General features: G+C 65.0%; 54 protein-coding genes (1 of these 54 running past the window's edge). 8 read left to right on the top strand and 46 right to left on the bottom strand.

What is annotated here, in order from left to right; translation table 11 throughout:
- On the top strand, positions 1 to 709 hold the 3' portion of the coding sequence (locus B7R93_RS07875; protein ID WP_103020244.1) for a LysR family transcriptional regulator. The gene continues 194 nt to the left of window position 1, outside the view; the window shows 709 of its 903 coding nt (coding positions 195–903); the start codon falls outside the window, past its left edge; the stop codon is at positions 707 to 709.
- 413 nt (positions 710 to 1122) lie between these two features.
- Here B7R93_RS07875 and B7R93_RS07870 read toward each other — a convergent pair whose 3' ends face one another.
- From B7R93_RS07870 to B7R93_RS07805, 14 genes are all read right to left on the bottom strand, one after another.
- Positions 1123 to 1899, bottom strand: coding sequence for a hypothetical protein (locus B7R93_RS07870; RefSeq protein WP_103020243.1), 777 nt, complete (start codon positions 1897 to 1899; stop codon positions 1123 to 1125).
- Positions 1900 to 2027: 128 nt separating this feature from the next.
- Entirely contained in the window at positions 2028 to 2774 is a 747-nt protein-coding gene (locus B7R93_RS07865) for an SH3 domain-containing protein (RefSeq protein ID WP_103020242.1), read from the bottom strand.
- Between the two features lie 33 nt (positions 2775 to 2807).
- The gene (locus B7R93_RS07860; protein WP_232798178.1) at positions 2808 to 4694 is read right to left on the bottom strand and encodes a BatD family protein; all 1887 of its coding nucleotides are present in this window, start codon (positions 4692 to 4694) and stop codon (positions 2808 to 2810) included.
- 46 nt (positions 4695 to 4740) lie between these two features.
- Entirely contained in the window at positions 4741 to 5340 is a 600-nt protein-coding gene (locus tag B7R93_RS07855; protein ID WP_103020241.1) for a hypothetical protein, read from the bottom strand.
- The gene (locus tag B7R93_RS07850) at positions 5337 to 5978 is read right to left on the bottom strand and encodes a hypothetical protein (RefSeq protein ID WP_103020240.1); all 642 of its coding nucleotides are present in this window, start codon (positions 5976 to 5978) and stop codon (positions 5337 to 5339) included. The genes B7R93_RS07855 and B7R93_RS07850 overlap by 4 nt, the downstream gene beginning before the upstream one ends.
- Before the next feature lie 79 nt (positions 5979 to 6057).
- On the bottom strand, positions 6058 to 7134 hold the full coding sequence (locus tag B7R93_RS07845; RefSeq protein WP_103020239.1) for a VWA domain-containing protein: 1077 nt from the start codon (positions 7132 to 7134) through the stop codon (positions 6058 to 6060).
- A 61-nt stretch (positions 7135 to 7195) separates the two neighbouring features.
- Complete coding sequence (locus B7R93_RS07840) at positions 7196 to 7567, bottom strand: hypothetical protein (RefSeq protein ID WP_103020238.1); 372 nt, start codon at positions 7565 to 7567, stop codon at positions 7196 to 7198.
- 25 nt (positions 7568 to 7592) lie between these two features.
- Positions 7593 to 7829, bottom strand: a complete 237-nt coding sequence (locus B7R93_RS15290) for a hypothetical protein (RefSeq protein WP_232798177.1) — start codon at positions 7827 to 7829, stop codon at positions 7593 to 7595.
- A gap of 74 nt (positions 7830 to 7903) precedes the next feature.
- A complete protein-coding gene (locus B7R93_RS07830; protein WP_103020236.1) occupies positions 7904 to 9019 on the bottom strand; it encodes a T4SS efffector SepA family protein in 1116 nt (371 codons plus the stop codon).
- A gap of 259 nt (positions 9020 to 9278) precedes the next feature.
- Positions 9279 to 10256 carry a vWA domain-containing protein gene (locus tag B7R93_RS07825; RefSeq protein ID WP_103020235.1) on the bottom strand — a complete coding sequence of 326 codons (978 nt, stop codon included), beginning with the start codon at positions 10254 to 10256 and terminating at the stop codon, positions 9279 to 9281.
- Between the two features lie 68 nt (positions 10257 to 10324).
- Positions 10325 to 11083: an SIR2 family NAD-dependent protein deacylase gene (locus tag B7R93_RS07820; protein WP_103020234.1), complete on the bottom strand. Its 759-nt coding sequence runs from the start codon at positions 11081 to 11083 to the stop codon at positions 10325 to 10327.
- 91 nt (positions 11084 to 11174) lie between these two features.
- Positions 11175 to 12161, bottom strand: a complete 987-nt coding sequence (locus B7R93_RS07815; protein WP_232798176.1) for a hypothetical protein — start codon at positions 12159 to 12161, stop codon at positions 11175 to 11177.
- 26 nt (positions 12162 to 12187) lie between these two features.
- Complete coding sequence (locus tag B7R93_RS07810; RefSeq protein WP_103020232.1) at positions 12188 to 13084, bottom strand: DUF58 domain-containing protein; 897 nt, start codon at positions 13082 to 13084, stop codon at positions 12188 to 12190.
- Positions 13085 to 13218: 134 nt separating this feature from the next.
- Positions 13219 to 15450, bottom strand: a complete 2232-nt coding sequence (locus tag B7R93_RS07805; protein WP_232798175.1) for an ATP-binding protein — start codon at positions 15448 to 15450, stop codon at positions 13219 to 13221.
- Between the two features lie 462 nt (positions 15451 to 15912).
- Here B7R93_RS07805 and miaB point away from each other — a divergent pair, with 462 nt between their 5' ends.
- From miaB to B7R93_RS15505, 4 genes are read left to right on the top strand one after another with little or no spacing between them, the layout of a single operon-like run.
- A complete protein-coding gene (gene miaB, locus B7R93_RS07800; protein ID WP_103020231.1) occupies positions 15913 to 17424 on the top strand; it encodes a tRNA (N6-isopentenyl adenosine(37)-C2)-methylthiotransferase MiaB in 1512 nt (503 codons plus the stop codon).
- Between the two features lie 35 nt (positions 17425 to 17459).
- Entirely contained in the window at positions 17460 to 17693 is a 234-nt protein-coding gene (locus B7R93_RS07795) for a DUF6364 family protein (protein ID WP_103020230.1), read from the top strand.
- On the top strand, positions 17690 to 17890 hold the full coding sequence (locus B7R93_RS15510; protein ID WP_198598624.1) for a PIN domain-containing protein: 201 nt from the start codon (positions 17690 to 17692) through the stop codon (positions 17888 to 17890). The genes B7R93_RS07795 and B7R93_RS15510 overlap by 4 nt, the downstream gene beginning before the upstream one ends.
- A 12-nt stretch (positions 17891 to 17902) precedes the next feature.
- Positions 17903 to 18097, top strand: a complete 195-nt coding sequence (locus B7R93_RS15505) for a PIN domain-containing protein (RefSeq protein WP_198598623.1) — start codon at positions 17903 to 17905, stop codon at positions 18095 to 18097.
- A 42-nt stretch (positions 18098 to 18139) separates the two neighbouring features.
- Here the strand turns inward: B7R93_RS15505 and B7R93_RS07785 are convergent, their stop codons facing one another.
- On the bottom strand, positions 18140 to 19327 hold the full coding sequence (locus tag B7R93_RS07785) for an SIR2 family protein (RefSeq protein ID WP_103020229.1): 1188 nt from the start codon (positions 19325 to 19327) through the stop codon (positions 18140 to 18142).
- A 131-nt stretch (positions 19328 to 19458) separates the two neighbouring features.
- Complete coding sequence (locus tag B7R93_RS07780; protein WP_103020228.1) at positions 19459 to 20718, bottom strand: MFS transporter; 1260 nt, start codon at positions 20716 to 20718, stop codon at positions 19459 to 19461.
- 442 nt (positions 20719 to 21160) lie between these two features.
- On the opposite strand from B7R93_RS07780, the gene B7R93_RS07775 reads away from it, so the two are divergent.
- The 3 genes from B7R93_RS07775 to B7R93_RS07765 all read left to right on the top strand — a co-directional run bounded on the left by B7R93_RS07775 (position 21161) and on the right by B7R93_RS07765 (position 23628).
- Positions 21161 to 22093: a CapA family protein gene (locus B7R93_RS07775; RefSeq protein WP_232798173.1), complete on the top strand. Its 933-nt coding sequence runs from the start codon at positions 21161 to 21163 to the stop codon at positions 22091 to 22093.
- A gap of 93 nt (positions 22094 to 22186) precedes the next feature.
- A complete protein-coding gene (locus B7R93_RS07770) occupies positions 22187 to 22522 on the top strand; it encodes a DUF4286 family protein (protein WP_103020226.1) in 336 nt (111 codons plus the stop codon).
- A gap of 287 nt (positions 22523 to 22809) precedes the next feature.
- Complete coding sequence (locus tag B7R93_RS07765) at positions 22810 to 23628, top strand: HDOD domain-containing protein (RefSeq protein WP_232798295.1); 819 nt, start codon at positions 22810 to 22812, stop codon at positions 23626 to 23628.
- A gap of 272 nt (positions 23629 to 23900) precedes the next feature.
- On the opposite strand, the gene B7R93_RS07760 is transcribed toward B7R93_RS07765, so the two are convergent.
- From B7R93_RS07760 to B7R93_RS07615, 30 genes are all read right to left on the bottom strand, one after another.
- Positions 23901 to 24647, bottom strand: coding sequence for a sigma-70 family RNA polymerase sigma factor (locus tag B7R93_RS07760; RefSeq protein ID WP_103020224.1), 747 nt, complete (start codon positions 24645 to 24647; stop codon positions 23901 to 23903).
- A 40-nt stretch (positions 24648 to 24687) separates the two neighbouring features.
- On the bottom strand, positions 24688 to 25002 hold the full coding sequence (locus B7R93_RS07755; RefSeq protein ID WP_103020223.1) for a hypothetical protein: 315 nt from the start codon (positions 25000 to 25002) through the stop codon (positions 24688 to 24690).
- A 47-nt stretch (positions 25003 to 25049) separates the two neighbouring features.
- Positions 25050 to 25820, bottom strand: coding sequence for a P-loop NTPase (locus tag B7R93_RS07750; RefSeq protein ID WP_103020222.1), 771 nt, complete (start codon positions 25818 to 25820; stop codon positions 25050 to 25052).
- 153 nt (positions 25821 to 25973) lie between these two features.
- Positions 25974 to 27293, bottom strand: a complete 1320-nt coding sequence (locus B7R93_RS07745) for a flagellar biosynthesis protein FlhF (protein ID WP_103020221.1) — start codon at positions 27291 to 27293, stop codon at positions 25974 to 25976.
- A gap of 27 nt (positions 27294 to 27320) precedes the next feature.
- Positions 27321 to 29504: a flagellar biosynthesis protein FlhA gene (gene flhA / locus B7R93_RS07740; protein WP_232798172.1), complete on the bottom strand. Its 2184-nt coding sequence runs from the start codon at positions 29502 to 29504 to the stop codon at positions 27321 to 27323.
- A gap of 35 nt (positions 29505 to 29539) precedes the next feature.
- Positions 29540 to 30601 (bottom strand): EscU/YscU/HrcU family type III secretion system export apparatus switch protein, encoded by a 1062-nt coding sequence (locus B7R93_RS07735; protein ID WP_103020220.1) that lies wholly within the window; start codon positions 30599 to 30601, stop codon positions 29540 to 29542.
- 102 nt (positions 30602 to 30703) lie between these two features.
- Entirely contained in the window at positions 30704 to 31480 is a 777-nt protein-coding gene (fliR, locus tag B7R93_RS07730; RefSeq protein WP_103020219.1) for a flagellar biosynthetic protein FliR, read from the bottom strand.
- 71 nt (positions 31481 to 31551) lie between these two features.
- The gene (gene fliQ, locus B7R93_RS07725) at positions 31552 to 31821 is read right to left on the bottom strand and encodes a flagellar biosynthesis protein FliQ (RefSeq protein WP_103020218.1); all 270 of its coding nucleotides are present in this window, start codon (positions 31819 to 31821) and stop codon (positions 31552 to 31554) included.
- Positions 31822 to 31883: 62 nt separating this feature from the next.
- The gene (gene fliP / locus B7R93_RS07720) at positions 31884 to 32723 is read right to left on the bottom strand and encodes a flagellar type III secretion system pore protein FliP (protein WP_272482664.1); all 840 of its coding nucleotides are present in this window, start codon (positions 32721 to 32723) and stop codon (positions 31884 to 31886) included.
- Positions 32724 to 32734: 11 nt separating this feature from the next.
- Positions 32735 to 33307 carry a flagellar biosynthetic protein FliO gene (locus B7R93_RS07715; RefSeq protein WP_232798169.1) on the bottom strand — a complete coding sequence of 191 codons (573 nt, stop codon included), beginning with the start codon at positions 33305 to 33307 and terminating at the stop codon, positions 32735 to 32737.
- 141 nt (positions 33308 to 33448) lie between these two features.
- Positions 33449 to 34423 carry a flagellar motor switch protein FliN gene (gene fliN, locus B7R93_RS07710; RefSeq protein WP_232798168.1) on the bottom strand — a complete coding sequence of 325 codons (975 nt, stop codon included), beginning with the start codon at positions 34421 to 34423 and terminating at the stop codon, positions 33449 to 33451.
- Entirely contained in the window at positions 34341 to 35459 is a 1119-nt protein-coding gene (gene fliM / locus B7R93_RS07705) for a flagellar motor switch protein FliM (RefSeq protein WP_103020217.1), read from the bottom strand. Before fliM ends, fliN begins: the two co-directional genes overlap by 83 nt.
- A gap of 60 nt (positions 35460 to 35519) precedes the next feature.
- A complete protein-coding gene (locus tag B7R93_RS07700) occupies positions 35520 to 36134 on the bottom strand; it encodes a flagellar basal body-associated FliL family protein (RefSeq protein ID WP_103020216.1) in 615 nt (204 codons plus the stop codon).
- Positions 36071 to 36847, bottom strand: coding sequence for an OmpA/MotB family protein (locus B7R93_RS07695; protein WP_232798166.1), 777 nt, complete (start codon positions 36845 to 36847; stop codon positions 36071 to 36073). Before B7R93_RS07695 ends, B7R93_RS07700 begins: the two co-directional genes overlap by 64 nt.
- Before the next feature lie 42 nt (positions 36848 to 36889).
- Positions 36890 to 37714, bottom strand: coding sequence for a motility protein A (locus tag B7R93_RS07690; RefSeq protein WP_103020215.1), 825 nt, complete (start codon positions 37712 to 37714; stop codon positions 36890 to 36892).
- Between the two features lie 910 nt (positions 37715 to 38624).
- Positions 38625 to 40526, bottom strand: a complete 1902-nt coding sequence (locus B7R93_RS07685; protein ID WP_103020214.1) for a methyl-accepting chemotaxis protein — start codon at positions 40524 to 40526, stop codon at positions 38625 to 38627.
- 90 nt (positions 40527 to 40616) lie between these two features.
- Positions 40617 to 41234 carry an ABC transporter substrate binding protein gene (locus tag B7R93_RS07680; protein WP_103020213.1) on the bottom strand — a complete coding sequence of 206 codons (618 nt, stop codon included), beginning with the start codon at positions 41232 to 41234 and terminating at the stop codon, positions 40617 to 40619.
- Positions 41235 to 41355: 121 nt separating this feature from the next.
- Positions 41356 to 44076, bottom strand: coding sequence for a methyl-accepting chemotaxis protein (locus tag B7R93_RS07675; protein ID WP_103020212.1), 2721 nt, complete (start codon positions 44074 to 44076; stop codon positions 41356 to 41358).
- A 489-nt stretch (positions 44077 to 44565) separates the two neighbouring features.
- Positions 44566 to 45243 (bottom strand): lytic transglycosylase domain-containing protein, encoded by a 678-nt coding sequence (locus B7R93_RS07670; protein WP_103020211.1) that lies wholly within the window; start codon positions 45241 to 45243, stop codon positions 44566 to 44568.
- 84 nt (positions 45244 to 45327) lie between these two features.
- The gene (locus tag B7R93_RS07665; RefSeq protein WP_103020210.1) at positions 45328 to 46452 is read right to left on the bottom strand and encodes a protein-glutamate methylesterase/protein-glutamine glutaminase; all 1125 of its coding nucleotides are present in this window, start codon (positions 46450 to 46452) and stop codon (positions 45328 to 45330) included.
- Between the two features lie 45 nt (positions 46453 to 46497).
- Positions 46498 to 48408 (bottom strand): chemotaxis protein CheA, encoded by a 1911-nt coding sequence (locus tag B7R93_RS07660; protein ID WP_103020209.1) that lies wholly within the window; start codon positions 48406 to 48408, stop codon positions 46498 to 46500.
- A 68-nt stretch (positions 48409 to 48476) separates the two neighbouring features.
- Positions 48477 to 49487: a hypothetical protein gene (locus tag B7R93_RS07655; protein ID WP_103020208.1), complete on the bottom strand. Its 1011-nt coding sequence runs from the start codon at positions 49485 to 49487 to the stop codon at positions 48477 to 48479.
- Between the two features lie 66 nt (positions 49488 to 49553).
- Entirely contained in the window at positions 49554 to 49925 is a 372-nt protein-coding gene (locus B7R93_RS07650; RefSeq protein ID WP_103020207.1) for a response regulator, read from the bottom strand.
- A 72-nt stretch (positions 49926 to 49997) separates the two neighbouring features.
- Positions 49998 to 50876: a CheR family methyltransferase gene (locus tag B7R93_RS07645; protein ID WP_103020206.1), complete on the bottom strand. Its 879-nt coding sequence runs from the start codon at positions 50874 to 50876 to the stop codon at positions 49998 to 50000.
- Between the two features lie 45 nt (positions 50877 to 50921).
- Complete coding sequence (locus B7R93_RS07640) at positions 50922 to 51443, bottom strand: chemotaxis protein CheW (protein WP_103020205.1); 522 nt, start codon at positions 51441 to 51443, stop codon at positions 50922 to 50924.
- 188 nt (positions 51444 to 51631) lie between these two features.
- Positions 51632 to 52975, bottom strand: a complete 1344-nt coding sequence (locus tag B7R93_RS07635; protein ID WP_103020204.1) for a flagellar hook protein FlgE — start codon at positions 52973 to 52975, stop codon at positions 51632 to 51634.
- A 160-nt stretch (positions 52976 to 53135) separates the two neighbouring features.
- Positions 53136 to 53543 (bottom strand): TIGR02530 family flagellar biosynthesis protein, encoded by a 408-nt coding sequence (locus tag B7R93_RS07630; RefSeq protein WP_103020203.1) that lies wholly within the window; start codon positions 53541 to 53543, stop codon positions 53136 to 53138.
- Positions 53544 to 53585: 42 nt separating this feature from the next.
- A complete protein-coding gene (locus tag B7R93_RS07625) occupies positions 53586 to 54293 on the bottom strand; it encodes a flagellar hook assembly protein FlgD (RefSeq protein ID WP_103020202.1) in 708 nt (235 codons plus the stop codon).
- 66 nt (positions 54294 to 54359) lie between these two features.
- The gene (locus B7R93_RS07620) at positions 54360 to 55160 is read right to left on the bottom strand and encodes a hypothetical protein (protein ID WP_103020201.1); all 801 of its coding nucleotides are present in this window, start codon (positions 55158 to 55160) and stop codon (positions 54360 to 54362) included.
- Between the two features lie 1094 nt (positions 55161 to 56254).
- Positions 56255 to 56804, bottom strand: a 550-nt coding sequence (locus B7R93_RS07615) for a kinesin (RefSeq protein ID WP_232798164.1), incomplete at its 5' end; no start/stop codon positions are given.

The following is a 56804-nucleotide window of genomic DNA, read 5'->3' as shown; positions in this document are numbered from 1 at the left end:
ACCGTACGCCAAGCGTGTGCTCCGCGAGGCCCAGCGCGCGGAGTCCGTGGCGCGGGCGGCCCGGGACGGGCTGGCGGGCCTGCTCACCATTACCTACGAGGCCACCGCGATGCGGAGCGGGCTGCCGGCCATCATCAAAACTTTTCGGGCCGAACGCCCCCACGGGGAGCTCGACCTGGTCGAGCATACGACCCGCGAGCAGATGAACGCCCTCCGGGAGGAGGAGACGGACGCTGGGTTCCTGTTTCTCCCGATCAATGAGCGCGGCCTGCGGGTGCAGCCTCTCTTCACGGCCCCAATGGTGGTGGTACTCCCGACGGGCCACCGGCTCGCCGACCAGGCGTCCGTGCCCCTCCGGGAGCTTGCGGGGGAGCCGCACGTGATCTGGGCGCGGCGCGGCGCCCCCCGCATTCATGACGCCTACGTGCGCGCCTGCCACGAAGCCGGCTTCACCCCCCAGATTCTTCAGGAGATCGAGCGGGGGGAGAGCTTCCTCGGTCTCGTCGAGGCTGGGCTCGGCGTCTCCATTGCGCACGCCTCGAACGTGCAGATTCAGCGCCCCGGCGTGCGGTACGCAAAAATTGTGGAGCCGACCGTCCCCCTCACCCTTGGCCTCGCGCACCGTCACGACGACGATTCGCCCCTGCTCGGCCGGTTTTTGGAAACCGTGACGGACGAACAGGATGCGTTCACCCAGAACCCGATCTAATACCAGTTGCGAGGGATCACCATGCACCGGATGGCTCTGGGACGTCTCGGAAGGCCCGTCGGCATTTGGTATAACCAGCACGGGGGCGTGGATGCCGACCGCCTCATCGGCAAAGGGCCGGACTGCCACCTGCCCTTCCGCCCTCGCCCGACGAAAGCTTGACGATCCGAGAGGGGGCCGCCACGGAGGCGATGCAGCACGCGCCCCCCGGGGACACGAGACACAGACACACAAAAGACGCGATCCGGACGTTCTTCTGTCCAAGAACCTGTTTCAATTTCTGTCTCGGGGCTCCGAGCGGCAGCACTAGCTTCGCTGGCGCTCAGGGCGTCCCACGACAGCCCTCGACCATACGCCGATTCTCGGCTCATCGATGCTCGCTCTCCCCATCCGATCCAAAATCACAACAGGTTCTAGAACGGGAGATCGTTGTCGGGCTCGAAGCTCTCGTTTTGTCGAAGCGTCTCCTCGTCTTTGATCATTGCGAGCACGCCCGATACCTGTCCCACGGTCAGCTCGTCAACCGCGGCCACCCCCTCCACGTCGAGCACGCGGCTCAGGTACCCCTCGTTGCGCCCGCAGTACGTGGCGAACCCGACGACCTTCTCCCCAAGCGGGCCGTCCGGGATCGTCGTGTTTCCCACTCGCTGCTCGGAGGGATGCCGGCGCACGCGATTCAGAAGCACCTCCGCGGCCCGGTCAATCTCGGCCTGAGACGGCCCCTCGGACGATGCCGGGGCTGCGGATGCGGCAGAGGCAGAACGTTGCCGCGACGAGTCCGCCCCACGAGCAGTCGGTTCGTCTTGAGGGGACGCCTCGGCCTCGTCCGCTTCGATCTGGTCTCCCTCAGGGGAAATCTGTCCCGTCTCTCCGGTGTCCCGATTGTAGACCTCGATGTTCTGATCGTACCCGACGTAAACGCCGAGCGGATTGGTGTCCGTCACCCCAAGGTCAAGCGTGTAGTTGTGTTCGTCGTCGTAGGCGCGGAGCCGCATCTTGTCGAACGTGCCCCGTTCGCCCTCAAGGTCTTGGTCATAGATCACGACCACCTGGTCCGCCCCCGACGCCCGACGGAGCCGGTGCTCCGCCCGCTCGATTTCGCGGGCGATCTCTTGGCAGTGCGCCAGCTCCTTCAGGGAGCCCTCAAACGAAAAGGAAAGGTCGCCAATGGTGAAGTGACCCGTCGGCATGGCGTGAAAGCGCTGGGGGAGGGAGTGCGGGCCGGACCCGACGCAGAACGCGCAGCACGGACCCGGGACATGTGCATGTTATGTCTGTGTAGCAAACGGATCGCTCCAGGGTCGGATCCCCCCGTTCGCTATATTTCCCTCAGCGCACGGGACGCAATCCACCCCTTGGTTTCGGCCCCGACCCGCACGCGCGCCCACTTGTCTCGCTTCGTGTTCGGCTCCACAATCCGTCCCGGACGAAGGGTCGTATCGACGGACGCTGTGTCCGCGGGGGCGGAGCGGAGCGGCGTCGCCTCACTCACCACAACCGCCCGGCGCTCCTGGGCCTGCACGTATGAGGCCCCCAGCGCGACGGCGACAAGCAGCAGTCCCGCTCCTACCGGCCCCCACACTATCGGAGCGTACCAGGCGACACTCCGGCCCGGACCGACCCGGAATACAGCCCCGAAGGCCCCAGCGCACAGCGCCAGCATTCCAATCCCAAACAGCACCAGGGGCGACCAGCCCGCCACGACGGCCCCAAGGCCCGTGGGAGGCAGTCCGCCCTGCGGAAGCCCTGCGCGCCGACGAATGTACTCCAGGTTGTGTTGGAGGCGTGGCCCTTCGGACTGCAGGCGACGCCCCCGTTCGTAGGCCCAGACGGCCTCCCCTGTGCGGTTGAGGCGCACGTAGGCGTTGCCCAGGTTGTGATAAAGCGCTGCGCTCGCGTGCCCGGAATCGAGGAGGGCCCGGTACCTCTCGGCGGCTTCCTCGTACTGAGCGTGCGCGTAGGCCTCGTGGGCCGCCCCAAACTGCTGAGACACAGAGAACGGCTGCCCCCAGGCTGGGGAGACAACCAGTCCGAGTCCACCGAGAACAACGGCGAGCAGGCGCATGGCACGGGCGGCGAGCCGGGAGGGGCGCGAGAACTACGAGCGGGGGGCCGGGTCGTCTGGCCGGGGAAGTTGAGGACCGAGCCGTCGGAGCACCGCGTGGGCATTGGCCAGCACGTCCTCGGGGGACACCGAGGCGCTGCCGGGCGCGTATCGGGCCTCGTCACAGCGGTCGAGCACGTCGTAGAGGGCATTCCGAAGATCCGCCGGGACGTCATGGCGGAGCAGGTGGCGGTCGAGCACCGTCCGGGGGACGTCGTTGGGTCCGGCCCGTCCCAGCCGCTCCGCGAGAAAAGCGCGTAGGGTACGCCCCACAGCGTCGTAGAAGGACGCGTCTGCCCCCCTCCGGAGGTGACGACACGCCTCCTGGAGCCGGTCTCTGTCTTCATCGAGAGCCGGAGTCGTCTCGTCCGGGGACGACCCAGGACGGTCTCTCCAGCGCCGGTAGGCAACGCCGGCCCCGACGATCAGGGCAGGCACCAGGAGGGCCAGGTACGTCCAGGCACTGCGATACAGGGGACGCCGGTCGGTGCGCACCCACTGCGCCTCGCTCGCCTCCCTCGCATCCGCCACGTCGCCCACCGGCAGACCGTCGCTCGTCCGTCCCACGGCCCGCGGGCCTTCCTGTCCCGACACGTACAGCGTGGGGGGCTCGGCCCGGTGCGTCTTGTACCGTTTCGCGTCTGGGTCGAAGTAGGAAAATGCGAGGGTTGGCAGATCGTGGCGCCCGCCGGACCGGGGCACGAGCGTGTAGGCAAACGTTTTGGTCCCCCGAATTCGGGACCCGTCGCGCTCAATGTCGGTCTCGACGGTCGGCTCGTAGACCTCCACGTCCGGGGGCGACTCCACAGACGGTGGGGGGAGCGTCGCCAAATTTCCGGTGCCCTCCACCTGCATCGTCAGCGTGACCGCCTCCCCCACCGACGCGCTATCGGCCTCCGCAGTGGTCCTCACCACGAACTGCCCCACGGCCCCGTCAAAGGCAGGCGGCGCCCCTTCCGGAAGGGACCGTGCAGTCAACGAGAGGCCCTCGGAGGCAATCTGCACAGGCTCGAAACGCCCTCGTAGGGACGGGCCGTCCTCTTGCATGCGCATTCGTCCCTGGGCCTCCGTCTCGATGCGGAGAGGATCGACCCGAAGGGTGCCCGGCCGCGTGGGGAATAGGGCCACTCGCTTCAGAACAACGGTCTCGTACGTCTGCCCGTCGGTCCGTCGCCGCTGGGGGGTGGGGCGAGCGGCCACATCGAGCTCTTCGCGCCAGAAGCCCGGCGCGTCCCACGACCCGGCCACGCGGCTACGGCGGAGCCGGATTCGGGGTCGGTAGAACAGGCTGTATTCAACGATCACCTGCTCATTCTGATACACCCGGTCGTCGGTGGCCCGGGCACGGATGAAGAGATCCCGGACATCCAGGGACGGATCCGAGGACGCCCCGTCGGGGCGCGTCAGCGTCGGGGCGTCGGGCGCGCCCGTCCGTGCAGACACCCGGACACGAAGGGGGGCAGTCGTGTATTGCTTTCCCCGGACCACGACGGTCAAGGGCTGGATGCGTGCGGCCCCCTGCTGCCGCGGGCGGAGCCGCCACGAAAAGACGACGCCCTGCCGGAGCCGCCCGCCCCTCGACGCCCGAATCTGTCGCGTTTGAGGCGTGCGCTGCTGGGGCTCCAGGTGGGTCGTCGAGGGCAGCTCCGGCGTCTGCACGACGGTGGCCGGAGCCCCGTCGACCCGCACCGTCAGGTGGACTGTTTCGCCCACCGCCGCATCCGTGGGATCGGCCTCGGCGGTAACCCGCACCGTTCTGTTGGGCTGGGCCTGTCCCCCTTCGACACACACGGCCCCCATCACGACGGCAGACATCGCAATTCGTACGAGCATGGACTGTGCGGTCCACATGGGACGTGCGCCGCTGGTAAAGAAGACCATACGCCCTTTGTCCGTTTCGTGGCGGTGGGGCGCCCCGTCCGCGGGGCTACCAGTCTTTCTCGACCCGACCGGGCTCCTGCGACTCGCTCTGCACCTCACGCAGCAGCTTCTGCTCCTGGGTTTCGAGGGCCTGTAGGAGGCGGGCCGCCTGGGCCTGACTCAGGCGACGGGCCGACCGGCGGTCGCCCGCCCGATCGTCTCCCTGGCGCCCCCGCGCCTGCCCCTCAGACGATTCCGCCGACGATGACCCCGACGCTTCACGAGGAGGCGATTCTATCCCAGAGGCGTCGTCGGCCTGGGGCGAAGACTCCTTGCCCGAGGCGTCCGACTGCTCTTGTTGGCCACCGTCTCCCGTTGAAGGATCACGTTGGCTCTGGGACTGCCGGCCCCGCGGGGACTGCCGTCCGCTCCCACGCCGCTTTTCTTGCTGCTCCAGTTTCTTCTGGAGGGCCCGCAGCCGCGGGTCCGACGGGGCGACGTCCAGCCCCGCCTCCACCGCCCGGCGGGCGGCCCCCGTGTTGCCGGTCACATATTGCTGCGCGGCGTCGTGAAAGAAGGCATCGGCGGAGGACTGGCCCAGGGCCGGCGTGCCCCCCAGCCCCCACAGCAGTCCCGCAATGACTCCGATCCAGCACAGACGCGTCACGAGTCCGAACGTGCAATTTGGGCAATTTCTTCGAGGCGGCCGACGAACTCCCGGTACGCACGGACCGTCGAGTCCCGCTGCATTCCATCTCGCAGCAGGGCCGCGGCGGTGGTGTACTGGGTCCGCGCCACCAGGGCGTCGGCCTTCTTCTTCAGCTGCTTGGCAAAGGGCGAGGGCTCGAGGGGTGACGGGTCGCCCCCAGAGCGTCCTCCCTTCTGTCGCTTCAGGTATTCGTAGTTGAACCGGGCGGCCGCGTGCGTGGGATCGAGGAGGAGCACCTGCCGGTAGCGGTTTAGGGCGCCGGGACGGTCCTTCATCTCGGCCGCGACGTTGGCGGCATTGAAGAGAACCCGGGCGCGCTCGGCCTCCGTCGTGGCGGCGCGGCGGGCCTTCCGGAACGCAGTCCGGGCGGCCCCGAGGCGGTCCTGGCGATGAAGGGCCAGTCCCCGGTTGTTCTGAAGGCCCACGTACACGGCGCCGGTCGTGTCGTCGAGGGCGTCCAGGCCCGCCTGGTAGGCGTCCGCCGCGGCGACGTGCCGCCCCTGGTCGAAGAGGGCATTGCCATCCCGGCCCTTCTCTGCCCCACCATCGCCGAGGAGGCCAAAAAGAAGTAGAATGAGCGCCGCTCGGGCAAACATGCGGTCGGGCCTTGGTTGCGTGTATGTGGCGACAGGAGGGCCGTTGTACCGCCAGTTCCGCCCGCTGATTCCAACGAGACTACCCGGGATGCTGGGTCCCGCCGCGCCCTTCCTCACGTCTCGTGCCTGAGGGAGGGCGCCGCCGGGCCGGGAGGAGGCGTCCGGCGAGCAGGAGCCCCAGGGCCGCCGCCAGGGGCCACTGGTACATCTCCTCGTAGTCGGCAAACCGGTCGGCGTCGTATGTCGAGGCTCCGACCTGCCGGAGCGCCGCCGGCACGTCGGACAGGGCACTGGAGGCGGCGCCGATTCGAAAGTACGCCCCCGACCGGGCGAGGCGCCGCAGGGGGGCCTCCCGCAGACGGCTCCGCACGACCGCCCCCGTGCGGTTTCGCTTGTAGTCGACCCGCCGCCCGTTTTCGTAGACCGGAATCCGGGCTCCCTCCTCGGTCCCAATGCCCGCAGTCAGAAGCGTGACGCCGGCGTCTTCGGCTCGCTGCCGGGCGGCATTGAGGTCGCCGGTGTGGTTCTCCCCGTCCGATACGAGCAGGAGCGCGCGGGGGCGCGGCGCCTCCGGAGTTGCCGTCGTGTCGTCCCCTGGGCGGGAGGCCCCGAAGGCCTGGAGGCCGGCGTCGACGGCCCTCCCCACATCGGTCCCCGGCGTCGAGATCTGATCGGGCGCCGCGGCGTTGAGGAAGAGGCGGAACGCATCGTAGTCGGTCGTGAGGGGCGCCTGCACGAACCCGGTGCCCGCAAAGAGCACAAGCCCCACCCGGTCGCCCGACAGATCATCCACCAGCGTGCGGATTTCATTCTTCGCCCGCCGGAGGCGGCTCGGGGAAACGTCCTGGGCCCGCATCGAGGCCGACACGTCCAGCGCCACCACGAGGTCGAGGCCCCGGCGCTCCACCGTGCGCACCTGCGTGCCCCAGCGAGGCCCCATCAGGGCGACGGCCCCGAGGAGAAGCGCCCCCACCACCAGGCCGGCCTTCCACCGTCGGCGGCGTGGGCGCAGGGTCGTTGCGAGCTGTTGCACGGTCGCCGGGTGCCCGAACCGTGCCCGGTCCGCCCGGCGCCGACGCGCCGCCCACCCGTAAAGCCCCACCGCTGCCGGGACGAGCAGGAGCGCCCACGCGTACGCCGGATGCAACCAGTTCACTTTGGATTGAGGAGTTTAGTTTGGAGAATGGGGAGTGGTGGAATGAAAAACAGAGGCTCGGCTATTCCTCTTCTGCTATCTCGCTGAGTCTTCTCAACTTCCGTACCTGTTCTAGCCTACTTAGAAGGGCAAACTGGGTGGGCACCCCGTCTTCAGCCTGCTTTGCTTCTCGTATCCGTGCGGTGAGCGATTCGTCTCTCGCCGTCAACTGCTTGACGGCGTTTTTCGCCCGGGTGAGACTTTTCTCAATTTGTTCGACCTTCTGATCTGCTTGAGCGAGGGCTTCCTTCTGATTCTGAATCTCCGCCCGATCCCTCTTCTCCCACCAATCACGGTACTGTTTCTTCAACCTATCAATTCGACCCTCAGCCTCAGAAATCTGCTCCTTTACAGCCGAAAGTTCGGATTTGATACCTTCAAGAGAAACGTCCATAGCAAAAAGAGGCCAAAGCAACAGACTAATCGCTCCGGTGATAGGCGGCAATAACCTCGTTTTGGGCGACGACCGCCTCCTTGCCCATCGCCTTTTCGAGATGCTGAAGTCGTTGGCGAAGCTGACTGGCCGCTGCCTTCTTATCCTGATCTCGGAGTACATACTTGCAGGTCCCGTCTGGCTGGGGCTGTGGGGTCCCATACTCGATGATGAGGTCAACGACGGATGCCGGAATGCCCCGCCCCTGACTCCGTTCTTTCACATGTCGAGTATGTGTCATTAGCTTTTGAATCTACACAATGGAAAAGAATGTATGTCGACCTCTTCTCCTTCGTCCTATCCCGACCAGTGCAAAATTCCGATCTTTCCAGGATGAGCCGCTTTCTCCTTGTCACGCCACTTGAACCGCACAAAGACATTGGTATTGAGATTTTGCGCGAGATGAAGGATATCGGGCCACGCCGTCCGTGCCTTCTTGCCTTGAATCGAAAAGTCAGGAATCTTGCTTCTTGAGGTCACATAATGCTGAAACCCCTTCTTGTCGAACTTCCCCTCTTTGATATTACTGTTCGTTACTTGGGAGACTTCACGAAAGGAGCCCATTTCCTCTATCGCCTTTTCGTGCGCGATCTTAAGCAGCTTGTTCCAGTTCGGATCCGAAACCCTTTGACCACCAAATTCCGCCTTCAAAACCTTTGTGTGGGTCAAATCTTCGGGAGCCTCCGGCTCCACCTGGACAACATCTGAGGAGAGCGAAGCCTGCCCGTAATCATCACTTTCATCCTTCCTTTCCGACTCGCTCTGATCGAACGAGCCTTTCACAAAATCATCTTCAGACGGAAAACTCCAGAAATCAAAGTCACTCTCCAAAGGCTCCCCTCTCTGGACTTCCTCTTCTAGAGCGCTAACAATATTCTCGAGGTGCTTTAGCTTCCCGAAAATGGTAGTACCCCCCAACGGATCTTCATCATCTATTAATTTCTCTACTTTGGTGTGGACTCTATCTGTGTGGTCTAGAAGATCGCGCAGGGCCGGAAGAAGCTCCTCGTGGCACTCGATCTGTTCCTTGCGCTTCTGCTGAACCATTGTGTGTACGAGGCGGAGGGCAGCATCGAAGAATTGATCGCGGGTAAGATTGAGTTCTCTAGCAGTCCGCTCGAGAAAATTCCGGGTCTTCTCACTTACCACGTGTGTCTTTCGGGTGAGCTCCCCTTCACGACTGCTGGCATTCCGGACGAAAGCGTCACGCTCCTCTCTCGATATGATTTGATCCGTCTTTTTTGCCACTCCCTCGGCTACTTCCTTTTGGGTCACTTCCCAATAATCACCCAGTCGTTCACGTGCTGATAAGGCCTTCTCACTTAGCTTAAATTTGGTATGTACAGACCTTTTCTCCTCCATGGAGGTGTCCCGGAACAGAATGTCACTGTGCTCTGACGCAAGCTCTTCCATAATCTGAGGGGGGCATTTGCTCAATTTCACTGCTCACTGATAAAGCATTTTGACTAGATTATTCCTATTTGTAGATTAATTTAGCATGAAGTACTTTCTATTTGACAGAGAGAGGACCTCATTGCGACCTACCCGTTATCCTACAGCACCTCCCCATTTCCCCACTCGCCCTCTCTCCCATTCTCATAAAGCACACTGGACGAAGCCAGCAGTAGAGCGGCTTTCCCCCAATCGATTTCCTGCCTCCGATTGCCAATATTCAGGGGAAGCGCCGGAACAGGGTCGCGGAGAGACCGACCTCCAGGAGCACGAGCCCCAGGGCCGGCAGGAGGAACCACGGGTACCGCTCCGTCCGGTCCGTGTAGACGCGCTCGTCGACCGGCGTGGCCTCCATGGTGTCGATCTCGGCGTAGATGCGATCCAGAGCGTCCCGGTTCGTCGCGGAAAAGTACCGCCCTCCGGTCGAGGAGGAGATGGCCCGGAGCATCTCCGCGTCCACGCCCGCCGACTCGTCCCGCGGGCCTTGGGGCAGTGCTTCCTCCCGGGCATCTGTGTCTTCCGACGACCCGACCCCGATCGCGTAGACCCGTACGCCCATCGTCTGGGCAACCTCGGCCGCCGTACGGGGATCCATCTGGCCCCGATTGTTGCGGCCGTCGGTGAGCAGGATGGCCACCTTGCTGTCCGCCTCGCTGTCCTTGAGTCGATTAACGGCCGTCGTGAGGGCGGTGCCCACGGCGGTGCCGTCCTCCACGGCACCGATCTCCACGTCATCGAGCATGCGCTGGAGGAACGAGTAGTCGAGCGTGAGGGGGACCTGTGTGTACGCCTCGGCGGCAAAGACGATGAGGCCCACCCGGTCGGACACACGCCCCTCCACGAACGTCCCCGCCGCCTCGCGCGCCGCCTCGAAGCGGGTGGGCTGGAAATCATCCGCCTGCATCGACGTGGAGGCGTCGAGGACCATCACGATGTCGATGCCCTCGGCCGTGCGGGTCCGCGTGGTCTCCTCGGTTTGGGGACGGGCCAGGGCCACGATGCCGAGCGCGAGCGCCCCCATCCGGAGGGCCGCCGGCAGCCACCGCAGGCGCACGGTCCAGGAGACCGGCGCACCACGCACAGGCTCTATGTCACTGTAGCGAAGCCCCGCCGTCCGCCGCCGTCGCCACCACGTCCAGCCCCCCACCGCCGGCACGGCGAGGAGCAGCCACAGCAATTGGGGGTTGACAAAACTCACGGGGGGCAATCGCGCCGGTCCGACGGGATCAGCAAAAAGGAGCGCGAGGGGCGCGCCGCAAGCAGGCGTCACACGTCCACCCGAGCGGCGACAGCGTCGACCAGGGCCGGCAGCACGTCCCCGGCGGGGCCCCGAATCGTTTCGTGGACATCGTCAGTGACGCCGGTCGTGTCCGGATTCACCTCGGCCACGTAGGCCCCCTGTTCCCGCGCCGCGACGGGCAGTTGCGCCGCCGGATGCACGACGGCGCTCGTGCCCACGCTCAGGAAGACGTCGGCGCGTTCGGTCACCGCTTCCGCCCGCGCCATCGCGTCGGCCGGCAGCATCTCTCCAAACCAGACCACGTCGGGACGAATGAGCCCCTCGCAGTCCGGACAGCGGGCCGGCTCGCCCTCCTGAATGGCGACATCGACCGCCTCCGCCCCGACCGCCCGTTCACAGTCCATGCAGTAGTTGTCGGTAATGTTGCCGTGCAGCTCGATGACGGTGCCAGTCTCGGCGCGGGTGTGCAGGTTGTCGACGTTCTGGGTCACGACGGCCAGCGAGGGCACGTGCGCCTCCAGGTCCGCCAGGGCCTGGTGGCCCGCGTTGGGCTCGGCCTCCACCACCACCTGGCGCCGGTGCCGGTACCAGCCCTGCACCAGCTCGGGATTGTCGAGAAACGCCTCCACGTTCGCGAGCTCCTGCGGGTCGAACTCGTCCCAGAGCCCGCCCGGATCCCGAAAGGTAGGAATGCCGCTCTCGGCGCTGATGCCTGCCCCCGTCAGCACGGCCACATGATCGGCCTCAGCGAGTCGGTCGACGAGTGTATCGCTAAAGTCGGGCATAGGCGACGAAAGGGGGGATGCGGAGAAACGGTTCGAGGGGGTCCCTGCGCGAACAAAGAGTGGGTGCCGGACAGAAATACCGGATCGGCTCCTACGGAGAGGACGACGCGTCGTCCAGTGCCTGCGCTTCGTCCCGACGCCGGGTGGCTTCGAGGGCCTCGAGCACGCCCTGCGCGTCGTCGAGAACGGACCGGCTCTCCGTCGGTGGGGGCTGGGCGTCGGCGAACTTGACGAGGTCGGCCTGTTCCAGCACGGCCCGGAGGCGCCGGGTGGTTTCCGCCCGCACCTCGGGCCGGCGGCGCAGCGCGGCCATCACCTCGGCGGTCGTCTGCTCCGGGGCCTCGATGCCGACGCGCCGGGCCAAATAGACGCGCAGCGCCTCGGTGAGGTCCACGTAGAAGGCCTTGACAGCCTCGCGCCCGGACGGGTGGCGTCGCTCCAAGCGCCGGAGCCGCGCCGACGCCGCCTCGTACGCATGTTCCGGGTCGGGGTCGTCGGCCGCGTCCGCGTCGTGAGTGCGCCAGCGCCACCACCCGTAGGCCCCGCCCCCGAGCAGGGCCGCGGTGAGAAGCCCGAGCAGCCCCCACACCCAGGCCGGGCGCGGAAAGGATGCGAGCGCGGCCGGGGTGCGCAGCGCCTCCGCATCGGGCCCTACGACCGACACGACCGGCAGCATGCGGGGCGACGTCCCCACCACCGCCGTGTCGCCCCCCGACGCGAAACGGACAGGAAAGACCGGGACGCGGGCCGAGTCAAGCGCGAAGGTCGTGACCTCGTAGGCCACGCTGTCGACCCGACGCGCCCCAGAGAGGCGGCGCGTCCGGATCGCGCCCCGCCGAATCGCACGCAGGTCCCCGAACAGGACCGATCCGGCATCCCCCCTGGGAAAAATCACGTCTCGATCCGCGGCGTGCGCGGCCACCAGGGTCAGCGTGAACCGCTCGCCGATCCTCACACTGTCGGCCGACACGCGGGCCTCGACGCGAGGCTCGGGCTGCGCCCCTGCGGGCGGTCCCCACACGAGCAGCAGCCCCAGGACCAGAAGGAACCGGTCATTGATCCGCGTCCACCGTCGCATCCGTCGCTGCATACGTTCCAAGTCGGTCAACGGGCAGAGGGCCTTCGCTGGCCCCGCCGGGCACGCCCCCGGAAGAATGCGATAAGGGGCTCCAGGTAGTCGGCGTCGGTGCGAACGATAATGTGTCCCACACCGGCCCGCCGAAGGGTCTTTCGGGTCCGCTTCTGGCGGGCGCGCGCCGATGCCTCAATGGCCTCCCGGACCGCCGGGTTGCGGGGATCCACGGTCACCGTCTCTCCCGTCTCGGCATCGGTCAGATCAATCAGCCCCACCGGCGGCAGTTCCTCTTCCCGGGGGTCTTGGAGCTCGACCCCAATCGTGTCGTGGCGCTGCCCGGCCGCCCGCAGCATCGAGTCGTAGCCGGCGTCGAAGAAGTCGCTCACCAGCACGAGAATCGACCGGCGCCGCAGGATGCGGAGCACACGCCGCAGTGCCCCCCCGATGTCCGTCCCGACCGACTCGGGCTCGGCCGTGAACAGCTCGCGGATGCACCGCAGCACGTGCCGCCGCCCCGACCCCGGCCGCACAAACCGCTCCGTCTCGTCGGAGAACAGGAGCAAGCCCACCGTGTCGTTGTTTCGGATGGCACTGACGGCGACCACCGCGCAAATTTCCGCGGCCACCTCTCGCTTCAGCTTGCCCTGCGAGCCAAAGTTCTCCGACCCCGACACGTCGACACACAGCATGACGGTCTGCTCCCGCTCCTCCTCGTACACCTTCACGTAGGTGTCGTCCATCCGGGCCGACACGTTCCAGTCGATGGTGCGGATGTCGTCGCCGGCCCGATAGGGACGCACCTCCGCAAACTCAATCCCGCGTCCCTTGAAGGCCGACTGGTACTCGCCCTGGAAGACGCTGTCCACCGCCCCGCGCGTGCGGACCTCCAGGCGGCGGATTTTTTCGAAGAGATCGTCGGGGATCATGGCAGAGTGCACGTCGGGAGCAGGGGCCCGTCCCCCCCCGGCAAGGTACGGCACCGCCGGGGAGGGCGTGGGCAGCGCGTCGCGGCAGTGTTATAGCGGCCGTCGACGACAATCGTTCGTCGCGTTCCCCGACGCTACGACCCCGTGTCCAGGGCCGCAGCGTCCGGGGCCGTCTCCATGTCCCCCTCCGGGAACCGAAGACGAACGCACGTTCCGAGGCCTTCCTCCGTGTCGACCTCAATCTTCCCGTTCATCTTTTCAACGACCCGCTTGGTCACAGCGAGCCCCAGCCCGGTGCCTTCGTACTCTCGGTTCAGGCCCTCAGACGCCTGACGGAACGGCTCAAAGAGGTGATCGACCGTCTCCTCATTCATCCCGATGCCGGTATCTTCGACCTCCACCACGGCGGCATCGTCCGTCCGGTAGGATCGGACCTGGACCTGACCGCCCCGCTCCGTGTATTTGATGGCGTTGCTGATCACGTTCTGAAGCGCAACCTGGAGTCCGCCCCGATCCCCCCACACGACAACGGATTCGGAGGCGGCCCTGCTCTCGCAATGAACCCCCGCCTCGTCGGCCCGCGGACGGAGTTCTTCGACCAGCCCGTCCGCCAACTCGGCCAGCGGAACCCATTCTGGAGAAAGGTCCATCCGATCGGCCTCCAGCTTCGATAGATTCAGCACACCGTCGAGCGTGTCGAGGAGTCGGCGCCCGCTCTTCCCGATGAGGTGCGCAAACCGGCTCAGGGTAGATGGGTCGGCGTCTCGGAGAGGGTCGTCGAGACGATCGATCTCGTCCTCGATCATCTCGGAAAACCCGATGATCGAGGTGAGGGGGGTGCGGATTTCGTGACTCATGTTCGCGAGCATGGTTGTCTTGAGACGACTCGCCTCCTCGGCTTCTTCCTTTGCCTCTCGAAGGTCGGTCTCGCGACGCAGCCGGTCGAGCACGAGCGCGCCGTACCCGCCGAGCATTTCCAGGAGGTGGAGGTTGAACTGGCGGTACACCTCGTCGTCCGCCTTTCCCACCACAAGGGCTCCGTGGCCCCCAATCGGAACAGACGCGGCCGACCGGAGGTCGCCGTAGTCGATGGAATTCTCCAGGGCGTGGACGTCGTCACTGACGACGGCCTCTCCGGCCCGCAGGGCCTGTCCGGAGATCATGCTCGTCTGCGGGGGACGCGCTTCGGGGACCGGCATCGACAGCCCCGACGCCGCCTCCGTGCGCTCCGGGACGATCATCCCGTCCTCCAAAAATCCGGTATGGACGAACGAGTAATCGAAGACCTTCTTCAGCACCCAATGGATCCGGTCGGAAACCTCTTCTTGGGACCCGGCCCGCAAAAGTTTTCCGGTGGCCTTGTAAAGCGCCTCAATCTTTTCCTGTCGCGCGCGAAGGTCCCGCTCTCGCTCCTTGCGCTCGGTGATGTCTAGCCCGCCCCCCACCACTTTTCTTACTGTCCCGTCCGGGTCCGTGATCGGCACGTGGATGCGGAGGTAGTGCCGGGGGCCCTCGTCCGTCTCGATGGTCTCTCGAATGCGGTTGATCGCTTTGGTCTCGACCACCTCTCGAATCGATTCGTCACGCCTCCGGCCCAACGCCACGTCCAGATCGTGCCGGCAGCAGTATCCCTCGTTGGTGAGCCCAATCAACTGCTCCCGCACCGCCGGGTCCCCGACGGCCCGTTCGTTGACGTACTGGAACCGCGCCTCCGTGTCGAAGACGGCCATCTCCATCGGCAGCTGCTCGATCATTTGCCGCTGCTGATCCCGAGACCGGCGCAGTTCGTCTCGTTGTGTCTTGAGGCTGTCGCGCATCGACAACCCCCACCAGTGGGCCACCGCTTCGAAGAGGGCCACGTCGGCCATCCCACTGCCCAAGACGAGCGGGCTCGTCTCGCGAGCGGGCGCCGCCCACACCCCCACGCCGAGCAGGACGAAGCCCGTTGCCAGAAACGACAGGACCGGGGCCATCGAATCGGCGCCGAGAATCACAATCCCTCCGAAGAGGGCGTAGACGAACAGGACGCTCAGCGAATACTCCCCGCTGAACTGGTTTAATGCGGCAAGCGTGACGGTCCAGGCCATCACCAGGTACAACACCCCCCAGGACGCCTCCACGTACCGGCGGCGGACCGACGCGGAGACGAGGGACGCGGAAAAGAGGAGCAGCAATCCCCCTGCGAGGACGAGCCGAAACCACAGGGGGTCGTAATGACTTGGGGCCGCGGCTCGATGAGCCGCCCCGTGAACGAGGAGCAGAACCGGCCCGAGCAGGGACAGCAGGCGGTACACCTGCACCAGCGACCTGTGCCGCCGCGACAAAAACTCGTCGTCGGGCCGGAGGAACTGAAGAAGCCGAGGCATCAGAGCGTGCATAAACGGGAGCGCGGAGGCAGGACAGAAGCTCAAAACTCCCCGCGGAGGCGCAGAGTGCTCACTCTCGCGGACCAGAGCAAGATCATCCTGCGGAGAAAGACCAGCTGGGGATCACAGACTCAGAGTGGGACACTGCAAATTCTCTTCCAAGATCCTACGCACCCGGAGACACGGGCCCCAACGTTTGGCCCCAGACGCGGTCATCCGGGAACGGCATTCGCTCGGGCGCGCCCCCGGATTTCAGTGCCCCCGGATTCTAGATGTCCCTGGTGGCACAAATCGTACGTCCTCCTTCTGCCGGTGTGCGTCAGGCCCGTCCGTTGCGTTGCCGGTGCTCCCCAGCGCCAGGCCCCTTCCGGGGAGGAATCGTCCCGGGAACGTTCATCCGGACCCCGAATGCAACATGATTCCCCGTTCGCCTACCACTTGTCCACCAGCCCTTCTTTTCCCATGGAGCCGATTGAAGACCTTGACGTTCTCGACGAGGAGCGTGTACGGCAGCGCGAGGTGGACGGAGAGGCCGACGAGGACCTCGACCGCGTGAAGCACGGCTACGACGCCACCGCCGGCGACAAGCAGGTCTACATCGAGACCTACGGCTGCCAGATGAACGTGAACGACTCCGGCATCGTGGCCTCGGTGCTCGAGGAGAGCGGCTACGGCCTCACACGCGAGCAGGCGGAGGCGGACGTCGTTCTGCTGAACACGTGCGCCATCCGCGAGAATGCCGAGCGGAAGATTCGTGTGCGCCTCAGCATGCTGCGCTCGGAGAAGGAAAAGCGCGACGGGGAGCTCATGCTGGGCGTGCTCGGCTGCATGGCCGAGCGCCTCCGCGAGAAGCTGTTGGAGCAGGAGGACCTGGTGGATGTGGTGGTCGGCCCCGATGCCTACCGCGACCTGCCGCAGCTGCTCTACGAGGCGGACGCCACCGGCCAGGCCGCCGTCAACGTGGAGCTGTCGAAGCAGGAGACGTACGAAGACATTCAGCCGGTGCGCTACGACTCGAACGGCGTGAGCGCCTACGTCTCCATCATGCGCGGCTGCGACAACATGTGCACCTTCTGCGTGGTGCCGTTCACGCGGGGCCGGGAGGAGAGCCGCCCGGTCACTACGATTCTCTCGGAAGTGAGCCAGCTCGTGGAGGAGGGCTACAAGGAGGTCACGCTTCTCGGCCAAAACGTCAACTCGTACCACTACACCGACGAGAGCGGCACGTCGGTCTCGTTCGCCGAGCTGGTGGACCGCGTCAGTCGCGTCTCGACGGAGCTGCGGGTGCGCTACTCCACCAGCCATCCAAAGGACTGCACCGACGACCTCTTGACGGTGCACCGCGACCGGCCCAACGTCTGCAACTACATCCACCTGCCGGTCCAGCACGGCAACACCGAAGTGCTCGACCGCATGCGCCGCACCTACACCCGCGAGGAGTACCTGGCGCTCACGGAGCGAGCGAAGGAGCTGTGCCCCGGCGTGTCCCTCTCCACCGACCTCATCGCCGGCTTCTGCGGCGAGACGGAGGCGCAGCACGAGGACACCCTCTCGCTGATGGAGGCGGTCCGCTACGACCACGCCTACATGTTCAAGTACAGCGAGCGGCCCCAAACCTACGCCGCCCGCAAGTACGAGGACGATGTGCCGGCGGACACGAAGCAGCGCCGTCTCGAGGAGATCATCGAGCTCCAAAACCAGCACGCAAAGGAGAGCAACGAGGCCGAGATCGGGCGCGTGCACACCGTGCTCGTGGAGGGCCCCAGCAAGAAGAGCGACGAGCAGTTCTTCGGACGGGCGGACACGAACAAGGGCGTCGTCTTCGACCGCGAGGACTACGAGAAAGGCGATTACGTACGGGTCCGCATCGACGACTGCACCTCCAGTACGCTCCTGGGCACGGCCCTCGAACAGACCACGCTCGAAGAGGCGGCGCGAACCGACTCGATTACGACCGAGCCGGCGATGGCGTAGCTTCCGTTCCAGAACGCGCAGGCACAACCGATACCATGCCGGAGCGAACCGTTCAGCTTTCGAAGGAGGATGCCGAGACGCTGAAAGCGTACGCCCAAGAGCAGGGGCTCACCGTTGATGAGGTCCTCCAACGCTTTGCTGCCTCGCTCCGTCGTACGAACGTGGAGGACATTCATCCGGAAGTGCGCAAAATTACGGGGCTTATCCCCTCAGATGTTGACGCGAAGAAGGCGCATGCACAGCATCAGCGTCGCAAGCACGGCTCATGACGATTCTCGTCGATCTGAACGTTATCCTCGACGTCGTGCAGCGTCGGGAGCCCCACTACGCGGACTCTGCGGGTCTGCTCAGCAAGATTGTTGAGGGAACTGTCGATGGAGCCGTGCCGGGGCACGCGATCACGACGATATACTACCTCGTGCGCAGCTGTGTGACCAAAGAGCGTGCGGAGACCACCGTCGATTGACTTCTCGAGCGTATGGAGGTCGCTCCGGTAGGTGAGCCCGATTTCCGGACGGCCCGTCAGCTTGAGATGGATGATTTCGAGGATGCCGTGGTCGCTGCACTTGCCGATCGTGCGTCCTGTGATGTCATCGCCACACGAAATGTGGAAGACTTTGAAGGGTCCCCGCCCCCCGTGCAATCCCCGCAGGAAATCTTGAAAGATGTGTAGAGTAAACCCCGGCGAAACTGAGTGGCCACCTCACACCACCATCTACTCGATTTCAGTTTTTATTTCGTTCCAGGAGGTCCCGCTCAGGTAGACCTGCAACTCGTCCCATAAGAGTCCCTGTGGGGGATTGGAAAAGGAATTCCAGTAGTAGGAACGCGGGTGTGGCTCGGAGAAATCTCCTTCTGGATGGAGGGACAGAAGCCGATTGTCTTGACTCCATTGAAAATATCGGTGTAGGTGATTGTACATTCCAGGATCCGTCCATCCAAAGCCACTCTCGACCACTGTGCTGGTATCGTGGAGAGCAAGAAGTAGCGCATCCACCATATCACCGTAAATGTCAGCAGTATACTGGTCCGCTTTTCTGTATCCGTGAAGAATGCGGGGTTCGCGTGGCCATAGGTTCAGCAATTTCGTTGGACCGGGAACAGGTTCATCGACAGGGAAGGAAATATATTCAGACTGGTGCCCGCTGTCGTCGACGTACCAACGAACCGAACCATGAGGCTTGATAATGGTCACGTCATTGGGGCCATCGAAGAGAGGTTCAGGACTGTATCTGCGCACGTCACCATCTTTCCTCTCTTCAAATCCGTCATCGAAATCGATATCGTGCTCTTTTAGAAGCTGCTCAAGGAGCAGGTCGTGGTTTAGCGTGACAATCGTTACGCGATCCAACTCTTCAATGGCAGCAAGAAGTGGATCCAATCCCTGAATCTCATCGGGGGAATCGCTCAACATTTCCCGGACGACCCCAGAAATCAGGAAAGTTGCCTCGTTGGCTGTGAAAGCAAGGGGACCGCGCGGGTCCTCCTGACATTTGAGGAGGTCTCCTCCGATCTTATCTTCGAGTTTTTCCGAGAACTGACGTGCCTCGGGATTAACCGGTTGATGAGCCCTCTTTCTTTGTTCTTGATCATTCACCACCACTCCACAGAGGGCATATAGATCTTCGTATGTCACCTCCCGACCGAATTGGCTGAGGACCGGCTCGGCATGTTGCTTAACCAAGTCAAGATAGCCGCGGAGCTTTGCAACACGTCCGTGCGATGAATCGCTGGGTTCTCCAAATTTGGGGTTGTTCTCCACACTACCTGGAAAGACATACCGCTTGTTTTCCGTGTAGACGAGAGGAGCGTCCAGGACCTTCTGGGTTATGTCAGCAACGCTCGGCATTCCAGAAGGACGTGACACCCCTGATCCCAAGAAGAAAACGATGTGCTCATCCATAATTTCGGTTCACGTAGGCCCGAGAGGATCTGGAAGTCTACAGCGCCAAATGCTACCAACTCTTTCAGATTCTCGAAATTAAGACGACGAAGAGAAGCCCCCCACTCCCGGACTTGTGCCCATACCCAAAGCTACCGATTCCCCGACGCCATCTGCGTGGCCTCGGGCAGCCCGCGCAGGCGCAGCATGCTCCACAGCCCGACCGCGGGCCCGACCGCGAGGAGCGGAAACGTCCCGGCCCAGCCCCACATGTCGACGAGCGGCGGGACGGCACGGAGCGTGACCAGGGTGAGCAGATAGCCCAGGCTGGTCTGCACGGTCAGGGCTGTGCCCACGTAGCGCGGGTCCGTCAGCTCGCTCACCGCGGCGCTGAACTGCGCGCTGTCGGCCACCACCGCGAAGCCCCACACCAGGCAGACGACCGTGAGCACGCCGGGCATCTGAAAAAACAATCCGGCCACGAGGGCACAGCCCCCACTCACGCCGAGGCTCCAGGCCGTGATGCGGGTGCGGCCGACCCGGTCGGCCAGGGTGCCGGCCAGATAGCAACTGATGCCCCCCACAGCGATGACGCTGAAGCCCGCCACACGAGCCCACTGCTCGCTCCACCCCGCCGCCTCGTAGCTGGCCAGAAGGACGATCGGGACCCACGTCCACATCGCGTAAAGCTCCCACATGTGTCCCAGGTAGCCAATATTGGCCAGACGGGGCGGCTCGTTGCGGAGCCCCTCCCCCGCGTGCCGCCAGTGAAAGCCGGATGCCGACCGCAGGTGCGGCCCCTCTTCTACGAAGAAGAATGCGATGCCGGCCGCCCCAACGGCAAGCCCCGACGCGATGAGGATGACGCTCCGCCAGGGCGGCAGTCCGCCCGTGCCACCGACCACGGGCACGGCGTTGAGCAGGTGGGGCAGGGCCGACCCGACGGTGAGCGCCCCCACGAGCAGCCCGATGCCCTCCCCCCGGTCTTCCTTGCACCAGGTCGCCACGAGCTTCATCCCCGGCGGATAGACCCCCGCCAGGGCCATGCCGGTGAGGAACCGGCAGGCAATCGCGAACGCGGGCCCCGGCGCCACGACCACCGCCGCATTGACGACGGCGCCAGCAAGCGCGGACGCCGCGAAGAGCACCGACCCCGAGATCCGGTCGGCCACGGTCAGGCTCGCGCTCAGCACCGCCCCCGCGACGAACCCGATCTGCACGCTCATCGTCATCCACGACTGCTCCCCACCGGTCAGAGTCCACTCTGCCGTCAGCTGTGGCACCACGGCCGACCCCGAAAACCAAAGGGCCATCGCGAGTAGCGTCGCGGTCGCCAGCAGAGCGAGGGTACGCGGCTTGCGGCGCAGGACGCCAGAGGCAGAGGCCTCCGGCGAAGACGGGACAGGACTCATGCAAGCGTGGATGTGCGCGAGAGAGGAAAAGATGCGAGCGGGAAACTCATGCAGGGACGGCCTCCATTTCTTTTCGGCATTGCCTGTTTGGTGAACGCTGGGAGACACCAGTTACACCCCCCTGGTCCCGCTTCTGCCATGAAGGTCCGGCGCCCCTTCTGAGCAGGACCCGGCTCTTCACGACCGTTTGTCGTCGATGCGGGCGTGTCGATGGAGAGCGGTATGCCCAGACGAGAACTCCTCCCGTCTGGACGTCTACACGTCCCGTGCACTTGCCGAACGTCTCCGTTTTCCCCTGCATGACGCTCGTACAGTCGCCCCGGTGCCCCCCTCTTGGGCATGGTGCCCCGCATGCTCCTCTACTGGCGTCCCCCGATCTTGCAGAAAGGAGAGCCCGCCACCCAGCCGCCGTTTCCACACACCCATCCTGATCGTCCACACCGTGCAGAACCCCTTCGGCCCGTATTCCTGGGGCGAATTTTTCCCAATGGTGTGGCGGCGGTTTACCGGCCCGTCGCCCCGCCCCGCCTCCCTCGACCGGGACCTTCGTTTTCGAGACGCAGCCCCAACGCAAACCATCGGCTTCGTCGGCGACATCTGCCCCCTCTTCGGGCGCGAAGCGCAGTTTGGCGAAGGCGTGCGGGACTTTCTGGCGGGCTGCGACGTGGTGGTGGGCAACTTCGAGGGCATCTTCTCAGACCGTGCATGGTGGCCCTTCTTGATGAAACACGCACCGGACGTTTTTCCGGCTCTGGCCGAGCTTTGTCCGCTGGACCGATGGGTCGTCTCGGTTGCAAACAACCACGCCACCGACTACGGCCCGGAGGATCTTCGGCGCACCCTTCAGATCTTAGAAGATCGCGGCCTGCGATGGGTGGGCACCACCAACCGTCCCCGCCTCCAGATCGGGAACGGGGTTACGGTGACGGCCTGGACCTGGTGGCTCAACCGCGGGGGCGACGGCGTGGCCCGCCGCAACCCAGGGGCCCCCAGTGCCCCCGGCCTCCACATCGCCCTGCCCCACTGGGGCTACGAGCACGAGCGGCAGCCGCGCCCCGAACAAATCCCGCCCGACGGCTACACGCTGACGACCGGCCACCACACGCACCTCCCTCAGCCGTTCGCGGTCCAGGACAACGGGCAACTGGTGGCCTATTCGCTGGGCAACTTCGTCACCGGCAAGCAGCTCCCCGTGCTCGGTGAGGGGGCTATGCTCAAAGTCGACCTCGTCCATGAGGACGAGACCGTCCCCGAAATCGTACGTGCCGAGTTCCGCGCGCTCACCCTCGACCGCAACCGCCACCGGTGCCGCGTCACCCTCCACCACTCCACACCGCCCTCCCCGCAGCACATCTCCCTCAACGACGAATCTTGAAGACTGCACCCAACCGCCTCGCCTGCCATTCCCGCTGCTGGTTCTTAGATTGCGCCTTCGCATGTTCATCCTCGAAACTCACTTTTTTCTTTGATGCTGATCTACGAAGTCACCCTGGCCGTCGACGGCGAGGCCGCCCCGCGCTACAGCTCGTGGCTGCGCGAGCACATTCGTGAAATGCTTGGGCTCGACGGGTTCGAGGCCGCCGTCTGGTACGCGACCAGCGACGACGGCGAGGAAGCCCCGCCGCCCGACGAGCCGACCGGCGACCGGACCTGGACCGTGCAGTACCAGGTGCGTGACCGCGATGCCCTGCAGGCCTACTTCGACGAGCACGCCGACGATCTGCGCGAGGCAGGCCCCGAGCACGGCGACCACGTGACGGCCGACCGCCGCATCCTCGAGCAGAAGCGCCTCTTTCAGGGATAACGAGCCGCCCTGCGCCCCAACGGCGAACAGACCCGTCGGATCGTTATCGGTTCGACCAGCAGGAGGGAAAGGGCGCGTCCCCGGTCCCATGCGCGCGAAGGCTAAGACGCCTCCCCCAAGGCCCCGGTGCCCGGGGTTTAAGATGAACGGGCACGTGTCGATAACCTAGCAAAAGGAAACATTTTACTCGTCCCCACAAGGGGCAGGGGCCAGTTGGGTTCGGCATCGGGGCGGGTGCTGCATCAGGGTTCTTCGCGCAATTGAATCACCAACTCCACACGTTGTCCGTGCTAGAACAGGACCTTGCGCTCACGTTTCCAACCCTCCCGTCCACCATTTCGAAGGTGGAAGAATTTATTGCCTCCGGGCAGACAGACCCCGCCCCACTCGTCGAGATCGTGGAGCGGGATCCGTCCGTCTCCCTGAACGTGCTTCGGCGCGTCAACTCTCCGTACCACGGCCTCCAGCGAGAAGTCGAGAGCATAGACCGGGCGGTCCGTCTCCTTGGATTCGTCGAGGTCTCCTCCATCGCCATGATTGAGGGAGTCGAGGAGCTTCAGGATCACTTCGATTCCCACTCCACCTTGCTTCGTCAGATCGCCCACTCGGCCGTCTTCACCGGTCGGTTTGCCCAGGGACTCACGGAAGCACTCGACGTGGGAGAAGACTGGGCCCGAATTGCCTTCTCGGCCGGCTTTCTCCACGCGATGGGGCGCCTCGTCCTGCTCCACATTCAGCCGGACCGGTACGCGACCTTGGCCGAGGCGGACACCAGGCCCCTCCCCGGCACCGAGGCCGAGACCCATGCCTTCGGGGAAAACTACCGGACCCTTGCCCCGCAGGCAGCCGACCACTGGAACCTGCCGGAACGGATCTGCTCGGTGCTCCAGATCGCCGCCAACCCCACGGACAGGCCGGAATCGCCCGGCAAGACGCTCGGGGTGTCCATTCAAAACGGGAGCGACCTCGCCCGCCGGGACCTCACCGAAGACTTTGCCGGGTCGCTGGAAACCGCTGGCGAGACCTCCGCGGCGGACATTGATCATCTCGTTGCGAAGGTTGCCCAGGACGCATCGCTCTATGCGTCCGAGGTCGGCCACTTCTAGCCCCCCTGCAGGGCCGCCACGGCCGGCCCCAACGCCCCTTTGTGCGATCGTAGCCCGCCCCTGCAGATCGATTGGGGCGCAACACGGCAGCTCAACCGGAAACGGGCCCGGCAGGGCCTCCTCCGAGTCGGGATCCGAAGGGGGAGTCGGGGCCTTTGTGATGCCTCTCGGCCCCGTCCTCCCCTATCACCGGCCAGTGGGCTCTGCGTAGGGCCCCCAGCGTGTAGAGCCCTCATCCCTCCTCGCGGCCTCAGGCGTGTTAGACGCCCTTGTCAGTGCGCGTACTCTTCGACCTTCGACTGCAGAGTGAGATGAATTTTCCCGAGAAGCTGCGAAATGCGGGCGGCGCTGAGGTCCAGCACCTCTCCGACCTCCTGCAGGGTCAGGTTCTCTGTGTAGTATAACCCCAAGATCGTCTGCTGGCGCTCCGGAAGCGTCTGGATGAGGTCCTCGAGGTGCTTCTGGGCCGAGGCCTTCTCGAATCGCTCGAACCGCTCCGTCCCATCGTCGCTCGGGAGCACGTCGAGCATCGTGTGGTCGTCGTTCTCGCTGGGTCGCGAGAGGGAGAGGGAGAAGCGGCACTGCGCGTCTCGGAGAAGCTTGTGGTACTCCCCCACGGACATGCCCATGTAGTCGGCCACGTCTTCGTCCGACGGTTCCTCCCCCATCATTTGCCGGAGCGATGAGAGCGCCTCCTGCACCGCCCCCATCTTCTTGCGCTTTTTTCGGGAGAGCACATCGATCGAGCGGAGGTAATCAATGACGTTGCCCCGGACGCGTCGGTACGCGTGCGTCGCAAACTGCGCCTGCTCCGGATCGTAGTTGTCGAGGGCCTCGAGGAGGCCGACGATGCCGACACTCTCCAGGTCTTCGTGCGAGGCCAGCAGGTGATCGGGCACGTTGATCTTGCCGATGATGGAGCGCACCAGGGGAAGCGCCGCCATTACGACGGCCTCCCGGTTCGACGACGACGGGTCGGCGAGGTACTGCTCGACGAGGGGCTGTAGGTCACGGGACATGGCAATACTGCATTAGGACGTCGCAACGAGGTGCGGAGGATTAGGCAGCCTGGGCCTCCGGAACGTTATCGGACGGCTCAGGCTCCGACTCCGCAGGGGACGCGTTGTCCGAGGCCTCCTCTGCAGGGACCTCAAAGGGCATGCCATCTTGGACGATGCGTCGGGCCGCCGCGTAGCCGACCGCGAGAATGAGGTAGGCGGCCACCCCTCCCCCGGCCGTGGTGACCAGGGTATGCTCTAGCGGCGCCCCGCCCCACATCTGCGCCAGGAAAATCCCGGTGCCAAACAGCACACTCACGTTGGCAATGACCGTGTGGGAAGACAGGGACACGAAGGCCGTATCGGAGGAGGGCATGACGTGGGGGGCAATCGTGAGGCGCAAGGAGGCGGGCGGAAAGGGGCTCAGGAGAGGGCCGGCGAGAGGGCGTACTGCCCCCGTGCGGTCGTGTCCGCCAGCTCAGCAAAGGCATCTCGGGCCGGCCCCTCGCTACGGACCACCGGTGCCTGGTCTGATACCGAGCGGCGTACAGCGTGCGAGAACGGAACCCAGCCAAGCGTCTTCGGGGCCTGTCCCAAGAAACGGGTCGTGATTGCCTTGAACCGCTCCGCGATGCTCCGGGCGTCCGCTTCGTCCTCGGCAAAGTTGACGACGAGGCCCATCGGATAGTCGGGGTCGGCGGTCCACAGCTGCTTGGCAAGGCGGTAAGCGTCGGCAACGGCGGTGGGCTCGCCCACAACGACGAGGACCCCGAGGTCGGCCCGATCCAGGGCCCACTGCACCGGCCCATCGGTCCCGGCCGACGCGTCGACCAGCACGTAGTCGTGGGTCCCGCGGAGGCGCCCGAGCACCGTGTCCAGCGCGGCGTAGAGGGCCTTTTGTTCATCCGAGGCCTCGGGCACCGGGCGAGTGGCGGCCTGGACCAGGGTTATCCCCGCCTCCGTCTCGTGCGGCACTGCGTGCAGCGAGGCGCCCTCCTGCACGGCCTCCCGCACCGTCGTGGCGGGGGCCTCGTTGAGGAGCACGGCCGCGTCGCTCTGGCCCAGGTCCGCATCGACGAGGGCCACGCGGTGCCCTTCGTGTGCGAGCATCTCGGCGAGGTTGGTCGTCACGACGCTCTTCCCCACGCCCCCCTTGCCACTGGCAAACGTAAGAACGTTGGAGGTTACTTCCATCGGTCAAGACTCAGGCAACAGGAGGACGCACGACAGTTATACCAAATGCCGACGGTCATTGTGCACATTCGTGTGGGTGATACGGGAAGAGAACGTCGCGAGGCGGCCTTCCGAGACGTCTCAGAGCCATCCGGTGATTTCTCGCAACTGGTATTAGAGGTCCATGATGTCTTCCACAAACCACCGCAGGGAAAAGGCCCGCGCTCCATCCGGAACCTCGGGCCCCTCCGACACGATCTGCACCGGCAGGTCGACGTGGATCAGCCACTCGGCCACCTGTCCCCAATCGTGCACTTCGTCCAGATGGGTGAGGGCCGCCGCCGTGGGCCGCAGGGGAAGCTGAGCGAACGCTTCGTCGTTGATGCTCCCCAGCGCCCGGGTGGCGTCCATCACGAAGTGGACCGCAGGCCTCGGCAGGGGCCGCAGGAGGCGCCGGTACCGGCGGAGGGCCGGGCGGGCGTCCGACAGGGGCATGGGGAGCGGCGGCGTGTCGACGAGCACCTGTTCAAAGTCGCCGACGCACCGGAGCGCCTTTGCCATGTCTTCCCTCGTGCGCACGCTCCGCACCGGCAGCCCAAAGCGCCGGTACAGGGGAGTCGGGTTCTGGTAGGACGCGTTGCGCCCCTCTTCCGGAAGCAGATGGATCACGGCGGTGTCTTGCCCGGCGAGCATGCGGTCGTGGACCGCAAGTTTGAGGGCGAGCGACGTCTTGCCGGCACCACTGGGGCCCACCAGGGCAATCACGCCCGTCTCGTCGGTCAGGGCGTCGGTCCGGATGCGACGACAGACCACCTGCGCGAGGGCCCAGTGCAGTTCGTCGCGGGGGCTCTCGCTGGGGTCGACCCCCCGCTCGGTCAGGTCGCTGAAGAGAGCAGTCGCCGTTTGGGGGCGAAGGCCCTTCTCCAGCAGCCGCCCGTAGAGGGGGTGCGTCGTCCACTCGTCCGCCTCCGTTCCCGCGAGGCGGGCGGTCCGGTCGTGCCCGTCCCCGGAGCGGTTCCGAAGCTCTTCGAGACGCGATTCGACCCAGGCCTCGTGGTCCCCGGTCGACGAAGCACGGGCGTCCTCCGAGGGGGAGGCCGGGAACACCCGCCCCCGGCCCGGCCCCTGCTGTGACGCCTCGCCCTTGGGAGGGGAGTGCGCCTCCAGTTCTGATTGAAAGGGCGACGTCTGCTCGGCCCCGCCCGACGCCGTCTCTCCGTTCTCCTGGGCCCCGGTGGGCGCCTCCGTCGCCGCCCCATGGCGGTCGGGGGCGGGCGACGCGGGGACCTCCGACGGCTTCGGCACGTGGCCCCACGATTGCGCCCCCTGCGCGGCGGTCTGTCGGGCCGACTCGTCGAGCATCACCGTAACCTGGGCGGGGGCGTCGCCAGTGGCCGGCTCCGACTCAACCAGCACGACCTGGTCGCCCAGCGTGTGCCGCGCCTTTTCGAGGGCGGCCTGGATGCTCGAATCGGTAAAGGTCTTAACGTCCATGGCGGTGGGCGCGTCAAACGAACGAGGTTATGGGTTGGAGGCCCCGGCGGCCGCCTGCGACGGCTCTGTCATGGCGGAGAGGTCGGGGCCGGACGACGATCCCTGCGGGATGCTGACCTGCTCGACAATGTCGACCGGGGCGTCGGGCGTAAGGTCGTTGTAGGAAAGCACCGTGATGTCCGAGACCATCGGGTCCAGGAACTGATATACCGTGGCCCGCAGCACAGGAGAGATCAGCAAAATTGGGGCCCGGTCGTTGCTGATGAGCTGAGTTGCCTGTGCGTCCACCGCCTTCACGAGGGCGTCGGCCCGCTCGGGCTGGAGGCCGAGGGTGTTGGCATCCAACCCCCCCGCTTCGGCCTTTTCGAGCAGGTGCTGCTCCAGGGCCGGGTCCATCACGAAGGCCTTGATGCGCCCCTCGGGCCCCGAGAACTCGCGGGTGATGGTGGGGGCAAGGGCCGCCCGGCAGTGCTCGGTCAGCACCTCCACCGTCTGCGTCTGCGAGGCGTGGTCGGCCAGGGTTTCGAGGATCGTCACGAGGTCACGAATCGGAATGCGCTCCTCCAGCAGCCTCTGGAGCACCGTGCGGATGCTGCCCAGCGAGAGCAGGTCCGGCACCAGTTCGTCGACGAGGGCCGGGGCCGACTCCTCCACCTTGTCCAGCATCTCCCGCACCTCCTGGCGGTCGAGCAGCCGGTAGGCGTTCTTCCGGAGCTCCTCCAGCAGGTGGGTCGAAATCACGGCCGGCGGCTCGATGACGGTCAACCCCATCTGCTCCGCCTCCGACAAGTTGCGCTCCGCCACCCAGACGGCGGGAAGCCCGAAGGTGGGGTCTTCTACCTTGATGCCCGACGGCGCCTCGTCGATGTCGTCGGGAAGCAGGGCGAGCTTGTAGCCCGGCATCACCTGTCCCTCCCCGATGGGATTGCCCCGCAGCCGAATCACATATGTGTTCGAGTCCATGTCGACGTTGTCCCGGATGCGGACGGGCGGGATGACGAGCCCCATCTCTTCGGCCAGTTGCTTCCGCAGCATCTTGACGCGTTCCAGGAGGTCCCCGCCCTGGTCCGGGTCCACCAGGGAAATGAGCCCGTAGCCGATCTCCAGTTCGAGCGGGTCCACCAGCAACAAATCGGAGGGGTCCTCTTCGGTCTCCTCCTCGGCCTGCTGCTCTTCGGCCTCGCGCTGGCGCTCGGCCTCCGCCTCGTCCTCCGCCTTCTTTTCCTTGCTGCGCAGGTACCACAGCAGGAGCACCGCCCCGCTCAGCAGCCAGAACGGAACGATGGGCAGCCCCGGCACAAAGCCCATGAGCCCCAAGAAGCATCCCGTGATCAGCAGTGGGGGCGGCTTGTCGAGAAGCTGGCCCTTCATCTCGCTGGCCAATGACCCTTCCTCCCCACTGGCCCGCGAGACGATGATGCCGGCCGCCGTCGAGACCATGAGGGCCGGAATTTGCGAGACGAGCCCGTCCCCGATCGAGAGCAGGGCGAAGGTGCCCGCCGCCTCCCCAATCCCCATTTCCTGCTGGGTCACGCCGATCACCAATCCCCCAACGACGTTGATGGCCGTAATCAGGATGCCCGCGACGGCCTCGCCCCGCACAAACTTCGTGGCGCCGTCCATGGCCCCGTAGAAGTCGGCCTCCTCGGTCACCTCGTCGCGCCGCTGGCGCGCCTCGTGCTCGTCGATGAGGCCGGAGTTGAGGTCCGCGTCGATGGCCATCTGCTTGCCCGGCATCGCGTCGAGCGTAAACCGGGCGGCCACCTCCGAGATGCGCTCGGTGCCCTTCGTGATGACCACGAAGTTGATGATGACGAGCACGAGGAAGATGATGGCCCCCACCACGTAGTTGCCCGCCACGACGAAGCTGCCAAACGCGTCGATGAGGGCCCCCGCCTGCGCGTCCCCCAGGATGAGCCGGGTCGAGGCAACGTTCAGCGAGAGCCGAAAGAGGGTCGTCGTGAGCAGCAGGCCCGGAAAGATCGCAAATTCCAGGGGGCGCTCGGCGTAGAACGACGTCAGGAGCACCCCGAGGCTGAGAGCGATGTCCGTGGCCAGGAAGAGGTCCAGCAGGTAGCTGGGCAGGGGCACCACCATCATGAACAAGATCGCCACGATGGCGCCGGCCACGAAAATCTCGCTGTCGAAGCCCCCAATCCCCAACGACCCGTTGGGCGACGACGACGTGTGGGAATCAGCAGCGCGGGACAAAGGATCGACGGGGGCGAATGACAAAGCACAACGGATCAGACGTCGCCGCGCTGCTCGTACACTTCGGCGAGGATGGCGGCGACGGCGGGATACAGGTCTTCCGGGATTTCCTCCTCCTCTGGCACATTCTCGTACAAGGCGTGTGCCAGGGACCGATTTTCGAACGTGGGCACGTCAAATTCGGCGGCGAGCTCCTTGATGCGAAGCGCGCGCTTGCGCACCCCCTTCAGCAATACGCGGGGGGCCGGCGCCTCGTCGGGGTCGTAGCGCAGGGCAATGGCGTAGTGCGTCGGGTTTGTCACCACCGCGTCCGACTTCATGACGGCGTGGTCCATGCGCGGCTGCTCCGCCAGCTCCTTCGCCTTCTCCCGGCGCTTCTCTTCAAACTCCGGGTCCCCCTCCGTTTCTTTCTGTTCGTCCTCCATTTCTTTTTTGCTCATCTTGAGGTCCTCGTAGTACTTCCAGCGCTCGTACGCGAAGTCGAGCGCGGCAATGACGACGAGGCCCATCAGCACCGGCCACATCAGCGCGAAGAACCAGTCGGCCGCCTGGTCGAGCAGCGCCGGCAGCGGCAGCGTGTAGACCCGCACCATCTCCGGAATCAGCGGCCGCATGGCGAAGTACGCGATCGGCCCCACCACACCGATCTTGAGGAGGGTTTTCGCGAAGCCGAAGGCCCCCTTCGAAGAGAAAATCTGCTTCAGTCCCTCCAAGGGGTTCACGCGGCTGAGCTGCGGCTGGATCGGGGTAAACGACACGTTCCAGCCGGACTGGACGACGTTGAGCCCCACCGCCGCGACGACGAGTGCAATGAAGAGCGGGGCGAGCATTTCGGCGAGCTGAGCCCCAATCTCCGCGACGAGGCTCTGCAGCGACCGTGCCGTCAGGGGCATGCGCGCCGACCGGAGAAAGATGCGCGCCGCCATGTCCTGCATCGATTGGAACGCCGAGGCGCCCCCCACCGAAAAGGTGGCCATGGCCACCAGCAGGAGCCCCACGGACACGGGCTCCGTTGCCCGGAGCACGTTTCCCTTCTCGCGCGCCTGGTCGAGGCGCCGAGGCGTGGGGTCGTATTGTTTTTCCTGTGTCTCGGCCATCGGGGGCGCTCAAGGAGGCTCGCACGATTGAGGGGCCGCCGTCCCTGCACGGGGAAAGGACTGCGCGGGACGCAACGGAAAACTTTTCCCGCCCGCCGCCGGCTACCCGGGCGCAATGATCCGGAGGACCTCGTGCACCATTCGCTCAATCTCTCCAAAGAGCAACGGGAAGAACGGGAGGGCCCCCTGGATGAAGACAAAGAAGATTCCAACGCCTACGAGCAGCTTCGCGGGCAGGCTGAGCGTGAAGAGGTTGGCCTGGGGAACGAGGCGTGCGAAGATGCCCAGCGCAATGTCGGTCAGGAAGAGGATCACCAGAAACGGCGCCGCGAGCCGGACGGCGAGCCGGAAGAAGTCCCCCATCCATCCCACCATCGGCGGCCCGGCCCCGGCCAGCTGGGCCCCGCCCAGCGGCACCACCTCAAACGACTGCGCGAGGACCCGCAGGAGGAAGTGGTGGCCGTCGGCCAGAAGAAAGGCCAGCAGAAACGTATACGACAGGATCTGGCCGAGGGGGTTGCTCGACGTGCCACTGATCGGGTTGTAGGTCTGCGCGAGGCTCAGCGCCATCTGGTACCCCATGACGGTTCCCGCGAAGCTCACCCCCCAGAAGATGATGCGCGCCGTAAAGCCCATGACGAGCCCCGTGCCCGCCTCCACGAGGACGACCAGCATGAAGCCGACGTCGTGGGTCACGTGCTCGGGCAAGGGCCCCGTCGCAATGCCCGCCAGGCTGTAGGCCAGCACCACGCTGAGCAGGACCCGCACCCGCACCGGAATGGCCTGCTGCTGAAACACCGGGGCCGCGAGCATCAGGCCACTGACCCGCACGAACACGAGCAGCACCCGCAGAATGTATTCGGTATCGAGCAGCGACATGGGACACGCCGTTGATCTCGGCGTTGGGCGTCACGGGCATGGGGAGAGGGCGTCCGGCGGCGGGCCGCCGGTCACTTCGACACGCTGGGGATGGCCGCGAGAATCTCGGCCGTGAAGTCGGTCATCATCTCGATCATCCAGGGCATCATGAAAAAGAAGACGACGGCGATCGCGATGAGCTTGGGAATAAAGCTGAGCGTCATCTCTTGCATGGAGGTGACGGCCTGGAAGAGACTCACGACGATTCCGGCCAGGAGCGCCATCCCCAGCATGGGGCCGAGGACCAAGAATCCGGTGCGGAGCGATTCTTTGAGCCAGAAGACAGCAACATCTGCGTTCATCGGGGGAGGGGAGCGTAGTGAGGTACAGTGACTGCGAAGGGGCAGTGGAACGACCCGCGCCGTTAGCCCACCGCGTAGCCCTGCATGAGCGACTCGACGATGAGGTACCAGCCGTCGGTCAGCACGAAGAGCAGCAGCTTGATGGGCAGCGAAATCATCACGGGCGGCAGCATCATCATGCCCATGCTCATCAGGATGCTCGCCACCACGAGGTCCACGATGAGGAAGGGCAGAAAGATCATGAACCCAATCTGGAACGCAATCCGGAGTTCGCTGATGACGAACGCCGGCACGATCACATAGAGCGGGGCCTCATCCGGGCCCTCGAAGCTCTCGATCTCCCCCATGTCCATGAAGAGCATGAGGTCTTTGTCCCGCGTATGGGTGAGCATGAACCGCTTCATCGGCGTGGAGGCCCGGTCGAACGCCTCCTGCTGGGTAATCTCGTCGTCCAGGTACGGCCGGAGCGCGTCCTGGTGGACCGTCTCCAGCACCGGCTGCATGATAAAAATGGACAGGAAGAGCGAGAGGCCGATCACGACCTGGCGGGGCGGCGACTGCTGCAGCCCCAGCGCCCGGCGCAGGATGCTAAAGACGACGACCAGGCGCGTGAAGCTGGTCATCAGGATGATGATGGCCGGGGCGAGCGTGAGGACCGTCAGCAGGAGGAGGAGCTGGATCGGCAGCTCGTACCCGTCCTCCGCGGGGGTCAAGTCGACCTGAGGGAGCCCCCCGAGCGACGCCCCGGACGAGTCGACCTGTGCGGCCGTCGCCCCGGCCTCCTGCGCAAACGCAGTCGTCTCCACGAGGGGCCCACTCGCCAGTAGAAACGCAGCCAATACGAAGAGTCTCCCGGCCCATCGAACGGTCGAGGGACCCGGCACGGAGAAGCGTGTAGACACGGCGTGCAGCGTCACGACAGGGAGTTTTGACGGGCGAACTGCTTCAGCACGTCGGCAAAGTGGGCCGACTGGGGCGTGCCCCCTCCACCGCCCGGCGGGGCCTTGCCGCCCTCCGCCGCGTCGAGAATCGACTCGTCAAACGCCTCTCGGGAGTACGTCTTCAGCAGCTCGACCGCCTCCTCCGTTGTCCCCACGAGAAGCACCTCCTCCCCGCACGCGACGAGGCGGAGGTGCTGCGACGGCCCAAGGGCCAATTGCCCAATCGGGCGGAGGGCGGCGGATTCTTCGTTGGACGAGACGCGGCGGCGCATGTAGAGCGCGTACCCACCGCCCCCCACGAGCACTAGAAGGGCCGACAGGTTGCCCCAGGTGAAGAGATCAACGCCCGCGTCCGACGATGTCGAGGGGGAGGCGGGGGCTTCACGTTCGACTCCGTCGGCGGACTTGGCCCCCTCGGCGGACGGCACGAGCGCGGCGGCCTGCACCAACCCCCAGAGGGCCACCAGCGCCCCGAGCGCGTACAGCGCATACCAGGCCAGGCGACGCGTGGAGACTCCGACCGAGTCTGGGGGGGAGGGAACCATGGGACGGGAAACAGCGGGATGGGTCAGAGCAGCAGAACACGAAGGATCGCGGGGCACCCTCTGCTTCTGCGAAAACGATGCCAGCCGCCTCCCCATCCGGGCCTTCCCGTCACTGGGTCCGTCCATTGTGGGCGTCTCCGCCTAGAAAAAGGCCTTCTCGCGGCGTCCTTCCGAGGCAAGATTCGTAATCCGCACCCCAAACTGCTCGTCGATCACCACGGCCTCCCCCTCGGCGATCAGGCGCCCGTTGGCGTACACCGACAACGGCTCGCCCACCAACTTCTCCAGCTCCACCACACTCCCCGTCGTGAGCTTTAGCACATCCGCCAGGGGCAGCTCCCGGCGGCCCAGCTCCACGCGCACCTCCAGGTCCACGTCTGCGAGCAGCCCAAAGTTGCCCGACTCTCCGCCCCCGCTGATTTCTTCCTGCCCCAGTTCACTGAAGGCGGCGGGCGACACCTCGACACTGTCTGACCCTTCCGCCGACGGGGACGGGTCGTTTCCCGACGCGCCCGCCGACTGCGCCCCCCCCGCAGATGCTTGTTGAGATGCCTGCTGAGGTGCCTGCTGAGGTGCCTGCTGGGAGGAAGGGTCGGCCTCGGCCGCTCCCGCCGCCTCTTCGTCGCCGTCTGGCAGGAGCGCAAACCCGTCCAGCTCGCCCTCGTCCCGCTGTGCGGTAAACGGCACGAGCCAATCCCCCCCTCCATCGAGGGACGGAGGCGCCTGGCCCGGGGCGGCCGTGCCAAACTGGATTCCAGGAAGGGTCAGCCCCTCTTCGGACAGGGTGCTCTGCACAGTGCCGAAGCCCTGCGAGGAAATCTCTTGCATGAGGTCCAGGGCCCCTTCTGCGTCGGGATCCATCTCTTCCCCAAACATCGCCTCCGAGAACAGAGGCACCCAGTCCGGGTCCAGGGCCACGACCGTGCCCTGCTCGGCGGCATGCAGAACGAAGCGGTCCTTCAGGTCGCTCTGGAGCGCCTCCGTGGGCGACCGATCGGCAATGTTCTTTGGGGCCGACGCATCGAGCGGAATCTCATCCCCGCTCAGCTGCTCCAGCAGCGCCTCCAGCGCTTTCAGTGCCGTCTGTACGTGCGTCGTGAGCGTGTTCTGGGTCATGATCGGGAGAGAGGGTCAGAGAATCGAAATCGACATTTTCGGGGGACTCCACCGCCGTGATGCGCAGGGCCCGCTTCGTTCCCGAGCGGCCCGGCACGGCCTCAAACTTCTGCTCGTCGTTGACGAACACCTTGACGGGGTCGTCGGTCTTGCGATCGAGGGGAATGACGTCTCCCTCCTGCAGTTGGGCCAGCTCAGTCACGGGCAGAACAGTGCGCCCCAACTCAGCGCTTAGGTCCACCTGGGTTTCTCGGAGCGTGTTCTCGTACCGATCCCGCACCGCGGGCTCGACCGCGGTCGTGGAGCTGGAGATCCACTGCTCCATGCCGGAGCGCCCCAGCATTTGCTCCAGCATGAGGTACGGGTAGCAGATGTTAATGAACGACGGCTCGTCGTAGACGCGCACATCGAACGACGCCACGAGCGCCGGCTCGGCCGCAGGAATGATTTGTACAAACTCGGCGTTCGACTCGAACGCGACTTCCTCGACGGATAGGTCGTAGGCCTTTTGCCAGGATTCTTCCAGCTTCCGGTACGCCCGCTTCATCACCCGGCTCATGATGCGCTGCTCGATCGGGGAGACCTCACGGGACTCGTCCATCAGCTGCCCGTCCCCCCCCATGAGCTTCTCGATGGTGTACACCACCAGCCGGGGGTCAATCTCGAAGATCGACTTGTACTCGAGTTCGTCCTCGCGCAGCACGTACAGGGCCGACGGCGGGGCGCTCGACATCACAAATTCGGAGTAGAGCACCTGGTCGACGGCCGTCAACGAAATGTCGACGATGGTGCGGAGCTGGGCGGACAGGTACACCGAGAGGTCGCGCGCAAACGACTCGTGTACCTGATTCAGGATGCGCTTCTGGGTCTGCGAAAACAGACGGGGCCGCTTGAAATTGTACGGCTGCGCCTGCTTTTCCTTTTCTGCCTGGGCGTCCTGCTCGTCCCCTGCTTGTCCGGCAGGGTCGTCCTGTTCTTCCGCCTCGGCATCGCCGAGAAGGACATCAATTTCCTCCTGACTGAGGGGCTTCGACATGCCGGCATTGCACTGCAGTTGAGACGATCATCGAGTCTCCCCGGGCCCGTGGGGGCTGCATCACTGCAAAACGAATTCCGTAAAGTACAGCCGGTCAATCGTCCCCTTACTCAGGATGCCATTTGCCTCGTCGCGCAGGGCGTCTTTCAGGCCGTCGCGCTTTTCGGGGTCGGAGAGCTCCTCGACCGTTCGCTCTGATAGCAGCCGCAGCACAGCGTCTTTGACGACGACCTTTTTCCGTTCCAGTTCCTTTTTTGCGTCAGGGGTTTCGGTTTCGAAAACGACACTGACCGCCAGGTACCGGTTGCCCTGAGATCCTGCGGGGTTGACCACAAGCCCTTCCAGCGTCGAGAGGGCCCCGAGCGTTTCGGACTCCGAGTCCGCGTCGCCCCCTCCTCCCAGGAACGGAAGAACCCCTGCGATCTGATCGGCATACGGAACCGTTCCCGGATTCTTGGCGACCTGCCCGACGTACGGAATCGACCGAATCGTGTCTCCGACACGGTCGTACTGCGCATATGTGACCCCGACCCCTGCCATCCCGGCCACGCCAAGGGCCAGGGCCAGCAACAGGAGAAAGTGCCGCTCGACGAGCGATTCATCGCCCTCCGTCACGGCCCCGTCGCCGTCGACCCCGGCGGCGGGCGGGTCGATGTCGTCTTGCTGCTGTTCCATGAGCGCCAGTTGAACATAATTTCGACACGACGATTCTGGGCCCGCCCTTCCTGCGTCTGGTTGGAGGCACGCGGGTCGGTGGAGGCGTGCCCCACCGCCTGGAAGCGCGAGGCGTCGTACTCGGGGGCCCTCTCCTGCAGAAAGCGTACCGACGCCGCCGCCCGGGCAGTCGACAGCTCCCAGTTCGACGGAAATTTTCGGGTGCCAATGGGGCGATCATCGGTGTGCCCCTCAACAACCACCGACCCGACGTCTCGGCCGAGCAAGTTCGCCAGCTCGCGCAGCACCGTCCGGGACGGCTTGAGAAGACGGGCCCGGCCGGTGCGAAACATCAGCGAGTCGGCGATGACGACATGAATGCCCTCCTTCTTCAAGTCTGCTTGCACCTTATCCCCGAGCCCGCGCTCCTCGATCTTCTTGAGAAACTGCTCATACTGCTCGGCCCGCTTTCGTGCCCGGGACTGACTGGACCCCGACGAGTAGTCGGCCGGCACGACGGACTTGCTCCCCGAGAACATGCCGGGCTGCCGCTGAAAGTTGCTGATCGCGTCCCTGAACTTCTTCATCTGGATCTCCGACATGGAGATTAGAAGAACGAAGAAGGTAACGAGGAGCGTCATGATGTCGCCGTAGGTCGTCATCCAGAACGGCGCCGTCGGCATGTCGTCGCCGTCGCCCTCGTCGGTGCCGGAGGTCGTCTCAGCATCACTCATAGGGGGATGGAGCAACCAGTGGGGGTGGGGCAACCAGTGGGGCTACGCCGCGGCCGCGGCGGTTTGGGGATCGGCGGCGTTTTCTGTGGACTCTGCCCCTGCGGTCTCGTCTTCGACGTCCGCCGCCTTCTCCTCTGAGAGGAACCCGAGACGCTGCTCGATCATGCGCGGGCTGTCTCCGCGGGCGATGGCGAGGATGCCCTCCCGTATGATATAGTGGGCCTTTCCCCGAAGCTTGTTCTGCTTTCGGGCGCGGTCGCCAAGTGGCAGACACGCGAGATTGGCCAGCAGGGCCCCATAAAAGGTTGTGACGAGGGCCGTCGCCATGCCCGATCCGATCTTGCTTGGGTCGTCGAGGTTGTTCAGCATCTGGATGAGCCCAATGAGAGTGCCAATCATGCCGAAGGCGGGCGCGTAGGTGCCCGCCTTCGTGAAGAAATCCGCCACGAGTTGGCGCTGGCTCTTCTTCTCCGCGATGCGTTGGTCCAGCATCTCAGCAATTTCTTCCTCTCCCATCCCGTCGACGGCCATTTCGAGCCCGAACTGCAGAAGATCATCGTCGACGTCATCGATGTGCCGGTCGAGGGCCAGCACCCCCTCCCGCCGAGCGGTCCGGGCCATGTTGGTAATCTCATCGAGACGACGCTGAAGCGATGGCGGGTCGAACGTGAAGATTTCCTGCGTCATTCCGATGACCCGCTTCAGGTCCTCGAAGGAGTAGTTCACCACCATCGCCGCGACCGTGCCCCCGACCACCATCAGCAGCGAGGCCGGGTCGAAAAACTTCCCCCACGTGTTGCCCAGCAGAATGGCCCCGGTGATGAGGGCAAACCCACTGATCAGACCGATCGAGGTCGATTTCCTCATGGTACGTCCGCTCAGAATGACAACGCAAAAGCACGACGGGCCGGAAAAAACCCAGGGCGCCACCACGGAAAATCGTGCCGCCTACACGATGTCCGCTCGGCCCTCTGCCCACGAGCACGACGGCCTCAGCTGGGGGATCTCGCCCCCAGGATCGACACGTCCGTCGGCGGGTCCACGTTCGACGAAACGGCCCGGCCCGTCTCCTTCGTGGCAGCGGCCCACTGGGTCCTCATCAGTTCCACCACCCGGCCCTCCACAGTGCAGCGGGGTTTCGTCAGGCAGCCCGCAGGGCAACTGCCTCGCACAGCCAGCATTGTCGCTCCTGGAATCAAGCCCCGTGGAATCAGGCCCCGCCGCGATGCCCCCCTGTCCCCGACGCGATCTGTCGGCTCCACAGAGCAGCACCCAGTCCGACGCAGGGCCCCCGAACCGGTCAGTCTCACGCCCTGTAGAGTTGCGGTGCAAGGCAACACTGGTCGCCGGCATGGCCCGGCGCCGGAGAGACGTTCTTCTTTTCCCTCGCCCTACCCGTCCCGGTCGCAAAAAGACGGCGTGGGCCAGCCCCACCTCCCCCACACGGCACATGAGCCACACCCGTCTGCTCTCGACCGGCCCCTTGGCGGGGGGCGGGGCAGTCGGTCCGGGGATGTCCTGGGGACTCGTCAGGAACATGCACCCACGGCTGGGCGCAGGGCCCAGGACGGGCACAGCGCTCCCCACAGAGGGAACCGTCCACATGTCGGGGGCCGGGCGTTGCATGGCACGAGACGACGGGAAAAAGAACTCCGGCGCACCCACAATTATCGGCGCGCCGGAGCGGACCTTAAGTGTCCAGTGTTCTCATTTCCCTTCGCCTTTCGGGGCGTCCCCTCGGACGTGTGCCTTTCCCCAACAGCGCAGTTGTCCTGCGCTAGGCAGTCCCGACCGCCGCTCCGTTCGGACCAGAGGCCGACACGTCCGGGGTGGACTCCAGCGTCGTCTTGTCCTGGGACGCTCGGGCCGCCCCCCCTGCTCTCGAAACGTCGAACTGTTCGATGAGCTCTCCCAAGTCTTCGGCCTGGTGAGACATGTCGTCGGCCATCTCTGCCAGCTGGTTCGTCGAGTCCGACACGCTGTCGGCAACGCCGGAGATCGACTCGACACTCTCCGCAATCTGGGCCGTCGTGGCCGACTGCTCCTGGGTGGCCGCCGCAATCTGGTCGATCGTCATCGCCATCTCGTCGATGGAGGCGGTAATCTCGTCGAGGGCGTCCGAGGCGTCCTCCGTAAGGGCGAGGCCGCTTTCCACCTCGTCGGTGCCCTTTTCCATCGAGGCGACGACCTCGTCGATTTGCTCCTGAATCTGTACGACCACGTCGGAGATCTCCTGGGTCGCGGAGGTGGTCCGCTCGGCCAGCTCGCGGACCTCGTCGGCCACGACGGCGAAGCCCTTCCCTTCCTCCCCGGCGCGCTGGGCCTCGATGGCGGCGTTCAGGGCCAGCAGATTGGTCTGATCGGCAATGTCTTCGATGACCTGGACGATGTCGCCGATCTCGGCACTCGCCTCGCCCAGGGCCGAGACCTTGTCGGACGACGAGTTGACAACCTCCACAATGCGCTCCATGGCCTGGGTGGTGCGGTTGAAGACCTTCTCGCCCTTCTCCGCAAGGTCGGAGGCCTCCCGAGCCTTGTCGTTGGTGCGCTCAGCGTGCTCGGACGACGACGCCACGGACGACGACATCTCCTCGACCGCCGCCGCCACCTCCGTCGTCTGCTCGGCCTGCTCCTCGGTGCCGGCCGACATCTCCGCGGCCGTCGAGGCCGTCGTCTCTGCGGCCGATGAAAGCTGACTGCTGGTAGTCTCCACCTCTTGAATCAGGCCGGCAAGCTGACCGATCATCGTGTTGACCTGTTCCATGAGCTGTCCGACCGCATCGTTCTTCTTTACAGTCAGCCGCTGGGTGAGGTCTCCCTCTTCCACGGCCAACAACACATCGGAGATGCGGTTGAACTGCTCGCGCAGGTATTCCTGCTCCTCCTCGGCCTCGTGCTGGAGGGACTCTGCCCGCTCCAGGGCCTCCTCTGCCTGTGCCGACTTCTCTTCGAGGGCCTCGGTCTTCTCCCGACTCGCCGTCACCATCGCGTTGAAGGCGTCTGCGAGCTGCCCAATCTCGTCCCCCTGATCCGCGTCGACGTGCGCGTCCAGGTGGCCGTCGCGGACGTCCTCCGCCGCCTCACGGAGCGCGTTGACCGGACGGGCCACCGTGCGCTTCAGGATGATGATGATGAACACGCCCAGGAGCCCGATGCCCACGACAATGCCGCCCGCGATCAGGTAGCTCGTCTGTTTGGTCTCCTGCAGCACCTCGGACGGCATCACCATGAGCACCGACCCAATCGCCTCCCCGTTGCTCATGATCTCTGACGTCGCGGCCAGCACGGACGTGCCGTCCGCCGTTTCGGTCCACTGGGCCGCTTTGCCCTCCTGCTGATCGACAGTCCCCTCCATGGAGGGAAGTGCCTTCTCAAGTCCATGCGAGGCAATCTGTGCACCTTCGGGGCCGTAGACTCCCCCGGCCAGGGCCGAGCTGCCCTCCACGGTCCGCTTGAGGGTCTCTTCGAGCCCGGCCTGGTCGGACATCTTAATCTTGACGACGGACTGCTGTCCGACCGTCTCGGCCATGAGCTGACCCCGTCGTTCCAGCTCCAGCTCGGTCTGGTCGAGGGAGTAGAACACAAATGAGAGAAACAAAACGATGAACCCCACGGCCCCAATGGACAAAAGCAGGACAAACCGGGGACCGAGGTTGAGATCCGAAAACCGCAAGGACATGGGTCGAGAGGTCGAGTGGTGTGCTAGCTACCGGAAAGGAAACGGGGAGACGGGCTCGCGGCACCTGGGGCTCCCCAATGGGAACGCACGTCAGTTGGCCGCCGCGACGAGCTTGGTGTTCGACTGGTATTTCTCCGGCACATCAAGTGCCGTGGCCTCTGCTGCCTGCTCGTTGAGCATAATTTGAATGGACCCGTTGTTTTCCATGATGGCCACGGGCGCGCCGGCGCTGACCCAGTCTTGGCTCGGTGCCAGCAGGGGAATGCCTTCCTTGATCGTGTTTTTGATGAGGTATTTCTGGGGGGCCGAGGCATTCACGACGCCGTCGTTTTCGATCACCCAGATCGCCTGCACGTCGTGTTTGCGGGTCAACAACCGGAACTGCTCCGCGACGCTGCTCGCGTCTTCGACGTACCCCACGTACAGCTTGCCCTGAATGGAGGCGACGGCCCGGTTGGCCTGTTCAATCTTTTTCTCTTGGTTGGCGGCGCCGCGCTTCCAGACGAGCCCAATGCGCTTCACGTCCGAGCGCATCTTTTTTAGGAAAAACATCTGCTGAACCAGCCCCGCCCCCGGATTGGGCCCCGCGTGCGTGGGCCCGTCAGCCGACGCCGATGCCGCCGGGGACGGTCCCGTAGAAGTCGGCATGGTGCCCATGGCGAGGAAGGCAGCAAGGACTGAAAGGAGAGAAAGGGAGCGCGTGTGCATGGTGCAGGAAGAGGAGCTTTTGAAGGAGATCGAACATCAAGACAGACACTCTTCACCCTAGGTATCGGCGGCGGTCGGCAAACCTTAAACCGACACGGCTCCCTCCCAGCAGCACTCGGGCTTACTGCTCGCCCGGGCCGTCCGTGGCGGCAAGGGGGCCCGTCTCGTGTAAAGAAGTGGCTCCTCCGGAGCGGTGGTCGTCACCGGGCCGTCTGGCAGACTCCCGGGCACTTCCGGACCCGGCTGTTTGCCCCTCCTCTCCCGTGGTCCCCGATCGGGGCTCGTGACGCTCCACCTGAAACCGCTGGAGGCTCTCGTGGAGCGTGTCGGTCAGGGTGTCGAGGTCGGCGGCCGAGTCGGCCACGTGCGTCACCGAGGCGGCCGACTCTTGGGCGGCCGTCGAGATCGACTGGATGCTCTGGGCAATCTCTTCGCTGGTGGTGGACTGCTCTTCGGAGGCCGCCGCGATCTCGTCGGCCTGCTCCTCGACCCGGGCAATTGACTCGACGATCTCGTCGAGGGCCGTTCCGGCCTCGTTGGCCAGCTCCAGTCCCTCCTCGACCCGCCGGGTGCCCTGCCGCACTGCCTCGACGGCATCGTCGGTCTCCGACTGCACCTGTGCAATCATCTCGGCAATCTCGTCGGTGGCCCGGTCGGTCCGCGCCGCCAGTTTGCGCACCTCCTCGGCCACCACGGCAAAGCCCTGGCCCTCCTCTCCCGCCCGGGCCGCCTCGATCGCAGCGTTCAGCGCCAGCAGGTTGGTCTGATCGGCAATCTCGTCGATCGTCTCTACAATCTCGCCGATCTCTTCGCTGGAGGCCCCGAGGTGCTCGATGGTCTCGGCCGAGCGGTCCACCACGTCGGCAATCTCGTCGATCTTGTCCGCCGCATCGGCAACGACTGTTCCCCCGCGCCGGGCCTGCTCGCTCCCTGTCGCCGCGGCGTCGGCCGTGCGCTGGATGCTCTTGGCGTTCTCGTTGATGGTTTGGTTGAGCTCCTCCACCGCGGCGGCCACCTCTTCGGCCTGGGCGGACTGCTCCTCGGCACTGGCCGCCATCTGCTCGCTGGACCCACTGATCTGCCCGGCGGACACGGCCGTCGACTCGGCCGTCTTTCGCACCGTCACGACCATCCGACGCAGGGTTCCGACGACACGATTGAACCCGTCGAACAGGCGCCCAATTTCATCGTCACGGTCCGCATCGAGCTGTACCGTCAGGTCCCCGTCGGCGAACCGGTTCATGGCCTCCATCATCGTTTCGACGTCGTGCTGAAGGGTCGCCCGCTGCTTCTCGGCTCGCTCTTTGGCCTCCTCGGCCTCCTGGGACGCCCGGCGAGCCTCCTCGTCCTTCGCGGCCGCCTCGTTCAGGGCCGCCCGGTTTTGGTCGACCATTTCGTTAAAGGCCGCCGTGAGCTCGCCCACCTCGTCCTGCGACTGAACGGGCACGGTCACGTCCAGGGTGCCCGACGCCGCCTTCTTCGAGGCGTCCCGGAGCGCCACGATGGGCCGGGCAAACGAGCGGACAAACAGGAGCGCAACGCCCCCGACCAGCACGAGAAGCGCGAGTCCCCAGCCACCAATCTGCCACGTCAGGGCGTCGACGGTGGCGAGGGCCTCATCGCGGCCGATCGTCGCGACGACGGCCCAGTCAACCCCTCCGATGTCAACCGGGCTGTAGGCACTCAGCACCTTTTCTCCCCGGTAGTCCGATTCCACCGTCTGGCCTGTCTCTCCGTCCAGGGCCCGGTCAACCGCGTCCATCCGAACCTCCTGCTGGAGAATTGTCGTGCCGAGGGCATCGATCCGGTCAACGGGTTCTGCCCTGTACTCGCGGGCACGGAGGGAGTCCAGGTACGCGCGTTTGTCCTCCAGAAGAAACCGGGAGTCGTTCCGCATCCGTTGGTCTGCCCCCACCAAAAACGCCTCGCCCGTCTCGCCAAGTCCTTCGGCCCGCCACTCCCGACCGCCCGTGAGCGTCTTGTTGATCTCCCCAATGGGCATCTGAAAGACAAGCACCCCAATCACCTCTCCATCGTCCGTGATGGGGGAGGCGATGAACGATGCCGGGGCCCCGTACGAGGGGGCGTACGCCGCGAAGTCCACGAGCCGACTCTCTTCCCCGCCTTTTGCCGCCCGGGCGGCCCGAAAGACCTCGGCGAGGTTGCTGTCCTGGTACGGGCCGTCGAGCAGACTCGTCCCGAAGTCGACCTCCTTGTGCACCGAATACACGATGTGGCCGTTGTCCGGCTCTACCAGAAAGACGTCGTGGTAGTTGAAGGCGTGCAGAAAGCGCCGGAAGTCGTCGTGATACTCTGCGTGCGGCACGTGATAGGCCTCCCAGCCCCCGTCCGGTCGGTTCAGCTGGTCTTTTTCGCCGACAGGGTTGGGGTTCGACGCAATGTATTTGTTCTGCAAATACTGGACGTGCCCTTGCTCCGGCACGTACGCATCGGCGGACGCCTCCGTCCCACTGTGTTCTTCGAGCCGGGGGACGAACTCCGCGTCGTAGTATCTCTGCACCGCCTCCGCCCCCTCTCTCATCGGCGCAGCGCCCCGGGCATCGAGCACCTGGAAGGCCGACCGAAACTTCCGCATCGCCCGCACGGTCTGGTCGTTCTCGGAGGTCGTGACGACCTGGTCCCGGACGTGCCCGAAGTAGTCTTCGACCGCATTGGCCTTATTCGACTGCACGCTCGCCAGCGTCCCGAAGGCCTCGGATTTGAGGCCTTCTCGGGCATTGGAGTATCCAACCCATCCGATGGCACCGATCGACACGACGCCAACGCCGAGCAGGGTGGCGAGGAGCTTCGCGCGGATGCTTAGGTCGCGAAATGGGGACATGGTCGGCTGGGCTTCTGAATGCGACTTCGAAGGGGCGTGTGGCCGAATGACTCCCTCTCTGCCGTCGGTCTTGCCACACGACAAAAATTCTGAGCGGGGGTCATCCTGAGGGGAGCGATGTCGGAGGGGCTCGTCGAGGGTGTCAGAGGAGAGGTCCGGGACGGCCTGCCGTTTTCTGCAGAGTTCGCTCCGTCAATTTTCGCTCTCGCGATCCGACCCAAAATCAAAACAGACTCTTAGAACGACTCGTCTTGTTGTGATTGACGCAGAGAGCTGGCCATTTGGCTTTTTGTCGTGTAGTGTGGGCATCGGTGCGGAATTGTACGACTTTGGCCGAACTTTTATCTGTTTGTTCCTACGCCTTTTGTCTTGCCGGAAGCCCTCTCTCAACACGCCCCTGGACAGAGGGGCCTGTCGTGGCGAAGACGCTCCGGGGAGAAGATGCGTCCCCGGCAGCACGGTCGAAGGGAGCCGACGGACGGGCAGGGGCTACCGGCCGTTCTGTCGTCGGAAGAAGAGGTAGAAGGCATTGACGCGGCGGATGAGTCCCAGCGTCTCCTCGTAGGGGGGCGTGCCGCGGTACTGGCGCACGCGGTCCGGGCCCGCGTTCCAGGCCCCGACGGTCCGGGCCAGGTGGTCCCCGAACTCCGCGTTGTAGTGGTCCAGCAGGTAGCAGCCGATCAGGATGTTGAGGGCTGGGTCCTTCAGGTCGTCCGCCGACAGGCTGCGAAGCCGGCGCCGGTTGACAAATCGAAAGTCGTAGCCGGTCGCGTAGAGCGCGCGAGCGGCCCGGCGCCCCGTCTCGGGACGGATTTGCATGAGCCCGACGGCCCCGGCCGACGATACGACCCGTGGTCGGGCCCCCGATTCGGCCGCGATCAGCGCCCGGACGAAGTTGGTATTCAGGTTGATGCCGCTTCGGGCATACGCCAGTCCAGAGAAATACTGGAGATACGACTCGTAGCGTCGGAGGCGCCGCTGGGTAGAGCGAGCGGGCGCCTCGGGGCGCGCATTCCGGGCGACTTGCCGTGCGTGCTCGTCGGCGTGGGGGCCGTGTTGGGCCCTCGCAGTCGGAACAGCGGGGCCGGCCTCCACGGCGACGAGGACAAAAAACAGCCCACCGGCGACGAGCAGACGGGCCGAGAGAGAAGGATTGTTGGGCGTCATAGCGGAGCAGCGGGACTGGGCCACGACCATGTGCTCCTGAACGGTACAAACTGCATGCCTTCGTCCTAACAGGCCTTCCGACGCCTACGGATGGGCCGGCGTCCCCACGGCCTTCTGCATCGCGTCGGGAAGGGAATCGAGGGGAAAGGACCCATCTGCGAGCCCGGCCTCGGCGACGACGCCGGGCATCCCGTACACGACGGACGTGTCTTCGTCTTGGATGTAGACGGTTCCTCCCTCTTCTTTGATGTCCCGGACCCCCTCCAGTCCATCTTTGCCCATGCCCGTCATCACGACGGTCAGTATGCGTCCCCGGCACACCTCGGCGGCAGACCGAAACAGAACATTGGCCGATGGACGGTGGCTGCCCTCTGCGGGCTCCGCCGGTGTACAAACCGAAAGTTCCCCTTTACGCCGTTCCACTGTGAGGTGACGATCCCCCGCAGCCACAACAACCCGTCCCGGTTCGAGCAGCATTCCCTCGTCCGCCTCGGCCACAGAAAGTGCGCTGAGCGAGTCGAGGCGGTCCGACAGCGAGCGCGTGAACTGGGGCGGCATGTGCTGCACGACCGCGACCGGCAGCGGAAACTCGGCGGGCAGGGCGGGGATCACGTGTTGCAGCGCCATGGGCCCGCCCGTCGATACGCCAATGACGGCCAGCTCGTAGGAGGCCTCGGGGGAGGGCGCCGTGCCGGACGAGATGGTGCCGGACGACCTCGACGATGAGGCACGGGACGATGTGGACGTCGTGCGGGCCCCGGACGACGACGAGTTCAGACCTGGCCCCTCCCCTCCGTCCTCAAACAGCCGCGCGTTCGAGTGTGCGAGGGCCTGGACCTTCTTGAGCAGCTTGGCCTCAACGTCGTCGGCCCGGAGGGTGGCACTGGACTCTCCCTTCGGCAGGAAGTCGGCCGCCCCCGCCTGCATCGCCTCAATCGTTACCTCGGCCCCTTTCTCCGTGAGGGAGCTCAGCATGAGGATGGGACGCGGGTCCGTGTCCATGATGCGGCGGACGGCCTCAATGCCGTTCATCTTCGGCATCTCCACGTCCATCGTTACCACGTCGGGCTCCAGTCGACGCGCCTTTTCCACCCCTTCTTTCCCGTTCGTAGCCGTGTCTGCGACCGTCATGTCGTCGGCCTGTTCGAAGATCCGCGAGATGGCCTTCCGCATCACCAACGAGTCATCGACGACGAGTATGCGGATCATAGCGATTCCAAAGGGCCCGGTGAAAACGACTGGACAAACGTGGGTCTACTTCGACGAGGCGGCTGGGGACCCCTCTGCCTCGACGGCCTCCGCCTCGGCGGTGAGTTCTTCGTGCTGAATCATCTCTCCAACATCGAGCACCATGATGACCTGGCCGTCCCCCAGGATGGTGGACCCGGCAACCCCCGGCACCGACTTCAGGTAGTCGCCGAGCGACTTGATGACGACCTCCTCCTGGGAGATCAGCTCATCGACGACCACCGCGGCGCGCCGATGGGCCACGCTCACCACGACGGCGTATGCATCCTTCTTGTCGGAAAAGCGGTCGGCCCGCTGCCCCCCGGCGTCCGGGGACTGCACGTTCAGCACCTCTCCGAGGCGCATCACCGGAATCACCCGGTCTCGGTGCTCGATGACCTCTCCCTCTTGAATCGTGTCGATCATGTCGGGCTCCAGGCGCACGGCCTCCGACACGGCGTAGAGCGGAATCGCGAAGGTCTCCGCCCCGCTCCGCACCAGCATGCTCTGGAGGATCGCAAGCGTGAGGGGGAGCTTCAGCGTGAAGCGCGTCCCCTCCCCGAGCGTAGAGTCGATGTCGATCGTCCCGTTGAGCTCAGCCAGGTTGGTTTTCACGACGTCCATTCCCACCCCACGCCCGGAGACCTGTCCCACCTCCTCGGTGGTCGAAAAGCCCGGACGGAAAATGAGCTGGTACGCCTCCGCGTCGCTCAGGTCCGTGGCCTCGTCCTCGGTCAGCACCTCCTTTTCGATGGCCTTTCTCTTCAGGACATCCGGGTCGAGGCCCGCCCCGTCATCGGCAATTTCGATGATGATGTGGTTGCCGGCGTGGGACGCGGAGAGGTGAATTTCGCCCCGCGGGTCTTTTCCCTTTTCCTTTCGTTCTTCGGGGGATTCGATGCCGTGGTCCGCCGCGTTGCGCACGAGGTGAAGCAACGGGTCCCCGATCTCTTCGATGAGCGACTTGTCGAGCTCGGTGTCCTCTCCCTCCACCGTCAGGTTGATCTGTTTGTCAAACTCGCGGGCCAGGTCGCGCACCACGCGCGGAAACTTGCCGAAGACCTGCCCCACCTCGACCATGCGCGTCTGCATGATGGCGCTTTGCAGATCCGTGGTCGTGTAGTCGACCTTGTCGCTTGCCTCCTCCAGCTCGCTCAGTAGGGAGTCGAGACGGAGACTTTCGTCTGCGTCGGAGCGCGCGTCGTGTTCGGTGCGCGCGTCGGTGATGAGTTGGAGCAGTCGGTTGCGCCCCAGCACCAGCTCGCCAACCAGGTCCATCAGTTCATTCAGGCGGCTTACCTCAACGCGGATGGTGTCCGGCGCCTTTCGCTCGGAATCGCCACGGCCCCCACCGTCGTCAGAGCTCGACGACGCGTCGGAACCCGATCCCGCGTCCGAGGAGGCGGCCGTCTCCGTGCTGCCCGACTCGGCCCCGCCGGCCGCCTCTTCGGTGCTTTCCGGGGCATCGCCGCCCACGTCCTGAGGCGCTCCGCCGTCCGGGTCCGGCAGCGACACGGCCCCGGCCTCGAACGTCCCCTCGTTGATGGCCTCGAGGGCGTCGAGCAGGGGCTCCAGGTCGAGCGGTTCCAGCTCGCGGTCGATAACCTGCTGCGTGAGCACCTTCATGTGGTCGAAGGCACACAGCATCACGTCGGTCATGGCCGGCACAAAGTCGACCTCCTGGTCGCGCATCGCGTCGAGCACCTCTTCGAACCGGTGCGCGAGCGTGCTGAGCTGTTCGAGGTCGAGGAAGCCGGCCGTGCCTTTCACCGTGTGCACGTCCCGAAACACGCTGTCTACGAGCTCTTCGTCCTCGGGCGTTTTTTCGAGCTGCAGGAGATCTCCTTCGAGCCCGTCGTAGATCTCCGTGGCCTCCACCACGAAGCTCTCGACAATCTCCTGCATGCCGTCGTCGTGTAGGGGATGTTGTTCGTCCATGGGACCGGAAACAGATTGTGCGCCGTGTGAAGAATCCAGGGCCGCGGATGGCGCGTCGGGCACGGGCCCTACTGAAAAAGCTCGTCGATTTCTTCTTGGGAGGCCGCCTCTCCCCCGCCATCGTCGCCACTGGAGCCGCCCCCGCCGCCCCCATCGTCGAACATATCGTCAATGTCGGACTGCGAGGCCGCCGTTCCGTCTCCCCCCGAGGAAGCTCCATTCGAGGAAGCCCCACTGGAGGAAGCCCCATTGGAGGCGCCCCCCCCTGACGCGGTGGCCTGCGACGAGGAGCCCTTCGCCTGTCCACCGTTCCGTTGCCCCGTCGATGTGCTTCCCTCGCCATTGCCCCCCACCACATCGTCGGCCACCCGCTGCTTGTTGTGGTCGTACTCGGCGTTCATGTTGAACGCCGCCGTGCGCGAGGGCACCCCCGAGGGAGCCTGGCCCCGGTCGGCCTCCCCCGTTCCCAGCCGGTCCAGAAGCGCGTCGATCCGGTCACGGACCGTCTCGATGAGGTGGTTCACGCTAGAGAGCTGCTGCTCGGTCACGTCTTGGACCTGCAGAGACATCATGATTTGGTTCATCCGATCCCGGATGGGAGACAGGGCGTCGCGGGTCTCTTCGAGATCAGTCGTCCACTCGTCCCGCAGGTCTTGCTTCTTGCCCTGGATGCGCGCCACCTCGTTCAGCAGCTCCGAGTGCTCCTCCCCAAGCTCGTCCCGAAGCAGGGCCAAAATCTGGTTGTCGGCCTCCGCCTCCTTGGCAAACTGGTCCTCGAGCGTCGACAACTGGTCCCCAATGCTTCGAAGATCCTTGAGGACCTCGTCGGAGTGGTCGAGAATCTCACTCGTGGCCACCTCCGTCGCCTCCGACACGCTTTTCAGGTGTTCGGTCGCACGCTCCATGTGTCCGGAGCGCGTCCGAATCGTGGTATCGACCTCTTCGAGGAGTACAGTGATGTCCTGGACGAAGTCGAAGAGCTGATCGAGAAAGGGGGAGACCCGGCGGCTGAGCACAAAGATCGCTTGCAGCTCGTCCAGCTTGTCCAGAAATTCTTGGACTTGGGGACGCGATGACATGGCAGAAAAAGGAATTAGAAGAAAAAGGAGTTACATGTGAGGTGGAGACGGTGGGACCCAGCCCCCCTACGCAGCTGCCTCAAGGCAGCTATCGACCTTCTCTTCGAGCACCTCCGGCTCAAAGGGCTTCACGATGTAGTTATTCACCTCGGCCTTCATGGCGGTTTTCACGTCCTCCTTCATTCCTCGGGTGGTAATCATCAGGATCGGAAGGTCGGAGTACTCGGGATGATTCCGGATGTTGTTGGCCAGATCCACCCCGTTCATGTTGGGCATATTCCAGTCCGTGACGACGAAGTCCGGGGCGTTGTCCTCTAGCTTGTCCAGTGCATCCTCGCCGTCTTCGGCCTCTACGATCTCGTCGTAGCCGATCTCTCGGAGGGCATTCCGAATGATGCGAAGCATCGTGGGCGAGTCGTCGACGATCAAGAACTTCATGGGGAAAACAAAGGGGTTGAGGAAAAAGCGAACGCGTGCGAAGGAAAGGCTGCCGTTGGGAGGTCTTCGGGTTCATGCGCAGGAGGACAGCGACCCGTTGGTGGGGCGCTGGTAGGCGAGTGCGCCGTCGTAACGGGCAGCCTCCAGCGGAACCTCCAGCTCGCCCAGGGCCTCCGATCCCCCGACAAAGAGATACCCGCCCGGGCGCAGGGAGCGGTACAGCCCCTGGAGCACCTCCCGCTTGGATTCCTTGTTGAAGTAGATGAGCACGTTGGCACACATGATGAGGTCGAAGTTGCGCATTTTCCGCATGTCCCGGGCATCGGTAAGGTTGAGGGGCCGGAACTCCACCATGTCTCGGATCGAAGGCTTCACCACGAAGGTGTCCCCCGATTGATCGAAATAATCGCGCAGGTAGGCCGACGATACGTTTCGGACGGATCGCTTGCGGTAGTGGCCCACCCGAGCTTCGTCGAGCGCTTCGGTATCGATGTCCGTTCCCACGATCTCGTACTCCAGGCGCGGGTGGCGCGGCTCGAGCGCCTCCCGAATCAGAATGGCGAGCGAATAGGCTTCATCCCCGGCCGAGCAGGCCGCACTCCAGAGCCGGAGGGGCCCCGTCCGGTGCTGCTGGTGCCGCCGAACCAGCTCGGGAAAAATCGACTCCTCCAGCGCCTCGAACTGCGAGGGGTGCCGGAAGAAGGCTGTCTCGTTGATCGTCACCGCATTTACCAGGTTCGCAATCTCGCCGGTGTTGTCCGTCTCGAGACGATCCGCGTACGCCTCGAAGCTGGACACCCCCTGCGCCCTCAGTCGCGGCTTGACGCGACTTTCCAGGAGGTATCGTTTTTCGTCGGGAAAGTCGAGTCCGGTGCGCTTTTGAATGAGCGTGCGAAGACGTTCAAACGTCCGCACCGAGAGGGTCACCTCTTTTGAATTCGTCCGTTTCATATGTTTTTCCCCGAGGGGAAGCTGTTGGGGACCTGCGAGGACGGGCTATGCCGCGGCGCCTTGCGCGGCGGGTGCGTCAGACTCTTCCTCCCCTTCCATGCCTTGAAGGGCCTCCTCCTCTTCTTTGGAGAAGATGCCATCCAGATCCAGCAGGATGAGAAGGCGCTCCTCGAGCTTCGCCACGCCTCGCAAAAAGTGCGTGTCGATGTTCGTGGCAAGGTCGGGGGCGGGTTCGATCGTGCTCTCTTCCACGCGCAGAACCTCGCGGACGGAGTCGGTAATGAACCCGACCGTCTGGTCCTCCAGCTCCACCACGAGAATCCGGGTGTCTTCGTCCTGGTCGCGCTCCGGAAAGCCGAGGCGCGTGCGCAGGTCTATGATGGGGAGGATTCGCCCGCGCAGGTTGATCACACCCTCCACAAAGTCGGGGGCGTGGGGCACACGGGTGATCTCGACGGGGCGGATGATCTCCTGCACCGTCAGGATATCGACCCCAAATTCTTCCTCCGCCACGATGAAGCTGACGAACTGGCGGACGTCTTCGGTCTGAGAGTCAGGATCGCGCATGGACACAGAACGAGTCGGCGATGAAAGAAACGTGCGGCGGTTAGGGCAGTCGGATGGGCTCACTTTTCGTTATCGGCGGCCCGGGCGGACTTTTAACCCTCCGGGCCGCCGATCGGCTTGGTCTCCCACTGGGCCCCGTGTTCTCTATGAAATGCCTTGTCTCACACGGCTCAGTGCGGACCTACCGGCTACCGCTTGAGCTGAACGGTCTGGTTCAAGACCTCGTCCGCGGTCGTGATGATCTGGGAAGAGGCCTGGTAGCTCCGCTGGGCCTTGATGAGGTCGGAAAATTCCTTCGCGAGGTCCACGTTGCTCGACTCCAGGGACCCGGATACCACGGAGGTCTGCAGGTCGCGGCCGGCCTGCCCGAGTTGCAGGTCACCCGAGGCGCTGGTCGTGGTAAAGAAGTTGTCGCCCTGCTGCTCCAGGCCGTTCGGGTTGTTCACGTTGCCGATCGCCAGCTGAAAGAGCTGGTCCTGAACGCCGTTGGTGTAGTTGAGCTCCAGGGCCCCCTCCGGCGTAAACTGAAAGCCGGCCAGCTCCCCGGAGGACCGCCCGTCTTGGCTGGTCACGGTCGTGGTGGTGGAGCCGGAGTACTGCGTGACCGACCCGCCGGTTTCGTCTCCAAACGCGAGGCTAAGGGTTTCCTGGGCTCCGTCGTCGTTGATGTCCCAGTCAAAATTCGCTTCGAACGTGCCGGGATTGTTGGGGTTTACACCGGTTCCGTCAACCGAGGTCACATTGCCATCCGCGTCAAACTCGAGTGTGTTTGGAGTCGATCCATTAGGCGGCCCACCCGGGTCATCGAGAACATTCCCTTCCCCGTCCTCGATCGTAAACTCCCACTGGTCGGTTGGGTCCCCTTCGTCCCGGCTCTGAACGCGCTCAAATTCTACTGTGACGGACTTCGACTCGCCTTGATTGTCATACACGACGGTGGAGATGCTGGTCGTCTCTCCAGGACTTGCCCCGTTGGTTGATAGATCGGCGGAGAGGTTGCCCCCGATGGAAATGTCCTCCGTCACCTTCGCGGACGACTGGGCATTGGGGTCGAACTGGACATCTTTCAATTCGCCCGTGTCGAGGGTCCCGCTGTCGTCGAACTCCCAGCCCTTCACGTTCAGTCCGTTGGCCGTCACGAGTTCGCCGTTCTGGTTAAACGAGAAATTGCCGGCCCGCGTGAGGCGGCGCTGGTCGCTCGCCGCTCCGCTTTTGGGACTGGCGATGAAGAAGCCGTCCCCGTCCAGCGCGAGGTCGGTCTTGATGCCCGTCTCGTTGAGCGAGCCCTGCCCAAAATCCCGGTCGATGGAGGCGACCGAGACGCCGCGCCCCACCTTCGAGGGGTTGATGGCCGAGCCGCCCGCCGTGCGCCCGACCCCCAGAATTTCCTGGCCGAGCTCCTCGCTAAAGGCCGCGCGCTGGCGCTTGAAGGCGGTGGTGCTGGAGTTTGCGATGTTGTTGCTGACCGTGTCGAGGCGCGTCTGGTGACTGCGAAGGCCGGAGACGCCGATGCTCAGGGACTGAAGACTCATAAGGTCTCAGGGTGATTGGTTTAAAAAGAAACACGTCGAAACGCGCGCAGCGTCGGTCGGTCGGCTGCGCCCCGGCGTCCCGTGTCCCAAGTGGCCCCGAGACATGGGTCCTGCCGGATTCAATCGCTAGTTCGAACGAGGGTGCTGAGGAGTGCTGGCTTTAGTGCGAAAGCGTCATGGCGCTGTCGATGTTCGTAAAGACCCGCCCTTGCATCTCAGGCTGGTCGAGGGCCGTGACGACGGTTCGGCTCGGCACGTTGACCACGAAGGCCGCATCGTCCCGGAGGACGGCCGCGTCCTGGGCCCCTTTGTCGTCGAGTTTCGTCATGGCGTCGTCGAGTTCTTGGCGCTCGGTGGCGTCGAGCGAAATGTTGCGCTGAGCAATTCGCTGCTTGGCGTGCCCGGACAGCTCAATGCCGTCCGTCGGGTCTCGAGCCGCCTTCAGGTGATCCTCGAACGAGGTCTCGTCCGTGTTCGTGGACGACCCGTCGGGCGAAGAGGGGTCCTGTGTGGGTGTCTGCCGGAGCGCGTCCGGCGGTATGCGGCCATTTCGCTGGTGAACCGTCATGGAGGGATTGAAAAACGGGTGTGTACGGCGGGGAGAGGGGCCCTACTGGGCTGCAATGCTCTGCACCCGGCTCATTGCTACCTGCGCGCCGCCAATGCGGAGGGACGTCCCGCCGTCCTCCAGGGTCACGCGGTCGACGGTGCCCTCCAGTTGGGCGGCCGCCTGAATGGAGTCCCCGCTCCCGCTCGTGGCGTTTACGTCCACCGAGTACGTGCCCGCGGGCGCTGGGGCCCCGCCGTCCGTCGTCCCGTCCCACGACACCTCCGTCGTCCCCGACACGTCCTTGAGGGTTTCCGTGTGGATCGCGTTGCCGCCCGCGTCGCGGATTGTGACCGTCGCCTCGGCGGCCGGGCGCTCCAGGTCAAGGCCGAAGGTGGCCTCCCCCTCCCCCGTCCACTGCATGGTGTTGCCCGAGGTCTCCACCCGGCGCCCGATGAGGTCGGTGGCAATGCTGTCATTGAGGCTCTGGGCGAGCGCCCCATCGCTGTTTCCCTGCTCCTTGATCTGGCCGCTGATGTTGTTGAGCTGCTCGACGGAGCTAAACTGGGCCAGTTGCGCGGCAAACTCCTTCCCCTTCATCGGGTTCGAGGGGTCCTGATTTTTGAGCTGCGTGGTGAGCAGCTTCAGAAAATCGTTCTTGCCGAGGTTCGCCGAGGTGGCCTCCGAGAGGCCCCCGGCTCCGTCCGCCCCACTCTCAGCTGCGGAGGCGGGGCGGGCTGTCTCTGTGGAGGGGCCGAGGGGATCGATCATGGCTGGTTGGGAGCATTAGGAAAGTAGGACGCAAGCAATACGGGGGATGTGGGCATGCCGCCGACTCTACCCGATCCATTCGCGGCGACCGCGGAGGGTGGACGTGCCGGAGGGGCTCTCCTCAGTGGATTCGTCTCCGGGCGCCAGGGCAGAGGACCGGTCCGACGACGCCCCCTCCGAGGCCTGCTGGTCCGACTCGTTCGCGTCGCCCCCCCCGAAGGAGAGGTCGACGTCGGTGCCGTACTGGGACTGCATGGCCTCCTGAAGCTGGCGCGCATTGGCCGCCACCTGAGCCTGTACTCGGGTCTCGCTGAACCCGACCGACACGGCCGTCTGCTCCTGCCCTTGCCGGGCCTTCACAGTCATCGTGCCCTTGTCCTCCCCCAGCGACATCTCCAGGGACTTCCACCCGCCGGCAAGCTCCGCCGTGCGAAGGGGCCCTTGCTTGGCCGCATTGAGCCACGCCGATGGCATCGTGCGGGGCGGTCCCGACTTGCCTCGGGGACGCGCGTCTGCCCCCGTCTTGGACGCCGTGCCCGCTCCGCCCCCGGACGTGTTTTTCCCGCTCCCGTCCGTCTGCGTGCCGCTGCCCGTCGAGGCACCCTCGCGCGTCAGGGAAGCGCGGAGCGTGCGGGCCTCGGACTCCCCGGACGTCTCGGACGTCGATGTGGAGGAGGACGCAAGGGCCTGAAACCCGGGACCGTTCTTCGTCCCTTGACCCTGCCCCCTCTGGCCCTGACCGCTCTGGCCCTTTCCGTTCTGGCCGGCATTCTGCCCCTGCTGGCCACCGCCCTTCTGCCGGCCCTTCCCCCCCTGTTGCCCCTTCTGCCCTCGCCGCTCGGCGGAGCGTGCCCCGTCTCGGTCCATACGGGCTGAACGCCCATCGGCCGCTGCATCACGCCCCCTCCCTGGCTCCGAACTCCCTCCCTTCACGGACGATGGGGACACCTGCCTGCTGCGCGCTCCGTCCCGCCCGGGCTCTCGTCCCTTTCCCGAACCAGCGTCGGCCGGTCGGCCGGCTCCTTCCCGCACCGGTCCCTCCGCACTCGACCCGCGTGGAACAAGCTGTCGGCCCTTCCTCTGACCTGTGCGCCCCTTCTCTCCCTCAGAACCCGTGCCCTGCACGTGTGCTCGTCCCCCTCCGTTTGGGGTCGCCTCTCTCCCTCGCCCTCCCTCGGACACCTGGTTCGCACGGCCGGCCCCGACGCCGGGCAACCTGGGCGCGTTTGTTCCCGTCTTCTGCCCGCCCGACCGCCCCTGCGTCGCAGCCCGTCGGCCCTCTGCCTCTCCTCTCTTCACCAGGGGAACCGTCTTCCGTAGGAGAACCGTCTTCTGTCCCTTCGATGCCCCCTCTGCCACCGACCGTGCCGTTCCATCGCCCGACACTAGGGCCACCAGGCCCCGCGACACCCGAGCCTGCTTTGCTGCCCGAGCCTGCTTCGTACCGGTCCGCCCGTTCTCCTGCTCTCCACCTCGAGCTGCCCCGCCGGAAAGCAGCCGTACCCTTCCCTCTCCCTCTACGTGTAGGACCGGCATCAGCTTGGGCGTATCCGCCGAGGCCGACTGGTCCTTCCCCTTCCCCTTCGCGCGCGCTCCTGTAGGAAGAAGTGTCTTGCCTCCCTTCCCCTCCCCCTTTCCCGCTCGAAAAACCACCCGTCCAAACAACGCCGCGACGCCGCCCTCTTCTCCGTTGGCCTTCATTTTCTCAAGTCTGGCCGCTCCCTCTCCTTCCATCACGAGACGCTGGACCGTGCGTCCAGCCCCCTCCACGGTGCCCTCAGACGACGGCTGCACCCTGGACAAGATTGCCGGGAAGCCCGTGGCGGCCGTCTCCGCCTTGTCCGTGGCTGGGGCCTTCTGCGTAGCGGTCTCGGCCGGTGGTGCAGAGTGAATCGTGTGCATGGTGGGTGCGGCCCCGTCACGGGCCCGGTTGAGCAAAAATTTGGTGTGTGGACGACGTGCTACCGAAACGGAGACGCGTCCCTTCCTCTTTTCCTTCCCGCTCCCTCCCCAGCAGTCGTGTCGGCGGCCGCATCCTCCTCCTCGACCACCTGATTCACAAACTGTGCCGTCCGCTCCGCCGAGATGGCTTGGAGCAGCTGGGTCCGTGTTCGCCCCGACGTTCGCTGGTACAGCGTCTTGAGGACCTTCATGTCGACGTTGGTCAACACCGTCGCGAGCTCCCGCTGTCCCATGCCCAAAAGGGCGTCCTTCAGTTCATCAACCTTCGCCTCGCGGTTCTCCAGCGACGCCACCCGCTCCTGAAGGGTGGTGGCCTCCTGCTCAGTTGTGCGAAGCTCCTCCCGAAGGGCCCGGACCGAATCTTGAAGCTGCCCGACGACCTTGAGGGAGTCGCGAAGCCGTTGGACAACCGAGCCCCCCCCGCGTGCCGAGTCTCGGGGCCGCCCCCCCGTCGAGTCTCGGGGCGATCGCATGGCGGTTGTATCCAAAGGGGACCCCGCGGTCGTGTCCTGAGGCGACGCCGCGGTCGTGTCTCCAGGCATGGACGCC

Source organism: Salinibacter altiplanensis (assembly GCF_002894645.1).
Lineage (GTDB): Bacteria > Bacteroidota > Rhodothermia > Rhodothermales > Salinibacteraceae > Salinibacter > Salinibacter altiplanensis.
The sequence above is the reverse complement of the archived record's forward strand: the minus strand, read 5'-3'. Positions and strand labels throughout refer to the sequence as shown.

Coding starts and splice junctions, on each gene's coding strand:
- B7R93_RS07870 (WP_103020243.1), bottom strand. CDS start 1,899: ATGCCGACGGGTCACTTCACCATTGGCGACCTTTCCTTTTCGTTTGAG.
- B7R93_RS07630 (WP_103020203.1), bottom strand. CDS start 53,543: ATGACGGTTCACCAGCGAAATGGCCGCATACCGCCGGACGCGCTCCGG.
- B7R93_RS07750 (WP_103020222.1), bottom strand. CDS start 25,820: ATGGAAGTAACCTCCAACGTTCTTACGTTTGCCAGTGGCAAGGGGGGC.
- B7R93_RS07745 (WP_103020221.1), bottom strand. CDS start 27,293: ATGGACGTTAAGACCTTTACCGATTCGAGCATCCAGGCCGCCCTCGAA.
- B7R93_RS07665 (WP_103020210.1), bottom strand. CDS start 46,452: ATGATCCGCATACTCGTCGTCGATGACTCGTTGGTGATGCGGAAGGCC.
- B7R93_RS07760 (WP_103020224.1), bottom strand. CDS start 24,647: ATGTCCCGTGACCTACAGCCCCTCGTCGAGCAGTACCTCGCCGACCCG.
- B7R93_RS15505 (WP_198598623.1), top strand. CDS start 17,903: ATGGAGGTCGCTCCGGTAGGTGAGCCCGATTTCCGGACGGCCCGTCAG.
- B7R93_RS07675 (WP_103020212.1), bottom strand. CDS start 44,076: ATGTCCCCATTTCGCGACCTAAGCATCCGCGCGAAGCTCCTCGCCACC.
- B7R93_RS07810 (WP_103020232.1), bottom strand. CDS start 13,084: ATGATCCCCGACGATCTCTTCGAAAAAATCCGCCGCCTGGAGGTCCGC.
- B7R93_RS07645 (WP_103020206.1), bottom strand. CDS start 50,876: ATGAAACGGACGAATTCAAAAGAGGTGACCCTCTCGGTGCGGACGTTT.
- B7R93_RS07685 (WP_103020214.1), bottom strand. CDS start 40,526: ATGTCCTTGCGGTTTTCGGATCTCAACCTCGGTCCCCGGTTTGTCCTG.
- B7R93_RS07840 (WP_103020238.1), bottom strand. CDS start 7,567: ATGGACGTTTCTCTTGAAGGTATCAAATCCGAACTTTCGGCTGTAAAG.
- B7R93_RS07755 (WP_103020223.1), bottom strand. CDS start 25,002: ATGCCCTCCTCCGATACGGCCTTCGTGTCCCTGTCTTCCCACACGGTC.
- B7R93_RS07640 (WP_103020205.1), bottom strand. CDS start 51,443: ATGCGCGATCCTGACTCTCAGACCGAAGACGTCCGCCAGTTCGTCAGC.
- B7R93_RS07780 (WP_103020228.1), bottom strand. CDS start 20,718: ATGAGTCCTGTCCCGTCTTCGCCGGAGGCCTCTGCCTCTGGCGTCCTG.
- B7R93_RS07625 (WP_103020202.1), bottom strand. CDS start 54,293: ATGATCGATCCCCTCGGCCCCTCCACAGAGACAGCCCGCCCCGCCTCC.
- fliR (WP_103020219.1), bottom strand. CDS start 31,480: ATGTCGCTGCTCGATACCGAATACATTCTGCGGGTGCTGCTCGTGTTC.
- B7R93_RS07770 (WP_103020226.1), top strand. CDS start 22,187: ATGCTGATCTACGAAGTCACCCTGGCCGTCGACGGCGAGGCCGCCCCG.
- fliQ (WP_103020218.1), bottom strand. CDS start 31,821: ATGAACGCAGATGTTGCTGTCTTCTGGCTCAAAGAATCGCTCCGCACC.
- B7R93_RS07820 (WP_103020234.1), bottom strand. CDS start 11,083: ATGCCCGACTTTAGCGATACACTCGTCGACCGACTCGCTGAGGCCGAT.
- B7R93_RS07785 (WP_103020229.1), bottom strand. CDS start 19,327: ATGGATGAGCACATCGTTTTCTTCTTGGGATCAGGGGTGTCACGTCCT.
- B7R93_RS07680 (WP_103020213.1), bottom strand. CDS start 41,234: ATGCACACGCGCTCCCTTTCTCTCCTTTCAGTCCTTGCTGCCTTCCTC.
- B7R93_RS07660 (WP_103020209.1), bottom strand. CDS start 48,408: ATGGACGAACAACATCCCCTACACGACGACGGCATGCAGGAGATTGTC.
- B7R93_RS07655 (WP_103020208.1), bottom strand. CDS start 49,487: ATGTCATCGCGTCCCCAAGTCCAAGAATTTCTGGACAAGCTGGACGAG.
- B7R93_RS07695 (WP_232798166.1), bottom strand. CDS start 36,847: ATGAGTGATGCTGAGACGACCTCCGGCACCGACGAGGGCGACGGCGAC.
- B7R93_RS07865 (WP_103020242.1), bottom strand. CDS start 2,774: ATGCGCCTGCTCGCCGTTGTTCTCGGTGGACTCGGACTGGTTGTCTCC.
- B7R93_RS07700 (WP_103020216.1), bottom strand. CDS start 36,134: ATGGAACAGCAGCAAGACGACATCGACCCGCCCGCCGCCGGGGTCGAC.
- fliM (WP_103020217.1), bottom strand. CDS start 35,459: ATGTCGAAGCCCCTCAGTCAGGAGGAAATTGATGTCCTTCTCGGCGAT.
- B7R93_RS07690 (WP_103020215.1), bottom strand. CDS start 37,714: ATGAGGAAATCGACCTCGATCGGTCTGATCAGTGGGTTTGCCCTCATC.
- B7R93_RS07830 (WP_103020236.1), bottom strand. CDS start 9,019: ATGGAAGAGCTTGCGTCAGAGCACAGTGACATTCTGTTCCGGGACACC.
- B7R93_RS07670 (WP_103020211.1), bottom strand. CDS start 45,243: ATGACGCCCAACAATCCTTCTCTCTCGGCCCGTCTGCTCGTCGCCGGT.
- B7R93_RS07805 (WP_232798175.1), bottom strand. CDS start 15,450: ATGCCTCGGCTTCTTCAGTTCCTCCGGCCCGACGACGAGTTTTTGTCG.
- B7R93_RS07650 (WP_103020207.1), bottom strand. CDS start 49,925: ATGAAGTTCTTGATCGTCGACGACTCGCCCACGATGCTTCGCATCATT.
- B7R93_RS07795 (WP_103020230.1), top strand. CDS start 17,460: ATGCCGGAGCGAACCGTTCAGCTTTCGAAGGAGGATGCCGAGACGCTG.
- B7R93_RS07815 (WP_232798176.1), bottom strand. CDS start 12,161: ATGCGACGGTGGACGCGGATCAATGACCGGTTCCTTCTGGTCCTGGGG.
- miaB (WP_103020231.1), top strand. CDS start 15,913: ATGGAGCCGATTGAAGACCTTGACGTTCTCGACGAGGAGCGTGTACGG.
- B7R93_RS07635 (WP_103020204.1), bottom strand. CDS start 52,975: ATGAGTCTTCAGTCCCTGAGCATCGGCGTCTCCGGCCTTCGCAGTCAC.
- B7R93_RS07860 (WP_232798178.1), bottom strand. CDS start 4,694: ATGGTCTTCTTTACCAGCGGCGCACGTCCCATGTGGACCGCACAGTCC.
- B7R93_RS07850 (WP_103020240.1), bottom strand. CDS start 5,978: ATGTTTGCCCGAGCGGCGCTCATTCTACTTCTTTTTGGCCTCCTCGGC.
- B7R93_RS07735 (WP_103020220.1), bottom strand. CDS start 30,601: ATGGCCGAGACACAGGAAAAACAATACGACCCCACGCCTCGGCGCCTC.
- B7R93_RS07620 (WP_103020201.1), bottom strand. CDS start 55,160: ATGGACCGAGACGGGGCACGCTCCGCCGAGCGGCGAGGGCAGAAGGGG.
- B7R93_RS15510 (WP_198598624.1), top strand. CDS start 17,690: ATGACGATTCTCGTCGATCTGAACGTTATCCTCGACGTCGTGCAGCGT.
- B7R93_RS07715 (WP_232798169.1), bottom strand. CDS start 33,307: ATGGTTCCCTCCCCCCCAGACTCGGTCGGAGTCTCCACGCGTCGCCTG.
- fliN (WP_232798168.1), bottom strand. CDS start 34,423: ATGACCCAGAACACGCTCACGACGCACGTACAGACGGCACTGAAAGCG.